Source organism: Streptomyces sp. NPDC005281, assembly GCF_040607495.1.
Taxonomy (GTDB): Bacteria; Actinomycetota; Actinomycetes; order Streptomycetales; family Streptomycetaceae; genus Streptomyces.
This window is the reverse complement of sequence record NZ_JBEXGX010000003.1, coordinates 342,293-391,963: the sequence shown is the minus strand read 5'-3', so window position 1 is coordinate 391,963 and position 49,671 is coordinate 342,293. Positions and strand designations below refer to the sequence as shown.

General features: G+C 71.0%; 34 protein-coding genes, 8 tRNA genes, 1 other RNA gene and 2 pseudogenes (1 of these 45 running past the window's edge). 21 read left to right on the top strand and 24 right to left on the bottom strand.

Annotation, left to right across the window (positions count from 1 at the left end; translation table 11 throughout):
- From ABZV42_RS06925 to ABZV42_RS06915, 3 genes are all read right to left on the bottom strand, one after another.
- Positions 1-1,843 (bottom strand): DEAD/DEAH box helicase (locus tag ABZV42_RS06925; protein WP_356051034.1); only part of this gene is annotated, 1,843 nt, incomplete at its 3' end.
- A 460-nt stretch (positions 1,844-2,303) separates the two neighbouring features.
- Positions 2,304-2,822 carry a hypothetical protein gene (locus ABZV42_RS06920; protein ID WP_355984077.1) on the bottom strand — a complete coding sequence of 173 codons (519 nt, stop codon included), beginning with the start codon at positions 2,820-2,822 and terminating at the stop codon, positions 2,304-2,306.
- 193 nt (positions 2,823-3,015) lie between these two features.
- Positions 3,016-4,263 carry a serine hydrolase domain-containing protein gene (locus ABZV42_RS06915; protein ID WP_355984078.1) on the bottom strand — a complete coding sequence of 416 codons (1,248 nt, stop codon included), beginning with the start codon at positions 4,261-4,263 and terminating at the stop codon, positions 3,016-3,018.
- Positions 4,264-4,426: 163 nt separating this feature from the next.
- Between ABZV42_RS06915 and ABZV42_RS06910 the strand changes: the two genes are divergently transcribed.
- The 9 genes from ABZV42_RS06910 (at position 4,427) to ABZV42_RS06870 (ending at position 12,307) form a co-directional block, all read left to right on the top strand.
- Positions 4,427-4,777, top strand: coding sequence for a metallopeptidase family protein (locus ABZV42_RS06910; RefSeq protein WP_355984079.1), 351 nt, complete (start codon positions 4,427-4,429; stop codon positions 4,775-4,777).
- A gap of 100 nt (positions 4,778-4,877) precedes the next feature.
- Positions 4,878-6,431, top strand: coding sequence for a metallophosphoesterase (locus ABZV42_RS06905; RefSeq protein WP_356051033.1), 1,554 nt, complete (start codon positions 4,878-4,880; stop codon positions 6,429-6,431).
- A gap of 156 nt (positions 6,432-6,587) precedes the next feature.
- Positions 6,588-6,660: transfer RNA gene (locus tag ABZV42_RS06900), tRNA-Glu, on the top strand.
- A gap of 48 nt (positions 6,661-6,708) precedes the next feature.
- Positions 6,709-6,783 (top strand) — tRNA-Asp (locus ABZV42_RS06895).
- 24 nt (positions 6,784-6,807) lie between these two features.
- Positions 6,808-6,881, top strand: a tRNA-Phe gene (locus ABZV42_RS06890).
- A 303-nt stretch (positions 6,882-7,184) separates the two neighbouring features.
- On the top strand, positions 7,185-7,562 hold the full coding sequence (locus tag ABZV42_RS06885; RefSeq protein ID WP_355984081.1) for a hypothetical protein: 378 nt from the start codon (positions 7,185-7,187) through the stop codon (positions 7,560-7,562).
- An 82-nt stretch (positions 7,563-7,644) separates the two neighbouring features.
- Positions 7,645-11,622, top strand: coding sequence for an ATP-dependent RNA helicase HrpA (gene hrpA / locus ABZV42_RS06880; protein WP_355984082.1), 3,978 nt, complete (start codon positions 7,645-7,647; stop codon positions 11,620-11,622).
- Between the two features lie 129 nt (positions 11,623-11,751).
- A tRNA-Asp gene (locus ABZV42_RS06875) sits at positions 11,752-11,826 on the top strand.
- Between the two features lie 283 nt (positions 11,827-12,109).
- Complete coding sequence (locus ABZV42_RS06870) at positions 12,110-12,307, top strand: DUF6274 family protein (RefSeq protein ID WP_355984083.1); 198 nt, start codon at positions 12,110-12,112, stop codon at positions 12,305-12,307.
- Between the two features lie 467 nt (positions 12,308-12,774).
- Here the strand turns inward: ABZV42_RS06870 and bldC are convergent, their stop codons facing one another.
- Both bldC and ABZV42_RS06860 read right to left on the bottom strand, forming a co-directional pair.
- Complete coding sequence (gene bldC / locus ABZV42_RS06865; RefSeq protein WP_003949541.1) at positions 12,775-12,981, bottom strand: developmental transcriptional regulator BldC; 207 nt, start codon at positions 12,979-12,981, stop codon at positions 12,775-12,777.
- Between the two features lie 771 nt (positions 12,982-13,752).
- Positions 13,753-14,601 carry a hypothetical protein gene (locus tag ABZV42_RS06860; RefSeq protein WP_355984084.1) on the bottom strand — a complete coding sequence of 283 codons (849 nt, stop codon included), beginning with the start codon at positions 14,599-14,601 and terminating at the stop codon, positions 13,753-13,755.
- Positions 14,602-14,823: 222 nt separating this feature from the next.
- Between ABZV42_RS06860 and ABZV42_RS06855 the strand changes: the two genes are divergently transcribed.
- The gene (locus ABZV42_RS06855) at positions 14,824-15,918 is read left to right on the top strand and encodes a Glu/Leu/Phe/Val dehydrogenase dimerization domain-containing protein (RefSeq protein WP_355984085.1); all 1,095 of its coding nucleotides are present in this window, start codon (positions 14,824-14,826) and stop codon (positions 15,916-15,918) included.
- 301 nt (positions 15,919-16,219) lie between these two features.
- Positions 16,220-16,474 (top strand): DUF3073 domain-containing protein, encoded by a 255-nt coding sequence (locus ABZV42_RS06850; RefSeq protein ID WP_355984086.1) that lies wholly within the window; start codon positions 16,220-16,222, stop codon positions 16,472-16,474.
- Between the two features lie 246 nt (positions 16,475-16,720).
- On the opposite strand, the gene purM is transcribed toward ABZV42_RS06850, so the two are convergent.
- The 7 genes from purM to purS form a co-directional block, all read right to left on the bottom strand.
- Complete coding sequence (gene purM, locus ABZV42_RS06845) at positions 16,721-17,821, bottom strand: phosphoribosylformylglycinamidine cyclo-ligase (RefSeq protein WP_355984087.1); 1,101 nt, start codon at positions 17,819-17,821, stop codon at positions 16,721-16,723.
- Between the two features lie 42 nt (positions 17,822-17,863).
- On the bottom strand, positions 17,864-19,390 hold the full coding sequence (gene purF / locus ABZV42_RS06840; RefSeq protein WP_355984088.1) for an amidophosphoribosyltransferase: 1,527 nt from the start codon (positions 19,388-19,390) through the stop codon (positions 17,864-17,866).
- 61 nt (positions 19,391-19,451) lie between these two features.
- Positions 19,452-19,952: an META domain-containing protein gene (locus tag ABZV42_RS06835; protein WP_355984089.1), complete on the bottom strand. Its 501-nt coding sequence runs from the start codon at positions 19,950-19,952 to the stop codon at positions 19,452-19,454.
- Positions 19,953-20,150: 198 nt separating this feature from the next.
- Entirely contained in the window at positions 20,151-20,945 is a 795-nt protein-coding gene (locus ABZV42_RS06830) for a sterol carrier family protein (protein ID WP_355984090.1), read from the bottom strand.
- A gap of 291 nt (positions 20,946-21,236) precedes the next feature.
- Positions 21,237-23,513, bottom strand: a complete 2,277-nt coding sequence (purL, locus tag ABZV42_RS06825; RefSeq protein ID WP_355984091.1) for a phosphoribosylformylglycinamidine synthase subunit PurL — start codon at positions 23,511-23,513, stop codon at positions 21,237-21,239.
- Positions 23,510-24,214, bottom strand: a complete 705-nt coding sequence (gene purQ, locus ABZV42_RS06820; RefSeq protein ID WP_355984092.1) for a phosphoribosylformylglycinamidine synthase subunit PurQ — start codon at positions 24,212-24,214, stop codon at positions 23,510-23,512. The genes purL and purQ overlap by 4 nt, the downstream gene beginning before the upstream one ends.
- Positions 24,211-24,474 carry a phosphoribosylformylglycinamidine synthase subunit PurS gene (gene purS / locus ABZV42_RS06815; RefSeq protein WP_005482678.1) on the bottom strand — a complete coding sequence of 88 codons (264 nt, stop codon included), beginning with the start codon at positions 24,472-24,474 and terminating at the stop codon, positions 24,211-24,213. Before purS ends, purQ begins: the two co-directional genes overlap by 4 nt.
- A gap of 361 nt (positions 24,475-24,835) precedes the next feature.
- Between purS and ABZV42_RS06810 the strand changes: the two genes are divergently transcribed.
- The 8 genes from ABZV42_RS06810 (at position 24,836) to ABZV42_RS06775 (ending at position 29,588) form a co-directional block, all read left to right on the top strand.
- A complete protein-coding gene (locus ABZV42_RS06810) occupies positions 24,836-25,153 on the top strand; it encodes an Lsr2 family protein (protein WP_355984093.1) in 318 nt (105 codons plus the stop codon).
- 151 nt (positions 25,154-25,304) lie between these two features.
- A tRNA-Gly gene (locus ABZV42_RS06805) sits at positions 25,305-25,376 on the top strand.
- Positions 25,377-25,455: 79 nt separating this feature from the next.
- Positions 25,456-25,528: transfer RNA gene (locus ABZV42_RS06800), tRNA-Gly, on the top strand.
- A gap of 158 nt (positions 25,529-25,686) precedes the next feature.
- Positions 25,687-26,694: an ABC transporter ATP-binding protein gene (locus tag ABZV42_RS06795; protein ID WP_355984094.1), complete on the top strand. Its 1,008-nt coding sequence runs from the start codon at positions 25,687-25,689 to the stop codon at positions 26,692-26,694.
- Positions 26,691-27,494: an ABC transporter permease gene (locus ABZV42_RS06790; protein WP_355984095.1), complete on the top strand. Its 804-nt coding sequence runs from the start codon at positions 26,691-26,693 to the stop codon at positions 27,492-27,494. The genes ABZV42_RS06795 and ABZV42_RS06790 overlap by 4 nt, the downstream gene beginning before the upstream one ends.
- A 20-nt stretch (positions 27,495-27,514) precedes the next feature.
- Positions 27,515-28,843 carry a histidine kinase gene (locus ABZV42_RS06785; protein WP_355984134.1) on the top strand — a complete coding sequence of 443 codons (1,329 nt, stop codon included), beginning with the start codon at positions 27,515-27,517 and terminating at the stop codon, positions 28,841-28,843.
- Complete coding sequence (locus ABZV42_RS06780; protein WP_355984096.1) at positions 28,840-29,493, top strand: response regulator transcription factor; 654 nt, start codon at positions 28,840-28,842, stop codon at positions 29,491-29,493. Before ABZV42_RS06785 ends, ABZV42_RS06780 begins: the two co-directional genes overlap by 4 nt.
- Before the next feature lie 22 nt (positions 29,494-29,515).
- Positions 29,516-29,588 (top strand) — tRNA-Gly (locus tag ABZV42_RS06775).
- A gap of 147 nt (positions 29,589-29,735) precedes the next feature.
- Here the strand turns inward: ABZV42_RS06775 and ABZV42_RS06770 are convergent.
- The 6 genes from ABZV42_RS06770 to ffs all read right to left on the bottom strand — a co-directional run bounded on the left by ABZV42_RS06770 (position 29,736) and on the right by ffs (position 39,264).
- Positions 29,736-30,635, bottom strand: coding sequence for a phosphoribosylaminoimidazolesuccinocarboxamide synthase (locus ABZV42_RS06770; RefSeq protein WP_355984097.1), 900 nt, complete (start codon positions 30,633-30,635; stop codon positions 29,736-29,738).
- A 134-nt stretch (positions 30,636-30,769) separates the two neighbouring features.
- Entirely contained in the window at positions 30,770-32,290 is a 1,521-nt protein-coding gene (locus ABZV42_RS06765) for a N,N-dimethylformamidase beta subunit family domain-containing protein (protein WP_355984098.1), read from the bottom strand.
- 218 nt (positions 32,291-32,508) lie between these two features.
- Entirely contained in the window at positions 32,509-34,356 is a 1,848-nt protein-coding gene (locus ABZV42_RS06760; RefSeq protein ID WP_355984099.1) for a hypothetical protein, read from the bottom strand.
- A 357-nt stretch (positions 34,357-34,713) separates the two neighbouring features.
- The gene (gene purD / locus ABZV42_RS06755) at positions 34,714-35,967 is read right to left on the bottom strand and encodes a phosphoribosylamine--glycine ligase (protein ID WP_356051032.1); all 1,254 of its coding nucleotides are present in this window, start codon (positions 35,965-35,967) and stop codon (positions 34,714-34,716) included.
- A gap of 672 nt (positions 35,968-36,639) precedes the next feature.
- Entirely contained in the window at positions 36,640-39,015 is a 2,376-nt protein-coding gene (locus ABZV42_RS06750; RefSeq protein WP_356051030.1) for a DNA polymerase III subunit gamma and tau, read from the bottom strand.
- A gap of 150 nt (positions 39,016-39,165) precedes the next feature.
- Positions 39,166-39,264: signal recognition particle sRNA small type (ffs, locus tag ABZV42_RS06745), an RNA gene on the bottom strand.
- A 72-nt stretch (positions 39,265-39,336) separates the two neighbouring features.
- Here ffs and ABZV42_RS06740 point away from each other — a divergent pair.
- A tRNA-Ser gene (locus ABZV42_RS06740) sits at positions 39,337-39,424 on the top strand.
- Positions 39,425-39,552: 128 nt separating this feature from the next.
- Here ABZV42_RS06740 and ABZV42_RS06735 read toward each other — a convergent pair.
- The 3 genes and pseudogenes from ABZV42_RS06735 to ABZV42_RS06725 all read right to left on the bottom strand — a co-directional run.
- Positions 39,553-39,924, bottom strand: a pseudogene (locus tag ABZV42_RS06735) (site-specific integrase); the annotation flags it as partial.
- Positions 39,925-39,941: 17 nt separating this feature from the next.
- Positions 39,942-40,097 (bottom strand): annotated as a pseudogene (locus tag ABZV42_RS06730) (replication initiation protein); the annotation flags it as partial.
- Between the two features lie 157 nt (positions 40,098-40,254).
- Positions 40,255-42,258 carry an Ig-like domain repeat protein gene (locus ABZV42_RS06725; protein WP_356051029.1) on the bottom strand — a complete coding sequence of 668 codons (2,004 nt, stop codon included), beginning with the start codon at positions 42,256-42,258 and terminating at the stop codon, positions 40,255-40,257.
- A gap of 627 nt (positions 42,259-42,885) precedes the next feature.
- Between ABZV42_RS06725 and ABZV42_RS06720 the strand changes: the two genes are divergently transcribed.
- Positions 42,886-44,160, top strand: coding sequence for a M23 family metallopeptidase (locus ABZV42_RS06720; RefSeq protein WP_356051028.1), 1,275 nt, complete (start codon positions 42,886-42,888; stop codon positions 44,158-44,160).
- A 394-nt stretch (positions 44,161-44,554) separates the two neighbouring features.
- On the opposite strand, the gene ABZV42_RS06715 is transcribed toward ABZV42_RS06720, so the two are convergent.
- From ABZV42_RS06715 to ABZV42_RS06705, 3 genes are all read right to left on the bottom strand, one after another.
- Positions 44,555-46,912, bottom strand: a complete 2,358-nt coding sequence (locus ABZV42_RS06715; RefSeq protein WP_355984104.1) for an arylsulfatase — start codon at positions 46,910-46,912, stop codon at positions 44,555-44,557.
- A gap of 118 nt (positions 46,913-47,030) precedes the next feature.
- Positions 47,031-47,993: a formylglycine-generating enzyme family protein gene (locus ABZV42_RS06710; protein WP_355984105.1), complete on the bottom strand. Its 963-nt coding sequence runs from the start codon at positions 47,991-47,993 to the stop codon at positions 47,031-47,033.
- Between the two features lie 82 nt (positions 47,994-48,075).
- Positions 48,076-49,671, bottom strand: partial view of a copper resistance protein CopC gene (locus ABZV42_RS06705; RefSeq protein ID WP_355984106.1) — the 3' portion only. The gene runs 330 nt beyond the window's last position; the window shows 1,596 of its 1,926 coding nt (coding positions 331-1,926); its start codon lies beyond the right edge, outside the window; the stop codon is at positions 48,076-48,078.

Below are 49,671 nucleotides of genomic sequence, written 5' to 3'. Positions count from 1 at the left end.
GGTTGTCGTCACGGCCGCCACCACGGTTGTCGTCACGACGCTCGAACGAACGGCCACCACGGTCATCGCGGTTGAAGCCGCCACCACGGTTGTCGTCGCGACGGAAGCCGCCACCACGGTTGTCGTCACGGCCGCCACCACGGTTGTCGTCACGACGCTCGAACGAACGGCCACCACGGTCATCGCGGTTGAAGCCGCCACCACGGTTGTCGTCACGGCGGAAGCCGCCGCGGTCGTTGTCACGACGCTCGTAGTTGCCCCGCTCGTCGCGGCGCTGACGCGGCTCGTCCGCCTCGACGGCGGCCGGGGCCTCGGCGACGACGGCCTGCTCGGCGGCGGCCTCGGCGGCAGCCGCTACGGCCACCTCCGGGTCCTCGCCCCGCTCACGCGCGGCACGGGCGACCAGACGGTCGGACTCCCCGCGCAGCTCGGTCGCACGGCGCTGCGCCCGCTCCAGCTCCTTGGTGAGCTGGGTGACCTCACGCTCGGCCTGCTGGGCGGCGTCGCCCGCGGACTGGGCCTGGACCTCGGTCATCGACCGGGCGCCGGTGATCTCGGCGACCTCGGGCTCGAAGGCCGTGCCCGAGTTGATGATGTGACGCGCGGCGTCGACGCCCGCGTCCTCCATCAGCCGGAAGATCTGGCGGCGCTGGTGCGGCAGCGACAGCGACACGACGGTGCCGGAGCGGCCGGCGCGGGCGGTACGGCCGGAGCGGTGCAGGTAGTCCTTGTGGTCGCCGGCCGGGTCCACGTTCAGGACCAGGTCGATGCCGTCGACGTGGATACCGCGGGCGGCGACGTCGGTGGCGACGAGCGCGTTGACGTAGCCGTCCTTGAAGTCGGCCAGCGTCCGGGTACGGGCGCCCTGCGTCATGCCGCCGTGCAGCGCGTCGGCCTTCACACCGGCGTCACGCAGCTGCTCGGCGATACGGTCGGCGCCCAGCTGGGTGCGGACGAAGATGATCGTGCGGCCCTTGCGCGAGGCGATCGCGGCGGTGACCGGCGCCTTGTCCTTGGGCTTCACGATGAGGATGTGGTGCGACATCGTGGTGACGTTGCCCTGGGCGCTGTCGACCTCGTGCGTGACCGGGTTCGTCAGGTAGCGCTTGACCAGCGTGGAGATCTCGTTCTCCATCGTGGCGGAGAACAGCATGCGCTGGCCGCCGGCCGGGACCTGGTCGAGCAGCTCGGTGACCTCGGGCAGGAAGCCCAGGTCCGACATCTGGTCGGCCTCGTCGAGGACGGCGATCTGGGTGTTCTCCAGCGAGCAGGCGCCGCGGTTGATGATGTCGCGCAGACGGCCCGGGGTGGCGACGAGGACGTCGACGCCGCGCTCCAGGGCGTAGATCTGGTTGCCCATCGACGTACCGCCGCAGACGACCTTCATCTTGAGGCCGAGGACGTCGCCGTAGGGCTGGAGCGCGTCGGCGACCTGCATGGCCAGCTCACGGGTCGGCGTGAGGATGATGGCGCGGGGCTTCTTCTTCTCGGTGTGGCCGCCGGCGAGCTGCGCCAGGGCCGGCAGACCGAAGGAGAGGGTCTTGCCGGAGCCGGTGCGGCCACGGCCGAGGATGTCCTTGCCGGCCAGGGCGTCCGGGATGGTCGCGGCCTGGATCGGGAAGGGGGTGGTCACGCCGTTCTGCGCGAGCTTGCGGACGACACCCTCGGGCAGGCCGAGGCTCTCGAAGGTGATCTCGGGCTCGGACTCGACGGCCTCGACGACCTCGACGGTCTCAATGGCCTCGATCGTCTCGACGACCTCGATGGTCTCGACGGCCTCGACCGCGGTGTCGTTCTGGTCGTTCTCGGGCACGACGACGTGATCAGTACTGGAAATTGACATGCGAAATGCGAACCTTCCGGAGTTTCTTCGGCACGCGCCCAAACTCCGTGAAGTCGCAAACGACCGCCTCTATGCGGTCCGGCCACGGCAAGGGAGAGTACGCGCCACGCGGCGCTCTCTGCGGCGGCGCCGGGCAAATGGGATCAAACGATCTACTACCATACGCACCCTTCCCCCATGAAGGCAAACTGAGCCCCATACGACCAGGTGAGGGTGCACTATCAGCCACCTGCTCGCGTCATCAAAGCTACCTTGCCCGCGCCGACCGCGCTGTTGAACGGGCCACATCCGGGGCTCCTGGGACCGTGAACCCCGCCACATCGACCGGCGAGGGCGCCGGGCGACAGCCGGCGGAAACGCCCGACACGGACTGCGTCGGCACCCGACAGGGAAGACCCGGCGCTCCCTGCGCCGACGCCGGGTGCAGCCCTTCGCCCGGGCCCCGCCCGCCTGGCGCCCGCTACACGGGCGAGCCCGCCTCGGGGGCGGGTTCCCGCTGGATCAGCTGCGTCACCGGCTGCTCGTGCGCCGACGACGAGGGCTCCGCCGTTCCGGGATCGGGCGGCGCCGGCGACGAGACCGGCGGAGGCTCGGGGGTCGGCTCCGCCGTCGTACGTGTGGGACTCGGCTCGTCTCCCGGCGACGCGGAGTCCTTGGACGGGCCCCCGCCCTTGTCCGTCGCCTTCGCGGACGGCTTCGCGCCCGGGGACGCCGACGCCGACGGGTCGTCGGACGCGGACTCCCCCGGCTTCGCCGAGGCCTTGCCGCCCTTGCCCGCCTTACCGCTCTTCCCGCCGTACGACCCGATTCCGGCACCGCCGGCCGCCGCCCCGCCACCGGGCACCCCGCCGACCCGTCTGCCCGCCGAATGGGAGGGTTCGGGCCGCCCCGCGTCGGCGCCGACGCTCATGCAGCCGGCGGTGGCTGCCACGGCCAGGACCGCGGCGGCCAGACGGGCGGGTACGTACAAGGCGCGCACGGGCGGCCACCTCCGAACGGGGTGTCCCCCGCTCGGAAGAAGCCGGGAGCGTGGGGAGAAACGGGAGTTCTCCCTGTCCAACTCCCGCCGCCCGCGGGAGGACACGCGCCCCCCGGGCCCAACCGGGCCAGGGGGGCGTCCGCGCGGCCCGCGGCGCCCGCGCCGCGAGGCGCGATCCGGGCGGCGCGGCGGGTCAGCCGACCGCCAGCGGGGCCTGCGGGGCGAGCGCCGCGGCGATGCGCTGCGCGACCACCTCGGCCATGTTGCCGTCGGGCGTGTCCTTGGTCTTGGTGGCGTTGACCGCGATGGCGAGACGGTCGGACGGGAGGTACGCCTGGATCGCCGCGTAGCCCGAGAACGACGGGTTCTGGAGGACCCATCCGTTGATCACGATGACGCCGAGTCCGAAGTGCTTGGCCTCGGTCTGCTCCAGGCACACCGTGGCCGGGCACTTGGCGGTCGGGTGGCCGAGACCGACCGTGCCCGGGTTGAGCAGCGTGCGGTAGGAGCGGTGCGAGATGAGCTGCCCGCTGCCGATGGCCCGCGCCGAACGGGCCAGGTCACAGACGTGGGTGGTGATCACGGCGCCGGGCGCGGTGGTCCACGACGGGTTCCAGAAGGTCGACTCCTCGTACAGGCCCCGCTCGGAGGTGAAGGCGTGCAGGACCCGGCGCGGGATGTCCGGGGTGAAGTTGTTCCGGGTGTTGTCGAGCCCCAGCGGACCCGTGATCCGCTCCCGCAGGAACCTGTCGATCCGGGTGCCGGTGATCTTCTCGAGCGCCTGGATCAGCAGCAGGTAATTGGCGTGCGAATAGCTCCAGTTGGTGCCCGGCGCGTACCAGAACGAGTGACTGTAGGGGTACGCGAGCAGCTGGTTCGGGGTCCACTGGCGGAACGGGTGGGCCTCGAGCTCGGCCAGGAAGGCCGGGTCGGTGACGTAGTCGTGCAGCCCGGTGGTGTTGGTGGCCAGCATGCGCAGGGTGATCCGGTTCGCCTTGGGCAGCGTCGGCAGCCAGCGCTCCACGGTGTCGTCGAGGCGGACCTTCCCCTCCTGGACGAGCTGGAGCAGCGCCGTGCCGACGTAGGAGAAGACGACGGAACCGGCGCGGAAGTGCATGTCCGGCTCGGCCGGGACACCGGTCATGGACTCGCCGAGCGCGTCGGTGAGGACCTCGCGCCCGCCTCGGGTGACCTTCAGCTCCACCGACTTCAGATGCAGGTCGGCCTTGGCCTTCCGGGTGATGCCGAGAACCTCGCGGGCCTCGCCGCCCAGGGGTCTCGCGGTCCTCACACAGTCGCTTCCGTGCCCGCCTCCGGACGCCCGGGCGAACGCCGGCGCGGCGGCGGTCTGGACCGTGACGGCGAGGAGGGCGGCGCACAGGAGGGCCTTGCGGGCACGGGCGCGCGCGCCCGGTCGGGCCGGGGAAGGGGTGCGTGTCATGCCCGCACTATCACCGGACGTCAGGGGACCGTTCGACAGAACACTCCGAAACCGGTTCGAGACACCCCATGTGGGGCAGGCATCCCGTTTCCCCGCCGGATTCCGGCCCGTCCGGGTCTCTGTCGTCCGCCGCCGGCACCGCGCCATCCACGACAATGGCGTGGTGCTGGAGATGACGCGCGAAACCTTCGAAGAGCTCGTGAGCCAGGCGCTGGACCGGATCCCGCCCGAGCTGACCCGGGTCATGGACAACGTCGCCGTGTTCGTCGAGGACGAACCTGGGGCGGACGACCCCGAACTGCTGGGCCTGTACGAGGGCACCCCGCTCACCGACCGCGGCGAGTGGTACGCCGGGGTGCTCCCCGACCGCATCTCGATCTACATGGGCCCCACGCTGCGCAGGTGCGAGACCACGGACGAGGTCGTCCACGAGGTCGCCGTGACCGTGATCCACGAGATCGCCCACCACTTCGGCATCGACGACGACCGGCTGCACGAGCTGGGCTGGGGCTGACCGGACAGCCGAGGATCCCGCGGCCGGGCGCGGGGGTCCGGCCGGGCGCGGGGGTGCGGAACCCCGCATACCCGCCCCGCCCCTTGGGCAGACGGGACAAATGGCCCGCGTCCCCGTTGCCGCCACCGTCCGCCGTACGACCGACGGCGCCCGCCGGGCGCTGCGCGCGCTCACCCCCGGGCGCCCGCTCCGGCCCGGCCGCGCCCCCGCGCCCGGCCGCCGGCAGAGCCCGGCGCTCGAACTCGCCGCCGGGCAGAACCCGTACACCCGTGCCCTCGGGCTGGTGTGCGTGGTGCTGCTCGGCGCCTGGCTCGGACTGCTGGTCGTGGGGAACGTCCGCGTCCCGGTCGGTCCCATGAACACCACCATGACCCTGCGCCCCTCCCTCACCGGCGGCACGAAGATCAACATCTCTCCGCTCGGCGCGCTGGAGCTGCGCAGCCACGAGGCCCCGCTGCGCCTGGACGTGGACGTGGACCGGCTCGACCCGGAGCGGTCCCAGGCACTCGTCAAACACCCGGAGCGGCTCGCCGGACTCCAGGACGAGGTCGTACGGGACGTCGAGCACGGCACCCTCGACCTGGCCGTCCGCTCCTGCATAGCCGTGGTCGCCGGCGCCTCCGCCCTCGGCCTCGCGGTCTACCGCCGCCCGGGCCGCGCCCTCGCCGCCGGCGGCCTCGCCCTCTGTCTGCTGGCCGCCTCGGGAGCGACCGCCTTCGCCACCTGGAACCCCAAGTCGGTCCTGGAGCCGAGGTACTCCGGGCTACTCGCCTCCGCACCGTCCCTGGTCGGCGACGCCCGCAACATCGTCAGCGAATTCAACGTCTACCAGGAGGAGTTGGCGCGCCTGGTGACGAACGTGACGAAGCTGTACGACGTCACCTCCACCCTTCCCGTCTACGAGCCCGACCCGAGCACGATCCGGGTGCTCCACGTCTCCGACATCCATCTGAACCCGGCGAGCTGGAAGATCATCGCCTCGCTCGTGAAGCAGTACGCCATCGACGTCATCGTCGATTCCGGCGACACGATGGACCACGGCTCGACGGCCGAGAACGGCTTCCTGGACCCGATCCCGGACCTGGGAGCCCCGTACGTCTGGGTACGCGGCAACCACGACTCCCGGGAGACGCAGCGCTACCTCGAACACCTGAAGAACGTGCACGTCCTCGACGACGGCCGGGCGGTCACGGTCGCGGGCCTGCGCTTCGCCGGCATCGGCGACCCCCAGTTCACGCCCGACCGCTCGGTCGCACCGGGCGGCGACGCGGCGGAGGACCTCGCGGGCGCCCGGCTGGCCTCGGCCCTGCGCGACCAGCGCGCCGCTGGCACCCCGGTCGACGTCGCCATCGCCCACGAGCCGGTCGCCGCACGCGGGACGGACGGCGTGGTGCCCCTGGTGCTCGCCGGCCATCTGCACCACGAGGAGATGGAGGTGATGAAGTACGGCACCCGACTGCGGGTCGAGGGCTCGACGGGCGGAAGCGGGCTGCGGGCGGTCGAGCGCCAGTACCCGGCGCCGATCGAGGCCTCGGTTCTCTACATGGACCGCGACACCCGTCGGCTCCAGGCCTGGGACGAGATCAGGCTGGGCGGTCTCGGCCTCACGACGGCCGAGGTCAGCCGCCACCTCCCCGAGGAGAACCGGCCCTGAGCGCCCTCCCTAATCCGGTTTGGCCCGCGTCCGGGCCACGTAGTACAGTCTGTTCGTGCCCAAGGGCGCCGGTCAGGGCCTGACCGTCCCGAGCTTCTGTCGAAGCGAAGGAGAAGCGGAACCCCTTCGGGGCGAAGCGGAGCGGTACGGCTGTTCGCCCCCATCGTCTAGCGGCCTAGGACGCTGCCCTTTCAAGGCGGTAGCACGGGTTCGAATCCCGTTGGGGGCACGCAATACCGTGTGCGACACTGGCGTTACTGGTTCGCGCACAAAGCTTGGTCCTGTGGAGCAGTTTGGAGTGCTCGCCACCCTGTCAAGGTGGAGGCCGCGGGTTCAAATCCCGTCAGGACCGCTGAGGTTTCTCCGGAAACCTCGTGGCTGGGTAGCTCAGTTGGTACGAGCGATCGCCTGAAAAGCGATAGGTCGCCGGTTCGATCCCGGCCCCAGCCACTATACGAAAACCCCCTTCGGGTCAACCGGAGGGGGTTTTCGTCGTTCACGAAACCCTCAGCGGGGTTCGGAACAAGCACTTCGTGGGCGAGGGCAGGGAGGACTACGTCGACGTGCGGTGACACCCGTACGGACGGCTTGACGAGGGGCGGACCCGGACGGGTCCGCCCCTCGTCCGTACGGGGGGACGGGTGTGACCGGTAAAGGGACGGGTGTGACCGGTAAAGATCGGTCCGCTTGGCACCGCGCCCGCTCGGCGCTAGCTTCTCTGGCTGATCGATCGGGTTCCTTCGGGGGGATGACATGAGCCGGGACAAGACCGGGACGACGCAGGACACCGAGCTGGAGAAGGACCGGGCGCGGTACGGGCTGATCGCGGTCGTCATGAGCAATCTCGGCATCGTCGGAGTCGCGGTCTTCGGGGTGTGGCGGCTCGACGGGGACAAGGCCGTGATCGTCGGCGTGCTCACCGCCGCGTTCACCGCGGTGAGCAGCATGACCACCGCCTACCTGGGCATCAAGGCCGTCTCCAACACCGCGCGGTCCATCGCCCTCGCGTCGGCTCCCCGGCGGGAGCCCGCGCACCCCGCCGCCCAGGACCCCGCACCCGAGAGCGGGACTCCCGCGGCCGCCGTCCCCGCCGCCGGAACGCCCGCACCGCCCGCACAGCGCGCCCCCTGACCCCGGGTCGCCGGCCCCCGTGGCGGCGTCGCAACAAAAGGGTTCGCCACGGATTTCATCGGGATGAGATCCTGGACCGCGTATGTCTACGCACCCCGCCCCCGCCCTCGGCGATCTCGCCGCCCGCCTGGCCGAGCTGTCCCTGCGCGACGCGCACCGGCTCGGGCGCAGGCTCGAAGGCGCGCGCAAGATCCATAAGCCCGAAGCCCGCTCCGCCGTGTTCGCCGAGATCGAGGCGGAGGTCGCCAGGGGCGAGACCCGCATGGCCGAGCGCCGCGCCCGCGTGCCTGCCATCACGTATCCCGAGCAGCTGCCGGTCAGCCAGAAGAAGGACGTGATCGCGGAGGCCATCCGTGATCACCAAGTGGTGATCGTCGCCGGTGAGACCGGGTCGGGCAAGACCACCCAGATCCCGAAGATCTGCATGGAACTGGGCCGTGGCGTGCGCGGCATGATCGGGCACACCCAGCCCCGTCGCATCGCCGCCCGTACGGTCGCCGAGCGGGTCGCGGACGAGCTGGACACCCCGCTCGGCGAGGCGGTCGGCTGGAAGGTCCGCTTCACCGACCAGGTGAACCCGGACGCCACCTTCGTCAAGCTCATGACGGACGGCATCCTGCTCGCCGAGATCCAGACGGACCGCGAGCTGCGCGCGTACGACACGATCATCATCGACGAGGCCCACGAGCGGTCCCTCAACATCGACTTCCTGCTCGGCTACCTCGCCCAGCTGCTGCCCAAGCGGCCCGATCTCAAGGTCGTGATCACCTCCGCGACGATCGACCCGGAGCGTTTCTCCCGGCACTTCGGCGAGGCCCCGATCGTCGAGGTCAGCGGCCGGACGTATCCCGTGGAGGTGCGCTACCGCCCGCTCCTGGAGGAGGACTCCGAGGACGCGGACCGCGACCAGATCACCGCGATCTGCGACGCCGTCGAGGAGCTCCAGGCCGAGGGCAAGGGCGACATCCTGGTCTTCCTGTCCGGAGAGCGCGAGATCCGCGACACGGCGGACGCGCTGACCAAGAAGAACTACCGCTTCACGGAGGTCCTGCCGCTGTACGCGCGGCTCTCGCACGCCGAGCAGCACCGCGTCTTCCAGCAGCACACCGGGCGCAGGATCGTTCTGGCGACCAACGTCGCCGAGACCTCGCTGACCGTGCCGGGCATCAAGTACGTCATCGACCCCGGCTTCGCCCGTATCTCCCGCTACAGCCACCGCACCAAGGTCCAGCGGCTGCCCATCGAGGCGGTCTCCCAGGCCAGCGCCAACCAGCGCAAGGGCCGCTGCGGCCGTACGTCCGACGGCATCTGCGTCCGGCTGTACTCCGAGGACGACTTCCTCGCCCGCCCGGAGTTCACCGACGCCGAGATCCTGCGTACTAACCTCGCCTCCGTCATCCTCCAGATGACCGCGGCCGGCCTCGGCGACATCGAGAAGTTTCCCTTCCTCGACCCGCCGGACCACCGCAACATCCGCGACGGCGTCCAGCTCCTCCAGGAACTGAACGCGCTGGACCCGACGGAGAAGGACGCGCGCAAGCGGCTCACGCCGACCGGCCGCAAGCTCGCCCAGCTGCCCGTCGACCCCCGGCTCGCCCGAATGGTCCTGGAGGCCGACAAGAACGGCTGCGCCCGTGAGGTCATGGTGATCGCGGCCGCGCTCTCCATCCAGGACCCGCGCGAGCGGCCTTCCGAGAAGCAGGCGCAGGCCGACCAGCAGCACGCACGCTTCAAGGACGAGACCTCCGACTTCCTCGCCTTCCTGAACCTGTGGCGCTACATCCGCGAGCAGCAGAAGGAGCGGGGCTCGTCCGCGTTCCGCCGGATGTGCAAGCAGGAGTACCTGAACTTCCTGCGCATCCGCGAGTGGCAGGACATCTACAGCCAGCTGCGGACCGTCGCCAAGCAGATGGACATCCACCTGAACGAGGAGGACGCGCCCGAGCAGAGCGTCCATGTGTCGCTGCTCGCCGGTCTGCTCTCCCACGTCGGCATGAAGGACGTGAAGGAGACCGGCGGGGAGAGCGGGAAGAGCACGGGCAAGAACGAGTACCTGGGCGCGCGCAGCGCCAAGTTCGCGATCTTCCCGGGTTCGGCGCTCTTCAAGAAGCCCCCGCGTTTCGTGATGTCCGCCGAGCTCGTCGAGACCTCGCGGCTCTGGGCGCGCGTCAACGCCCGCATCGAGCCGGAGTGGGTCGAGCCGCTGGCCGGCCATCTCCTCAAGCGGACGTACAGCGAGCCGCACTGGGAGAAGGACCAGGCCGCCGTGATGGCGTACGAGAAGGTCACGCTGTACGGCGTGCCGATCGTGGCGCAGCGGAAGGTGAACTACGGGCGGATCGACCCGGAGGCCAGCCGCGAGCTGTTCATCCGCAACGCGCTGGTCGAGGGCGACTGGCGTACGCACCACAAGTTCTTCGCCGACAACCGCAAGCTGCTCACCGAGGTCGAGGAGCTGGAGCACCGGGCCCGCCGCCGGGACATCCTGGTCGACGACGAGACGCTGTACGACTTCTACGACCAGCGGGTGCCCGAACACGTCGTGTCCGGGGCGCACTTCGACTCCTGGTGGAAGCACAAGCGGCACGAGGAGCCCGAACTCCTCGACTTCGAGCGCTCGATGCTCATCAACGACCGGGCCGGTGCGGTCTCGAAGGACGACTACCCCGACTCCTGGCTCCAGGGGCGGCTGAAGTTCCGGGTGACCTACCAGTTCGAGCCGGGCGCGGACGCGGACGGTGTGACCGTCCACGTCCCGCTCCAGGTGCTGAACCAAGTCACGGACGAGGGCTTCGACTGGCAGATCCCGGGGCTGCGGGAGGAAGTGGTGACGGAGCTGATCCGTTCGCTCCCGAAGCCGATCCGGCGGAACTACGTTCCCGCGCCGAACTTCGCCCAGAAGTTCCTGGAGCGGGCCGTACCGCTCCAGGAGCCGCTGACGCTGACCATGGCGCGCGAGCTGAAGCGGATGGTCGGAGTGCCGCTCACGGCCGACGACTTCGACTGGTCGCGGCTCCCCGAGCATCTGAAGATCACTTTCCGGATCGTCGACGAGCGACGCCGCAAGCTCGCCGAGGACAAGGATCTGGATGCCCTGAAGCTCCGGCTGAAGCCGAAGGCGCGGCAGGCGATCTCGCAGGCGGCCGCGGCGACGGCGGAGCGCGAGGGCGGCGAGTCCCTGGAACGCTCGGGGCTGACCGACTGGACGATCGGCTCGCTCAGGCGGGTCTTCGAGACGCGCCGGGCCGGCCAGCCGGTGAAGGCGTATCCGGCGCTGGTCGACGACGGGCCGGCGGCGAACACCGTCTCGGTGCGGCTCTTCGACACGGAGGCCGAGCAGGCCGAGGCCATGTGGAAGGGCACCCGCCGGCTGATCCTGCGGAACATCCCCGTGAACCCGGGCAAGTTCGCCTCGGACAAGCTCACCAACGCCCAGAAGCTCGCCCTGTCGGCGAACCCGCACGGCTCGGTCCAGGCCCTCTTCGACGACTGCGCGATGGCCGCCGCGGACAAGCTGATCGCGGACTTCGGCGGCCCGGCCTGGGACGAGGAGTCCTACCGGAAGCTGTACGACAAGGTGCGGGCGGAGATCGTCGACACGACCGTGCGCACGGTCGGACAGGTGGAGCAGGTGCTCGCCGCCTGGCAGGCCTGTGAGCGCCGCCTGAAGGGCGTCAGGAGCCCGACCCTGCTGGCGAACCTGGCGGACGTACGAGGGCAGCTGGACGCCCTTGTGAAGCCCGGTTTCGTCACGGCGACGGGACTGCGGCGGCTGCCGGACCTGATGCGCTATCTGGTCGCCGCGGACCGGCGTCTCCAGCAGATGCCGACCGGTGCCCAGCGGGACACCAGCCGCATGGAGAAGGTCCACGAGATGCAGGACGAGTACGCCTGGCTCCTGGAGCAGCTGCCGCAGGGCCGGCCGGTGCCCTCGTCGGTCCTGGACATCCGCTGGATGATCGAGGAGCTGCGGGTCAGCTATTTCGCCCACGCGCTGGGCACGGCGTACCCGGTCTCCGACAAGCGGATCGTGAAGGCGATCGACGCCGCCGCCCCGTAACGGCGCCCGCACGTGCGGTCAGTTCGACCCCGGGGGCCGACCTCATGTACAGTCTCGTTTCGCAGCACAGCGCAAGAACAAGTCGCTGCGAAACTCCCCCAGGGTCTTGAGGACTTGGGAGAGGCGCCAGGTCCTGTGGAGCAGTTTGGAGTGCTCGCCACCCTGTCAAGGTGGAGGCCGCGGGTTCAAATCCCGTCAGGACCGCACGAAAAAAGGCCCGGAGCGAAAGCTCCGGGCCTTTTCGTATGCCCGGCCGTTCGCGTCCTCGCCGCGGGGCCGCGCGCGTGCCCCGGCACCGCGCCGGCCCGCCCATCGGCCAGGTTCACGCGCGCCCACCGGCCGGGTTCGCGTGCGCGCACCGGTCCGCGCACGGCCGCAGCATCTCCTGGAGCGCCCTTACGGTGCGTTCGCGTCCCTTGACGGCGTCACATTCCGCCGGTACCCCGGAATCCAGGGCCCTCGCCCTGCCGGCCCTCCGGAGGTGCGTATGGCGGTGTCCGCTCGGCACGAGACCCGGGCTCTGCTCCGAGCCCACCTGGCGGCCGCCTCCGGGTACCGCCACCTGACGCGGCACTGCCCGATCTGCCATCAGCTCGCCCGACTGGCCATGGCCGTGGAAGCCGTCCCGAACGACGAGCAGGACCCCGAGGCCACCGCGGAGGACGAAAGCCCCCCGACGACGTGACCGGGGCCACCTTCCGCGACTCCCGCCCAGGTCGCGCGCCCGCCCGACACGCCCCATCGCAACCCCAACTCCCCTAGCGCAGAAGGCTCTCGGCGGACAAGGACTGTGGCATGTGACGGGAGTCACCGCATATGTTTTCAGAAGTGTGGAACTTACCCCCCTCCTACAACCAGTCAATTTTATATGTGCAATTGCACTGCTCGTCGAGGGCGTCCACAGCCGATCCGACACCCGCCCCCAGACTCCGACAAGGCCGCTCACAGGACGGCCGCGGAGGTGCGTAGAACGCACAAAAAAAATCGCGCTGGACCCGGCGGAGTCCAGCGCGATCTACGACGCACCTTGTTCAAGTGTCAGTAACGCTTGGGCGAAGGCTCTGTTGGGGCAGAACCCGCGTCGCTTGGAGCTGTGGTGTGGACGTCTCGACGGGTTGGGGGATCCGTCGATCTGTCCGGTTATGCGATGACTCAGGCTTCGCTGCGCTGCTGCGGGATACCCGCGAGCAGTGCGCGGACCTCAGCCTCGCGGTAACGACGGTGCCCTCCGAGCGTGCGGATGGACGTGAGCTTGCCGGCCTTCGCCCACCGCGTGACCGTCTTGGGGTCGACGCGGAACATCGTGGCGACCTCAGCGGGGGTCAGCAGCGGCTCGGCATCAGGGGTGCGAGCGGTCATGAGCGGCCTCCTCGGGAGAACCGAACCTTCTCGGTTCTTTCCTCTAAATTCTGCACCTTGACCCGCGTTGCCCGAAATGGCGGACGCGAGTCGAGTCGGTTATAGGACGAACGGCTTGTCCTCGGCACTACAACTACACCATCCGTCCAGCCGCGTCGGCCAAACCGATGGAATTGCCCTCCCAGGTGTTCATCAGCGACGGAAGCCGATGGACCATGCCATAGCGGACAGTCACGCCCCTGTGACGATCAGTCACAGGGGCGATCAGGAGTCACCAGACGTCCTAAAAGCGCGCAATGCCGAGATTCCCCCCCAAAAGCGGGCGGAGGGAGCCCTCCCCCGGGCTCCTTGTCCTATTTTGACACGAGGAGGGGGAAGCGATGCAAGAGCCGGGTAAGTGCCGTCCGTCACGCTTGACAGCAGTTGACGTATACGCCCGGAACGGGCCCTACGTCCCTGACGTGAGGGTTCTTCAGCGTGTGAGGACCATACGCGAGTTCGACCGAAACCTGTGAGAAGCAGATCACATCTGCGCCAGGCGCCCCGGGACCCCCTCCCGCCCCACCCGAACCACCGGACACGGGCCGCACCGCCGGCGTCCGCCCATGACCGCCCGCCCGGCACGCCGACCGGGGACCCCCACCGCGCCGCCCGGGGCCGCGTGCCCGGGGCCTCGCTCGTGGGGCCACGCTCGTGGGGCCGCGCTCCTCGGGCCGCGCTCCTCGGGCCACGCTCCTCGGGCCACGTGCCCGGGATCGCCCCCGCCGTGCCTCAGTTCGACGAACGCCGGTCCCTGACCGACCGCCAGCGCTCCACCAGCCGGCCGTACGCCTCGCCCGCCCTGGCCCCGTCCCCGGTGCGCAGCGCCTCGATGCCCTCGGCCACGTCGGCGGCGGAGTGGTCGTCCTCCAGATGACCGGCCGGCAGCGTGTGCACGAGCCCGCCGTAGTCCAGCTCGACCAGCGAGCGCGGATGGAACTCCTCCAGCCAGCGCCCCACGTCCACCAGGCCCTCGATGAGCGGCCCTTCGTCCAGGGCGTCCCGGAGCGTGCGCAGGGCCCGCGCCGTGCGCCGGCGCGCCTGCACCATCGGCGTCCGGTAGCGCAGCAGCGGCGCGGCCCCGCCGGGACCCGCCCCCTTCTCGTACTCCCGCTCCTCGTCGGTGACGAGGACGAACCAGTTCAGCGGCACCTGCCAGGTGGAGGTGCGGATCCATGGGCGCGCGTCGGGGTTGCGCACCAGCCAGCGCTCGTAGTCGAGCGCCGCCTGACGGCGCACCAGTGGCGGCAGCACCGCGTCCAGGACGGACGCGGGGAGCTCCTCGCCCAGCTCGTCCAGGGCCTGCCAGCCGCGCAGCCGGGTGCGCCAGGGACAGACGCACACCACCCCGTCCACTTCGGTGACGAACGCGTCGCCGCTCTCGTGCACCGGCACGGGGACCGGAGGGGTGGGCAGCAGATCGGCCAGCGAGCGGCGCAGCTCGTCCTGGTACGAGGGGCGCTCGGCGCGCCGGGCGTAGCGCGTCCAGTGAGCGCGCTCGGACTCGGGGAACGCGGCCAGTGGCTCGTACACGCGTAGATACGACGTGTAGGGGACGATCACCGCGGACACCTTGGGCACGCCTGCTCCCTCCCCCGTCGACCACCGGGAAAACCAGCGAGAACCGATCGGAACCTGAAGAGAAATCTATGCAAATCGAACCACGGCCGTACCCCGCCCGTAGGTGATCCTGAACACTGCGCCGAGGGCGGGTCGGCCCAGGCTCTAGTCTCATTCCCACGGAGCCCGCCATCCGCACGGGCACCGCACCCAACCGCCGCTTTTTACCTGGGAGTCACCACAGTGACCGACGTAACCGGCGCGCCTGCTGATGTACTGCACACCCTGTTCCACTCGGATCAGGGGGGTCATGAGCAAGTCGTGCTCTGCCAGGACCGCGCCAGCGGCCTCAAGGCCGTGATCGCCATCCACTCCACCGCACTGGGCCCCGCCCTCGGCGGCACGCGCTTCTACCCGTACGCGAGTGAGCAGGAGGCCGTCGCCGACGCCCTCAACCTCGCGCGCGGGATGTCGTACAAGAACGCCATGGCCGGACTCGACCACGGCGGCGGCAAGGCCGTCATCATCGGCGACCCCGAGCAGATCAAGTCCGAGGAGCTGCTCCTCGCCTACGGCCGGTTCGTCGCCTCGCTCGGCGGCCGCTACGTCACGGCGTGCGACGTCGGCACCTATGTCGCCGACATGGACGTCGTGGCACGTGAGTGCCGGTGGACGACCGGACGCTCCCCGGAGAACGGCGGCGCGGGCGACTCGTCGGTCCTGACCGCCTTCGGTGTCTTCCAGGGCATGCGGGCCTCCGCTCAGCACCTGTGGGGCGACCCGACGCTGCGGGGCCGCAAGGTCGGCGTCTCGGGCGTCGGCAAGGTGGGCCACCACCTGGTCGAGCACCTGCGCGAGGACGGCGCCGAGGTCGTGATCACGGACGTGCGGGCCGAGTCCGTGCGGCGGATCCTGGACCGGCACCCCGAGGGCGTCACGGCCGTCGCGGACACCGAGACGCTGATCCGCACCGAGGGCCTCGACATCTACGCGCCCTGCGCGCTGGGCGGGGCGCTCAACGACGACTCCGTGCCGGTGCTCACCGCCAGGATCGTGTGCGGCGCGGCCAACAACCAGCTGGCGCACCCGGGTGTGGAGAAGGACCTCGCGGACCGCGGGATCCTGTACGCCCCCGACTACGTCGTGAACGCGGGCGGTGTCATCCAGGTCGCCGACGAGCTCCACGGCTTCGACTTCGACCGGTGCAAGGCGAAGGCCACGAAGATCTTCGACACCACTCTGGCCATATTCGCACGTGCGAAGCAGGACGGGATCCCGCCGGCCGCGGCGGCCGACCGGATCGCCGAGCAGCGGATGGCGGAGGCCCGGCGCGGCTGACGCCTTTCGGGGCCATCGGCCCTTGTCAGGGACCCGCCGACAGCCGGTTGGGAGAGAACTCTCACGTCTGTCGGCGGGTCGTGGCCCAAGAAGGGGTTAAAATCGCGGTTGACCAGCGAGGACAGGGCACCTCGCGGGTTCTGGGTGAAGGCGCGTGCTGCGGGCGACGTACCGTATGGGCGCGGGCTCAGGTACCGTGGAAGCCCTACGGACCGGTCTCTCCACGGAGAGTCCGTTCCAGATCATGAACGCGTGTCAAGACTCTGGGGCCGTCGAGCCCCGTATCCGAGGGGGTCGAGCCATGGGGCGCGGCCGGGCAAAGGCCAAGCAGACGAAGGTCGCCCGCCAGCTGAAGTACAGCAGCGGCGGGACTGACCTCTCGCGTCTGGCCAATGAGCTGGGCGCTTCGACTTCGAGCCAGCCGCCGAATGGCGAGCCGTTCGAGGACGACGACGAGGAAGAGGACCCGTACGCACAGTACGCGGATCTCTACAACGACGACGACGAGGAAGAGGACGACCAGTCCGGTCCTCAGTCGCAACGTCGCGGCGCTTGACGCAACAGCGTCCCTCGCAGTTTCCGCGATCTCTTCTGTTGGCGGATCTCCTGGCGTGGGTTACTGGCAGATCCCGCCTGGCGGATTTCTCGTAGCGACCGCACCTCACCCGGTCCGGGGCCTCAGCGCCGGACCGGGTTTCGTGCTGCTCAGGGACCCTTTTCGCACGGCTCGGGGAAACCCGTCGTGCCGCTCCGGGAGCCTCCGCCCGCGTGACCGCCGGCTTCGGCTCCCGTCGCGCGGGTCTCAGTTCGCGTAGTCGCCGACGAGTGCGGCGCCCGTCGTGTGGTCGCCGCGCTCGGTGATCTCACCGGCGATCCAGGCGTCCACTCCGCGGTCCGCGAGGACGGCGAGGGCGACCTCGGCGGACTCCTCGGGGACGATCGCCATCATGCCGACGCCCATGTTCAGCGTCTTCTCCAGTTCCAGGCGCTCGACACCGCCGGTCCTGCCGACCAGGTCGAAGACCGGCGCCGGGGTCCAGGTCTCGCGGTCGACCACGGCGTGCAGACCGTCCGGGATCACCCGGGCCAGGTTGGCCGCCAGGCCGCCGCCGGTGATGTGGCTGAAGGCGTGCACCTCGGTGCTCTTCGTCAGCGTCAGGCAGTCCAGCGAGTAGATCTTGGTGGGCTCCAGGAGCTCCTCGCCGAGCGTGCGGCCGAACTCCTCGATGTGCTGGTCCAGGCGCAGGTTCGCCCGGTCGAAGAGGACGTGGCGGACGAGCGAGTACCCGTTCGAGTGAAGACCGGAGGCAGCCATGGCGATCACCGCGTCACCCGTACGGATGCGATCCGGGCCGAGCAGTTGGTCGGCCTCGACCACGCCGGTACCGGCGCCCGCCACGTCGAAGTCGTCCGGGCCGAGCAGACCCGGGTGTTCGGCCGTCTCGCCGCCCACCAGGGCGCAGCCCGCGAGGACACAGCCCTCGGCGATGCCCTTCACGATGGCCGCCACGCGCTCCGGGTGGACCTTGCCCACACAGATGTAGTCGGTCATGAAGAGCGGCTCGGCGCCGCACACCACGATGTCGTCCATGACCATCGCGACGAGGTCGTGGCCGATGGTGTCGTACACGCCGAGCTGACGGGCGATGTCCACCTTGGTGCCCACGCCGTCGGTGGCGGAGGCGAGCAGCGGGCGCTCGAACCGCTTGAGGGCGGAAGCGTCGAAGAGGCCGGCGAAACCGCCGAGGCCGCCGAGGACCTCGGGGCGCTGCGTCTTCTTCACCCACTCCTTCATCAGCTCAACGGCGCGGTCGCCCGCCTCGATGTCGACTCCGGCGGACGCGTAGGACGCGCCGGAACCAGTGCCCGTCGACGAAGTCGACTGATCGGATACAGCAGACATTGCCTGGGATCTTTCGGGTCGGTGAAACGGGGCTCTGCGGCGCTACGGGCGACGGATGGCGTCAGCCGCGGCCGTGGCTGCGGGACCCGCGGCCAGCTCGGTCTCCAGGAGCTGCTTGCCGAGCAGCTCGGGGTCGGGAAGCTCCATCGGGTACTCGCCGTCGAAGCAGGCGCGGCACAGATTCGGCTTGTCGATCGTGGTCGCCTCGATCATCCCGTCCAGGGAGATGTACGAGAGCGAGTCGGCGCCGAGCGAGGTGCCGATCTCCTCGATGGTCATGCCGTTCGCGATCAGCTCGGCGCGGGTCGCGAAGTCGATGCCGAAGAAGCAGGGCCACTTCACGGGCGGGGAGGAGATCCGGATGTGGACCTCGGCGGCACCCGCCTCGCGGAGCATCCTGACCAGGGCGCGCTGGGTGTTGCCGCGCACGATCGAGTCGTCGACGACGACCAGGCGCTTGCCCTTGATGACTTCCTTGAGCGGATTCAGCTTCAGGCGGATTCCGAGCTGGCGGATCGTCTGCGACGGCTGGATGAAGGTCCGGCCGACGTAGGCGTTCTTGACCAGTCCGGCGCCGAACGGGATGCCGGAGGCCTCCGCGTAACCGATCGCGGCGGGTGTCCCGGACTCCGGGGTCGCTATCACCAGATCGGCTTCGACCGGGGCTTCCTTGGCGAGTTTGCGGCCCATCTCGACGCGCGAGAGGTACACGTTCCGGCCGGCGATGTCCGTGTCGGGGCGGGCCAGGTAGACGTACTCGAAGATGCAGCCCTTGGGCTTCGCTTCCGCGAATCGCGAGGTGCGCAGACCGTTCTCGTCGATGGCGACGAACTCGCCCGGCTCGATCTCGCGCACATAGCTGGCGCCGCAGATGTCGAGGGCGGCGGACTCGGAGGCCACCACCCAGCCGCGCTCCAGGCGTCCGAGGACCAGCGGGCGGATGCCCTGCGGGTCACGGGCCGCGTAGAGGGTGTGCTCGTTCATGAAGACGAGCGAGAAGGCGCCCATGACCTGGGGGAGGACCTTGGCGGAAGCCTCTTCGACGGTCAGCGGCTTGCCGTCGTCGTCGACCTGGGCCGCGAGGAGCGCGGTGAGCAGGTCGGTGTCGTTGGTGGCCGCCACACGGGTGGTGCGGCCTTCCTGCTTGGGCAGGTCCGCGACCATCTCGGCGAGCTGCGCCGTGTTGACGAGGTTGCCGTTGTGGCCGAGCGCGATGGAACCGTGCGCGGTGGCACGGAACGTCGGCTGGGCGTTCTCCCACACGGAGGCACCGGTGGTCGAGTAGCGGGCGTGACCGACCGCGATATGACCCTGGAGCGAACCGAGCGAGGTCTCGTCGAAGACCTGGGACACGAGGCCCATGTCCTTGAAGACGAGGATCTGGGAGCCGTTACTGACCGCGATTCCCGCGGATTCCTGACCCCGATGCTGGAGGGCGTAGAGCCCGAAGTAAGTGAGCTTGGCGACCTCTTCGCCCGGAGCCCAGACACCGAAGACGCCGCAAGCGTCCTGGGGGCCTTTCTCACCGGGGAGCAGATCATGATTGAGTCGACCGTCACCACGTGGCACGGCACCGAGTGTAGGCGAGATCGACCACTGGTCCGAATTGGGGATACGGGCCCTCAGTGGATCACTCGTCGGCCACAGCGCTGACAACGGTGCCGTTCGCGCTGGTCAGCGCGATGCCGTCATGATCCAACATGTACGCGACCTTGCCGTCGAAGAGCCCCAGCAGGGTCTTCTCGATCCTCATGAGTGAGTCTTGGCACATCATGCGGGTGGTCCTGGCCCGCCCGAGGGTGATATGTCCGTCGCCGACGGTGGCCTGGGCGGACGCGTGGTTGCAGCCGAGGAGACCGTCGAGGGTGCCGTCCTCACCGAGGACGAAGTAGGCGTTCGCCCCCTTCGGGAGCGGCCGGGAGACGTTGTTGTCACCCAGTGCCGTGACCGTCCACTTCGTCCCCCGCAAGGGTGCTTCCCGCTCCTGGGCCCGGCCGTCGGCCGTCCGGTGCACGCCGGTCACCGGCGCCGTCTCCGTCCGGGCGGAACCGTCCCCCGCCGCCCGGGTACCGCACGCGGCGGCGAGGGGAAGCAGGGCGAGGACACCGAGGGTCGTCAGCCGCTTGTCCATGCAGGTGTGACGGGAGGAGCGGGCGACCGGTTCCTCCCGGAGGCCGGACGGGCGCGTCCCGTCGAGGGCCGAGCGGGCCCTCGCAGCGGTGGCGCGGGCTCCTTGGCCGACCCGTCAGCGGTGCGCGGCACGGGGCCCTTGGGCCGACCCGTCGGGCGGCGCGGACCTCTTGGGGCCGACCCGTCAGCGGTGTGCGGGTCACCCCATCAGGGGGAGCAGGCCGCCGAGGTCCGCGCGCTCGCCGCTCGCGCTGACCTTCACCTCGTCCAGCGCCGCCTTCCACTCGGTACGTCCCGTCGCGAGCCGGATCCAGGTCAGCGGGTCCGTCTCGACGACGTTCGGCGGGGTGCCGCGGGTGTGCCGGGGTCCCTCCACGCACTGCACGACGGCGTACGGCGGGATCCTGACCTCCGTCGAGGCGCCCGGCGCCTTCACGGCGAGGGTGTCGGCGAGCAGCCGGGTGCAGGCGGCGAGGGCCCCGCGGTCGAAGGGGATGTCGGTGCCGGCGGCACGGTTCAGGTCGTCGGTGTGGACGACGAGTTCGACGGTGCGGGTGACGAGGAAGTCGGCGAGGGTCATCGCCCCGGCGGGCACCGCGAGCAGCCTGTCGTCGGGGGCCGTCGCCAGGTGCGCGGTGATCCGCCGCTCGGCGCCGGCGTACAGCGCCTCGAGGTCGGGGTTGCCGTCGGCGAGCGCGCGCGTGCCGTCGGCGATCTTCCCGGCGCGGGCCGCGGTCCCGAACGGCCATTCCAGCAGGGCGAGTTCCTTCGCGGGAGGCGCGGGCAGGTCGAGATGCCGGCTCACGCCGTCGACGGCCATCGTGAGATGGGCGGCCAACTCCCGCACGCTCCAGTCCCCGAGCCCTGCGGGCCGGGCCAACTGCTCCTCGTCCAGGGCCCGTACACCGTCCCTCACGTTCCCGAACTGGGCGAGCACCGCCGCCCGGATCTTGGCGGAGTCGTAGGTGCGCGCGCGTTTCCGGGCTGTGGTCATACGGCGAGCCTACGGGCTGCCCCGCCCGGGAGACCGGGGATTTCACGGCGGTGCGGTGCGGGCCGGTCTCCGGGCGGAATCGCCATGCCGCTGGACGGGTTCGTCATGGTTTACGTCCGTGTTCCGAGGAGGAACCACGCCGATGGCCCTCGCCGCGCCGCTCGCACTGAGGCTTCCCAGGTCCGGCGACGCGAAGGACCCCTCCGCCCCGCCCCGGGAGACCGAACCGGTCCCGGCACGGCGAAGGCCCCGCCCGTCGGAACGGGCGGGGCCTTCGGACGGACCTGCGGGTTATGCCAGCAGTGCCGGAATCGTCGCCTCGTGGGCCGTGCGCAGCTCGGTCAGGGAGAGCGCGAACTCGCCCTGGACCTCGACCACCGCGGTCCCCTCGGACTCGGTGCCGTCGACGACACCGATGCGGGTGACGGGCAGGCCTCGCGCACCGCACATGTCGTTGAAGCGGAGTTCCTCCGAGCGCGGGACGGCGACGACCGCGCGGCCCGCCGACTCCGAGAAGAGGAAGGTGAACGCGTCGAGACCGTCGGGCACGATCAGCCGCGCGCCCTTGCCGCCGAGCAGCGCCGACTCGACCACGGACTGGACGAGGCCGCCGTCGGACAGGTCGTGCGCGGAGTCGATCATGCCGTCGCGGGAGGCCGAGATGAGGATCTCGGCGAGCAGCCGCTCGCGCTCCAGGTCGACCTTCGGCGGCAGACCGCCGAGGTGGTCGTGGACGACCTGCGACCAGGCCGAGCCGCCGAACTCCTCGTGGGTGTCGCCGAGCAGGTAGAGGAGCTGGCCCTCTTCCTGGAAGGCGACCGGGGTGCGGCGGGCGACGTCGTCGATGACGCCCAGCACGGCCACGACCGGGGTCGGGTGGATGGCGGCCTCGCCGGTCTGGTTGTACAGCGAGACGTTGCCACCGGTCACCGGGGTGCCCAGCTGCTGGCAGGCGTCGGCCAGACCGCGGACCGCCTCGACGAACTGCCACATGACGGCCGGGTCCTCGGGCGAGCCGAAGTTCAGGCAGTCGGAGACGGCGAGCGGCTTGGCGCCGGTCGTCGCGACATTGCGGTAGGCCTCGGCGAGGGCCAGCTGCGCGCCCGTGTACGGGTCGAGCTTGGCGAAGCGGCCGTTGCCGTCGGTCGCGATGGCGACGCCGAGCCCGGTCTCCTCGTCGATGCGGATCATGCCCGAGTCCTCGGGCTGGGCCAGCACCGTGTTGCCCTGCACGAAGTGGTCGTACTGGGAGGTGATCCAGGACTTGGAGGCCTGGTTCGGGGAGGAGACGAGCCTGAGGACCTGGTCCTTCAGCTCATCGCCCGTCTCCGGGCGGGGGAGCTTGTTCGCGTCGTCGGCCTGGAGCGCGTCCTGCCAGGACGGGCGGGCGTACGGGCGCTCGTAGACCGGGCCGTCGTGGGCGACCGTGCGCGGGTCGACGTCGACGATCTTGCCGCCGTGCCAGAAGATCTCGAGGCGGTCGCCGTCGGTGACCTCACCGATGACGGTGGCGATGACGTCCCACTTGTCGCAGATCTCCAGGAACCGGGCGACCTTCTCCGGCTCGACGACCGCGCACATGCGTTCCTGCGACTCGCTCATGAGGATTTCCTCGGGCGAGAGAGTCGAGTCGCGCAGGGGTACGTCGTCCAGGGTGACGCGCATGCCGCCGGAGCCGTTGGAGGCCAGCTCGCTGGTGGCGCAGGACAGTCCGGCCGCGCCGAGGTCCTGGATGCCGACGACCAGCTTCTCGGCGAAGGCCTCCAGGGTGCACTCGATGAGGAGCTTCTCCTGGAAGGGGTCGCCGACCTGGACGGCCGGACGCTTCGACGGCTTGGCGTCGTCGAAGGTCTCCGAGGCGAGGATCGACGCGCCGCCGATGCCGTCGCCGCCCGTGCGGGCCCCGTACAGGATGACCTTGTTGCCCGTGCCGGACGCCTTCGCGAGGTGGATGTCCTCGTGCCGCATGACGCCGATGGCGCCGGCGTTGACGAGCGGGTTGCCCTGGTAGCAGGCGTCGAAGACGACCTCGCCGCCGATGTTCGGCAGGCCGAGGCAGTTGCCGTAGCCGCCGATGCCCGCGACGACGCCCGGCAGGACGCGCTTGGTGTCGGGGTGGTCGGCCGCGCCGAAGCGCAGCGGGTCGACGACCGCGACCGGGCGGGCGCCCATGGCGATGATGTCGCGCACGATGCCGCCGACGCCGGTGGCCGCGCCCTGGTAGGGCTCGACGTACGACGGGTGGTTGTGCGACTCGACCTTGAAGGTGACCGCGTAGCCCTGGCCGACGTCGACCACACCGGCGTTCTCGCCGATGCCGACGAGCAGCGCGTCGGACTGCGGGGCCTTCTCGCCGAACTGGCGGAGGTGGACCTTCGAGGACTTGTAGGAGCAGTGCTCGGACCACATGACGGAGTACATGGCGAGCTCGGCGCCGGTCGGGCGGCGGCCGAGGATCTCCACGACGCGCTCGTACTCGTCCTTCTTCAGGCCCAGTTCGGCCCAGGGCAGCTCGACGTCGGGGGTCGCGGCCGCGTTCTCGACCGTGTCCAGAGGCGTGCGGCTCATGCGTTGACCAGCTTCTTGAGGATCGAGGTGAAGAAGGGCAGGCCGTCGGTGCGGCCGGACCCGATCAGGGGCTCGACGGCGTGCTCGGGGTGCGGCATGAGACCGACCACGTTCCCGGCCGCGTTCGTGATGCCGGCGATGTCCCGCAGCGAACCGTTGGGGTTACCGCATCCATCAGTGGCTTCGCCACGGACCACGTAGCGGAAGACGACCCGGCCCTCCGCCTCCAGCATGTCGAGCGTGTGCTCGTCGGCGACGTAGCGCCCGTCCATGTTCTTCAGCGGGATGCGGATCTCCTGGCCGGCCGTGTAGTCGGCGGTCCAGGCGGTGTCCGCGTTCTCCACCCGCAGCTTCTGGTCGCGGCAGATGAAGTGGAGGTGGTTGTTTCCGAGCATCGCGCCGGGGAGCAGGTGCGCCTCGGTGAGGACCTGGAAGCCGTTGCAGATGCCGAGAACCGGCATTCCGGACTTCGCCTGCTCGATGACGGTCTCCATCACCGGCGAGAAGCGCGAGATGGCACCCGCCCGCAGATAGTCGCCGTACGAGAAACCACCGGGCAGCACGACGGCGTCGACCTGCTTGAGGTCCTTGTCCTTGTGCCAGAGGGCTACGGGTTCGGCACCCGCCAGCCTGATCGCGCGCTGCGTGTCGCGGTCGTCGAGGCTGCCCGGAAAGGTGACGACTCCAATACGAGCGGTCACTTTCCGGCCTCCGCGACTTCCTCGACCTTGACGGTGAAGTCCTCGATCACGGTGTTGGCGAGGAAGGATTCCGCCAGTTCGTGGATGCGGGCGAGCGCGGCGTCGTCCACCGGTCCGTCCACTTCCAGTTCGAATCGCTTTCCCTGACGGACGTCGGAGACACCTTCGAAACCGAGGCGCGGCAGTGCACGCTGCACCGCCTGGCCCTGGGGGTCGAGGATCTCCGGCTTGAGCATGACGTCGACTACGACGCGTGCCACTGGCACTCCCGGTGTGTGGTGCTGAGCAGGTCCCTTCAGACTACCCGTACGAAATTTCTACTCGCGTAGATTCGTAGAATCCTACGTGACCGCGATCACGATCACGCATCGGCACGGGGGCATGCACGGAAAATCCTGGGAAAAACCGCAGAAGAACGGCAGTACCTCATTGCCGCCGGACACGCGGAAGGTTATATGCGGGCTTCACAATGCAATGCCGGGCACTGTACAAATGAATTGGCAATAGCCGATACTTTGCTCAATAACAGCCGGACAGTCGACATCTCCCCGACAACTCCCTGACGTCAGCGCACGTCATGCCCGTTGATCGCGGAGGTGCCGCACGAAGGGACCGATATTCGTGGCGCAGCGTGTCGTGGTCACTCTCTTTGACGACATCGACGGCTCGGAAGCGGCGGAGACGATCGCCTTCGGACTCGACGGCAGGTCGTACGAGATCGACCTCAATCCAACCAATGCCGAGGGACTGCGTAAGGCGCTCGAGCCGTACGTCGAGGCCGGCCGCAAGCGGTCGAAGTCCGGCAAGGCGTACACGCACACCGCGCTGACGCCCGACCCGGCCGCGGTCCGCGCCTGGGCGCGCTCCAACAAGATGGACGTGCCGCCGCGCGGCCGGATCCCCAAGAAGGTCTACGAGGCGTTCGCCGAGTCGCACTGAGCCGGCACCCCGGGCGGCACCCCGGGCGGCGCGCCACCCGGCCGTCCACCGGAACCCCGCACCAACCGACTTGCGCTGACCCCCGCCTGATCAGCTAGAGTCTGGAACACGCCGAGGGGCAAGGGCCGAAAGGCCGGAACCCGAAGGTCGTGCGGGTGTAGTTCAGTAGCAGAACATCCTCCTTCCAGGGGGAAGGCGCAGTGTGCAATTCCTGTCACCCGCTCTGCAACACATACCTGACTCCCTTGTGGATCAGGTAGGGTGGTGCTCGCGCCGATCGGTGGAAGCCGGTCGGAGGCAATGCGGACGTAGCTCAGTTGGTAGAGCGCAACCTTGCCAAGGTTGAGGTCGCCAGTTCGAACCTGGTCGTCCGCTCAGCGAGAAAGGCCCCGGTCAGTAGACCGGGGCCTTTCTCATATCCCCGTGTCCACCGTCGTTCCCACGACGGGATACCGAAGCCGTCTGACATTTGTCATGCCGAGTGATGACACCGCGCACTGCCGCCGGGACCCACCCGCCCCGACGCTGATTTCATGAACACGAACGAGCGCGACCACGTGATCGAGGTCACTGATCTGCGGCGTGTGTACGGGGGCGGCAAAAGGGATTTCGAGGCGGTGCGCGGAATCACCTTCTCCGTGGGCCGCGGCGAGATCTTCGCCCTCCTCGGCACCAACGGCGCGGGCAAGACCTCCACCGTCGAACTGATCGAGGGACTGGCTCCGCCGGCCGGCGGGCGCGTGCGGGTCCTCGGGCACGATCCGTACGCGAACCGGGCCGCCGTACGGCCCCGTATCGGCGTGATGCTCCAGGAAGGCGGCTTCCCGTCCGAGCTGACGGTCGCCGAGACCGCGCGGATGTGGGCCGGGTGCACCAGCGGGGCCAGGCCCACCGGGCAGGTGCTGGACCGGGTCGGTCTCGCGCACCGCTCCGGCGTCCGCGTGAAGCAGCTCTCCGGCGGCGAGAAGCGCCGCCTGGACCTCGCGCTCGCGCTCCTCGGCAACCCCGAGGTCCTCTTCCTCGACGAGCCCACGACCGGACTCGACGTCGAAGGCCGCCGCGGCACCTGGGAGTTGGTCCGCGAGCTGCGCGACGGCGGGACCACGGTCCTGCTGACCACCCACTATCTGGAAGAGGCGGAAACGCTCGCCGACCGGCTGGCGATCCTGCACGAAGGACGCGTCGCGGCCATGGGCTCCCCGGCCGAGGTGACCGCCGCCCAGCCCTCGCACGTCTCCTTCGAACTGCCCGACGGGTACTTCCCCGGCGACCTGCCCCCGCTGCCGGAACTCGGTGTGAGCGGCCACGAGACAGCGGGCCGCAGGATCCGGCTGCGCACCGGTGAACTCCAGCGCACGGCCACCGCCCTGCTGGTGTGGGCCGAGCGGGCGCGCGTCGAGCTGCGGGGGCTCGATGTGCGCTCGGGCTCCCTGGAGGAGGCGTTCCTGCGGATCTCGCGGGAGGCGGCCGCGCACGACGTCGAAGGACCGAGGAAGACCGCGGACACGCGGAAGGCGCGCACGAGGGGAACAGCGGCATGAGCGGAACAGCGGTCACCACAGGCGCCGGCACGGCGAGGACCACGGCCGCCGGGCGGACGAGAGCACTGGCACGCGCCGAACTCGCACTGCTGGGCCGGACCCGGGCGACACTCGCGGCGGCGGTCTTCGTACCGCTGGTCATGCCGTTCATGCTCCGCTCGACCGTCGGTTCGATGCGGCTGAAGGGCACCGGACTCACCGTCGGCTCGATCCTGCTCCCCTCCTCGATCGGCTTCTCGCTCCTCTTCGCCGTCTACGGCTCCCTGGTGAGCGTGTACGCCGCGCGCCGCGAGGAACTCGTCCTCAAGCGGCTGCGCACCGGGGAGCTGCGGGACGTGGAGATCCTCGCGGGCGCCGCGCTGCCCTCGGTGGCGATCGGTCTCGCCCAGTGCCTGATCCTCACGATCGCCTACCACGCGACACTCGGCATCGGTATGCCCGAGAGGCCAGAACTCGTCCTGCTGGGGCTCCTGTCGGCGCTCGTCACCTGGCCGGCGCTCGCGGCCGTCACCGCGAGTTTCAGCGGGAGCGTGGAGGGCGCCCAGGTCGCGGCCACCCCGCTGACCCTGGTGTCACTGGTCGGCTCGGGGACCTTCATCCCCCTGGAGCTGCTGCCGGACGGCATGGCCCCGTTCTGCGAACTGCTGCCTCTCACCCCGGTGATCACCCTGATCCGCGGCGGCTGGACCGGGCACCTCTCCGCCCACGACACCGTCGGCGCCCTCGTCACGGCAGTGGCCTGGACCCTGATCGCGGTGTTTGCTGTACGACGGTGGTTCCGCTGGGAACCGCGGCGATGACCACGGACACGGGGGTGGGCATGGGCAGGCCGTCCGGCTGGTGGCAGGGCAAGAGCACACCGGCGAAGGTCGAGACGTACACACGCTGGTCGTTCCACGTCTTCTCCCTGCTCGAAGCCGCCTCGATCGGGCTGCCCGTGTTCGGGAACTTGCCGGCGGCCCGGTCCTGGGCGGTGTTCCTGCTGGTGTGCGGGCACTCGGTGTTCTGCGCGGTGACCGCCTCACGGGCGCTGGACTGGACGCGCGGCACCCGGGAACAGCCCCGGCGGACGCTGCTGGCGCTGGCCGCGAGCACCTGCGGGGTGGCCGTCCTCGGGTCCCTCCTGTCCGGGGCTCCCTGGCGCCCGGCGAGCGACGGCGCGTTCCTGGTGGCCTCCTCGCTGCTCGTCGGTGTCACGGCCTTCGGCATGGGCACGGTCGCGCTCGGGACGCGTGACACACGCCGGATGACGTACACCGTCCTCGGCGCGGCCGCGGGCGCGGGCGTGCTCTCCCTCCCCCTCGGGTTCCCGGGCCCCGCCGCGCTCGTCACCGCCGTCCTGGCCCTGCTGACCACCGGCTTCCTCACGTTCACCGCGGCCTTCTCCGTCTGGCTGCTCAACGCCGTCTACGAACTCGACGAGGCCCGCGAGACCCGCGCCCGGCTCGCCGTCGCCGAGGAACGGCTGCGCTTCGGCCGCGATCTGCACGACGTGATGGGCCGCAACCTCGCGGTGATCGCCCTCAAGAGCGAACTCGCCGTGCAGCTCGCCCGGCGCGGGCGGCCCGAGGCCGAGGACCAGATGACCGAGGTGCAGCGGATCGCCCGGGAGTCCCAGCGGGAGGTGCGCGAGGTCGTACGGGGCTACCGTGACGCCGATCTCGCCAACGAACTCGCGGGCGCGCACGGCGTGTTGACGGCCGCGGGCATCGACTGCGCCATCACCGGCACGGCCACGGAACTGCCGGCCCAGGTCCAGTCGGCGCTCGGCTGGGTCGTACGGGAGGCGACCACCAATGTGCTGCGGCACGGGGACGCCGGGAAGTGCGCGCTGTCCCTGCGGGTGACGGAGGAGCGCGTGACGCTCACCGTCGAGAACGACGGGGTGCCGGACGGGACGGGACCGGACCCCGGGCCGGGAAGAGGCAGCGGGCTCGCCGGACTGCGGGAGCGCCTGGAGGAGGTGGGCGGGGTGCTGCGGGCCGGCGCGGGCGACGGATTGTTCCGGCTCACGGCGGAAGTACCGCTGCGGCCCTCCCCGGACAGGGCCGGCCCCGAGGACGGCGGCCGGCACCCGGAAAGCGACGGGACACGGCGCCTGCCGTCGCCCCCGCCCGTCCCGCACCAGCTGAGAGAAGCCACCCCATGACGACCTCCGTACCGCCGCCGCCCCGCACGTCGGCGCCCGAGCCGCCCGTACGACTGCTGCTCGCCGACGACGAGCATCTGATCCGGGGAGCGCTGGCCGCGCTGCTCGGCCTCGAGGACGACCTGGTCGTCGTGGCCGAGGCGGCGACGGGACCCGAGGCGCTGGCGATGGCGCGGGCCCACGGGCCCGACGTCGCCGTGCTGGATCTTCAGATGCCGGGGGCCGACGGTGTGAGCGTAGCCACATCCCTTCGGGCCGAACTGCCGGGCTGCCGGGTGCTGATCGTGACGAGCCACGGCCGTCCGGGACATCTGAAGCGGGCGCTCGCGGCGGGTGTGCGCGGGTTCGTCCCGAAGACGGTCAGCGCGCGACGACTTGCCGAGATCATCCGTACCGTGCACGCGGGCAACCGTTACGTCGACCCGGAGTTGGCCGCCGACGCGATCTCCGCCGGGGACTCGCCGCTGACCGCGCGCGAGGCCGAGGTGCTCGAATTCGCCGCCGACGGCGCGCCCGTGGCGGAGATCGCGGAGCGGGCCGCGCTGTCCCAGGGGACGGTACGGAATTACCTGTCCTCGGCCGTGTCCAAGCTGGGCGCGGAGAACCGGCACACGGCAGTGCGTCTCGCGCGAGAGCGAGGTTGGGTATAGTAGCTCTCGCGCCATGGCGCATGCGGACGTAGCTCAGTTGGTAGAGCGCAACCTTGCCAAGGTTGAGGTCGCCAGTTCGAACCTGGTCGTCCGCTCAGTGAAGAAGAAGCCCCCGACCTCGGTCGGGGGCTTCTTCTTGTGCAAGGACCTCGTCGTGCGCGCCGCCCCGGCCAAAGATCCACAGGACCGTCCGGCACGGGCGCCCGCTGGACCCGGCCGGCGGCCGGGCCCAGCGGGCGGGGTCAGGACCAGCTGACGCCCGTCAGACGCTCGTACGCCTCGATGTACTTGGCGCGGGTGGCCTCCACGACGTGCTCGGGCAGAGCGGGCGGCGGCTGCTCGCTCCTGCGGTCCCAGCCCGACTCGGCGGAGGTCAGCCAGTCGCGGACGTACTGCTTGTCGAAGGACGGCTGCGCGTGGCCCGGCTCCCACGCGTCGGCGGGCCAGAAGCGGGAGGAGTCCGGGGTCAGCACCTCGTCGGCGAGCACGAGCGTCTCGCCGTCGTAGCCGAACTCGAACTTCGTGTCCGCGAGGATGATGCCCCGGTCGCGGGCGATGTCACGAGCGCGGCTGTAGATGGCGAGGGTCGCCTGGCGCAGCTCGGCCGCGGTGTCGGCGCCGACCTGACGCGCGACCTCCTCGTACGAGACGTTCTCGTCGTGCTCGCCGACCGCGGCCTTGGTGGCCGGGGTGAAGATCGGCGCGGGCAGTTCCGAGCCGTCGACGAGACCCTCGGGAAGCGCGAGCCCGCAGACCGTACGGGTCTCGTCGTACTCGGCGAGGCCCGAGCCGGTCAGATAGCCGCGGGCGACACATTCGACCGGGGCCATCCGCAGGGACTTGCAGATCAGCGTGCGGCCGGCCCAGTCGGCCGGGGCGCCCGGCGGGAGTTCGGTGCTCAGCACGTGGTTGGGCGCCAGTTCCGAGAGCTGGTCGAACCACCACAGGGAGAGCTGGGTGAGCGTGCGGCCCTTGTCGGGGATCTCGGTGGGGAGAACCCAGTCGTAGGCGGAGATGCGGTCGCTGGCGACCATCACGAGGTCGCCCGCCTCGTTCTGGTACAGATCACGCACCTTGCCGGTGTGCAGATGTACCAGACCCGGCACCTGGAGGGGCTCGGGCTTTTCGACGAATCCGGACACGGTGCCTCCCCGTGGTTCTGTCCAAGTGGCTCGATTCTCCCGTATGGGACGAGCGGCCGTGGACAGGGGGGCGGACCGGGCGGGTACGGGCGCCCCGGCGCGGGTGTGTCGGGGCGGCGCCTGGCGGGGCTTCCTCAGTCGTGTTTGCAGATGCGGTCGAGGAGATTGGCCGTCGCCCGCTGGATACGGGGGTCCACGTGGCCGGGGCGGTCGAGGGCCGGGGACCACGCGAACGTTCCGGACGCGAAGACCAGGGCGCCGGACGGGGCGCGGTATAGCGAGGTCTCCTGATGGCGCGGGACGCCCTCGCTGTCCGGGTACGGAGAGTGCGCCAGCAGGATCCGGTCCTGGTGCTCGGGCAGTGGGGTGCGCGGGAAGTAACGGTCCGCCTCGCCGGCGACCATGCCCTCCACCTCGTCGCCGTCGTGCGCCCCGGTCGCCTCCCACAGCCAGTGGTCGGCGTTGCGGACGATCAGAGGGTTCGGCTCGGGGACGCGCCCGGCGTACTGGATGCCGATGAGCTGCTGCTCCGGGCGGTCGATCTCGCGCCACAGGACGGGCTTGCCCGGGCCCCGGCGCTTGCGGCAGGTCAGCAGCCGGTCGGCGACACCCGACGGGGACGGCCCCAGTTCCACCTGCCAGTACATGGTGTTGGCGGACAGGAAGACGAGCGAGGTGCCGTGCTCCCGGGCGAGTTCCGTGGTGCGGCGCATCTGCGGCGACCAGTACTCGTCGTGGCCCGGGAAGACCAGGCCGCGGTAGCGGGTGGGGTCGACGCGGCCGGCGTGCAGATCGCGGGCGTCGGCGTAGGCGAGGTCGTATCCGTAGCGCTCGGCCCAGCGGATGAAGTCGTAGGCGTGGCCCACGTGCAGGGGCAGGCCCGCGCCCGCGTACGGGCGGTCGAACGAGACGGTCGTCGCGGCGTCGGCCTCGCCGAGCAGACGGCCGTTCTCGTCCCACGCGTGGTAGAGGCTGGCACCGGTGTGGCCGTCCTCCGGATACAGGTTGTACGCCTGCCAGGTGATGTCCGGGAGCAGCAGGAGCAGGTCGGCCGTCTGGTGGTTGCGGACGGTGAAGGGGACGTGCGAGCGGTAGCCGTCGAGGGTGGTGAGGACGGCGACATAGGCCCCGACGTTCCAGTAGGACGGGATCTGGAGGCGCCAGGACAGCCACCAGTGGTGGCAGGAGACCGTGCGGTCGGCGGTGAGCGGCGGCGGCTGGACGATCCCGGACAGCCGGGGACTCGTGGTGATCTTGCTGGCGCCGTCGCCGCCGTAGTGGCCGATGCGGTAGATGTCGACGCTGAACTCCTGCGGCGGGTCGACCGTGACATGGAAGTCGATGGACTCGCCGGGAGCGGCGGCGCCCGTGCTGGTGAAGCCCTTGATCTGCCGGTGGACGTCGTCGGCGGAGCGGGGGCCTCCGGGGCCGGTGCGCGGACGGGTGCGGGAGGTGGAGCGCGGGGCCGGGATCCGGGAGGCGCCGGCCGCCGGCTGGGGCGCTTCGGTGTCCAGGTACCAGGGGACGACATGGCCGGTGTCGTCGAAATAGGTCTCACTGCCGCGGAGCCAGGGAACGGGTCCCAGGCCGAAGGGATCCGTGACGGCGTGCGCGAGTGCTCCCGACTCCCAGCGGCGGATCTGCTCCGATCCCATGCCCGCACCCCTCCCTCGTGCCCCCGTCGTACTGGCAAGCCCTTGCGCCGTGCTCGATCGGTCCCAGCACATCACATTACGCACGCACTCCGTCACCGTTCGTCGCGAATTGGCGTGAGTGGAACGGATGGCTCCATCTCGTCCGGGGCCACTGCGAACCGTGGGGTGTACGAAGAGCCGGGACGGGGACGGTGGGGCGGCCGCCGGGCGGGCCGCCGTCAGACCAGGCGGACCGGTTTCTCCGGGCGGACGCCGAGATGGCGGAGCCAGTCCCGCAGGGGCGTGGGGTCCCCCGTCTCTATGAGGGTGAGGACGCGGGGGCCGATGTCGGCGGCCCGCTCACCGCCGACGAGGAGGGAAGGCCCGTCCAGCCAGTCGAGTCCGGGGAGCGCCCCGGCGGTGTCCATCGCGGCACAGCAGACCATCGCCGTGACATGGTCGGCCAGCAGCTCACGGCCGGTCCTGGGCGGCTGGAGGGGGAACAGCGGAAGCATCCGGTCGTCCCAGAGGTCGTGATCGGCGCCCTGCTGACCGGCGTTCCCGGCGGGCCGGGACGTCGCCGGGGCGGACGCCTCCTCGCGGGCCACCTCCGCGGTGAGCCCGGCCGCGAGGGCCGCCGACCGTTCGTTCCCCACGGCGAGGTCGGGGTCGTCGCTCTCGGAGATCCCCATCTCCCCGTACGCCTCCGTCCGGTGCTCGGAGAGGGCGGCCGCGGGGCCGGGGTCCTGGGCGGGAGCGGCTCCCTGCGGCGCGGACAGGTGGTCCAGCACGCGGGCCAGGGTCGGTCCGTCCGCCTCGGGCAGCGCGGGGTCGGCGGGGTGGCGTACGCCGAGCGCGTCCAGGACCCGGTGGAGCCGGGCCGCGTCGGTGCGCCACTTCCGGTCGACGACCTCGTCCGGGTAGTCCTGCCAGTCGACCGGCGCCCAGTCGGGGCCGGCCTCGGCGGGACCGCCGTGGAAGAGGCGGGCGGCGAGCAGCGAAGTGGCCTCGTCCACGGTGCCGGGCTCTTCGAGCAGGTCGCAGGCGGGGCGCTCGCCGAGCCGGGAGGTGAAGCCCTCGGCGAGACGGTCGCGGCGGGACAGCTCGGTCAGGGCCGCGACGACGCCGACGTCCAGCCGGGAGGGCCAGCGGCCCATCCGCCAGGCGGGCAGCGCGACACGGGTCAGCAGACGGTCCCAGCCCGCGTACGCCAGGCCCACCTGTTCCTGGGCGACGATCCGCACGCCGTAGTCCACGGCCTGGGCGCGCTCGGCCGCCGCGGACGCCACGGCCCGCTCCATCTCGGCCGCGTGGTCCCGGCAGCTGCGCAGCATGAGACGGGTGGACCAGCCGACGCCGGCCAGGACCGTGCGGGACAGCGGGCCGCGGCCGGGCGCCGAGGCCACGGCGACGGCGGCGTCCAGACCTCGGACGAAGCGGCGGGCCGCGGCTATGTCCGGGTGCGCGGACGGGCCCGTACCGGCGACGACGGGGGCGAGGACCGCCCGCAGTTCACCGACCCGCATCCACCACAGGAAGGGGGAACCGATGACGAGGACGGGGGCGGCGGCGACCCGGGCGGCACGGCCGGTCAGCGCGGTCACCGGACCGCTTCCGGCCGGGCTTCGGCGCCCGCCGTCCGGCTCGTCCCGCCCGCCCTGGGAGAACCGGCCGTGCGCCCGGTGGGTGCGGTCCTCCAGCCAGCTGTCGCAGTCCGGGGTGAGCGCTATCGCGGAGGGCGCGGGGACGTCGAGACGGTCGGCCAGGTCACGGACCATGCGGTAGAGATCGGGGGCCGATTCCTCGGGGATCGGGACCGTGGGGCTCATCGCGGGCCGGGCGCGGGCCACGACGAGCGCGACGCCCGCGGCCGCGAGGAGGACGAGAACGGCGAGGACCGTCACGATCCACCCCGCGATCCCCCAGGGCCTGCCGGTGACACGGCCGGTGGCGGCGCCCACGAGCAGCACGACGGCCGCGGCCGCGGGCAGCAGGGCGACGGCCAGCGCCCTGCTGCGGACCCGCAGCACAGCGAGAGCCCGGGAGCGCGCTGCCTGCGCGCCCACCTCCACACCCGTACCGGTCACGACCGGACGTCACCCCCTCTTGTCCGCCGGTCCCCGGCCTTGTCGCTGCCGGTGCCGACGGATGCCCTGGCGTTGGTCACTCCCCCACTGTGGCACCCGCCACCGACATCGCAATGCCGGTGGGCCAAGTGCCGGAATGCCTTCGCCGCACCCTAGTTGGGGCCCCGGCCCTCGTCAGCCGGATAGGGCATCGGTCACTCGATGGAATGGCTCTGGGGAAAGGTGGATGACGCCAGGCCCTGGACGCGCTTCCGGTTCCGTACAGAAACCCGCAGGTGGAAGGGCCTGGACGCGACAGGGCAAAGCCCCGGATTCCGTACGGAGTCCGGGGCCCGGTGCTGCTATGGGGGCCGGCGGCTATGCCTCGGTCGCCGCCTTCGCCGCGATGTCGGTGCGGTGCTGCGAACCCTCCAGGCCGATGCGGGCGACGGCCGCGTAGGCGCGCTCGCGGGCCTCGGTGAGGCCGGATCCGACCGCTGTGACGGACAGCACACGGCCGCCCGCGCTCACCACCGCTCCGTCCTCGTGCCGGGTGCCGGCGTGCAGGACATACGCGTTCGGGGCGTCCGTGGCGGCCACCTCGTCGAGTCCGGTGATCGGGTCGCCGGTGCGCGGGGTGTCCGGGTAGTTGTGCGAGGCCACGACGACGGTGACCGCCGCCTCGTCGCTCCAGCGCAGGGGTTCCAGATCGGCGAGGGTGCCGTTCGCGGAGGCCAGCAGGACTCCGGCGAGCGGGGTCCTCAGACGGGCGAGGACCACCTGGGTCTCGGGGTCGCCGAAGCGGGCGTTGAACTCGATGACCCGCACACCGCGGCCGGTGATCGCCAGACCGGCGTACAGAAGTCCGGAGAACGGGGTGCCGCGGCGGCGCAGTTCGTCGACGGTCGGCTGGAGGACGGTCTCCATGACCTCGCCGACGAGCTTCGGGTCCGCCCACGGCAGCGGCGAGTACGCGCCCATGCCGCCGGTGTTCGGGCCCTCGTCGCCGTCGAGCGCGCGCTTGAAGTCCTGGGCGGGCTGGAGCGGGACGACGGTCGTGCCGTCGGTGATCGCGAAGAGGGAGACCTCGGGACCGTCGAGGAACTCCTCGATGACGACACGGTCGCAGGCGTTGGCGTGCGCCCGCGCCGCCTCGAGGTCGTCGGTCACGACGACGCCCTTGCCGGCCGCCAGTCCGTCGTCCTTCACGACGTACGGCGCTCCGAACGCGTCGAGTGCCTCCTCGACCTCCTCCGGCGTCGCACAGACGTACGAGCGTGCCGTGGGGACGCCGGCACCCGCCATCACGTCCTTCGCGAACGCCTTGGAGCCCTCGAGCTGCGCGGCCTCCCCGGAGGGGCCGAAGCAGGGGATGCCCGCCGCGCGCACGGCGTCGGCGACACCGGCGACGAGCGGGGCCTCCGGGCCCACGATCACCAGTTCGGCGCCGAGTTCCGTGGCCAGCGCGGCCACGGCGGCGCCGTCGAGGGCGTCGACCGGGTGCAGCTCCGCCACCTCCGCGATCCCGGCGTTCCCGGGAGCGCAGTGCAGGGCGGAGACGTCGGAGTCGAGGGACAGGGAGCGGCACAGGGCGTGTTCGCGGGCGCCACCACCGATGACAAGGACCTTCACGGGGTCAGCCTAACCGCCGCAGGCGGCTGCCCTTGTGCGGGCTTCCGAATCGAGGCGCCTACGACACTGGTGCGATCCTCCATAAACCGGCGCCGAGGTCACCCCGACGGCGAGGTGAGGCCGCACCCCGACGGCTGACGTCGTACGGACGGCATCCACGACTTGGTGGACGGTGCAGGGTGCCCGGCGGGCGGCGTTGGAGGTATGGCCGGGCAGCGCCTTTGGGCACCACCGGGCGGCGCCCTGAGCCCGGCGGAGGGCATCCGGACCGGCGGGTGGCGTCCCACACGCTGGGGTCGGGCATCCCAAGCCCCGGTGGACGGTGTCCGGAGTCTGGGCGGGACCGGGCCTGGAGGCCGGCGGTGATGCCCCGCGTCACAGGCGTCGGCATCCCTCGCCCGGCGGACAGCGTTGGACACCTGGCAGACAGCGCCCGGCGCCAGGAACCCCGGCGGGCGGTATCCGGAGCACCGGTGGACAGCGGCCGCAGGGGTGCACTGGGGCCCGGCAGAGGCGTTCGGGGGGCCGTTGGTCCGGCCGGTGTCCCGCGTCCCGCTGGGGCGGCATCCCGGGGCCGGTGGAGGCGTTCGGGGGCCGGGGTCCGATGGTGTGGTCCCGCGTCCCGCAGGGTTGCTTCCGGGGGCCGTGGGTGGGTGGCCGGGGCGGTGGCCCCTACTCGTTCGTGAACTCCTCGACCACCGTCGCCCCGAGTTCGCGGACGATCAGTTCGTGGCCCGAGAGGGCGGATTCGTCCAGGTCGGGGTCGTCGTCCTCGGGGGTGTCGTCCTCCGGGGCGACCGGCGGAGGCTCGTACGCCCGGGCGGCCTGCCCGGACGCGGCCATGCCCTGGGCCTGGGGACGGCCGGCGGCCGGGCCGGACTGCGGGGCCGAGGGGCCGGAGGCCGGACCGGACGCCTGCTGCGCCGCGGGGCGCTGGCCGGCCGGAGCTCCGCCGTACCCACCGCCACCGCCGTAGCCGCCGCCACCGCCTCCGAACCCTCCGCCCGCCGGGGCGGACGCAGGCGCCGAGCCGCCCGAGGCGTCCACGATCGCCTCGACCTTCCACTGCACGTTGAACTGTTCCGCGAGCGCCTGCCGCAGCACGTCCTCGCTGCCGCTGCTCGCGAAGTTGTCCCGCGCTCCGGCGTTGACGAAGCCGATCTGGAGGGTCGTGCCGTCGAAGGCGGTGACCTGCGCGTTCTGGCTGAGCAGGATCCAGGTGAACCGGCGGCGGTTCTTCACCGCCTCCAGGATGTTCGGCCACAGCACCCGGGGGTCGAGGCCGCCCGGGGCCGCGGCGGTGGCCTGGGGCGCTCCGGGAGCCGCGGGGGCGGCCGGAGGAACGGCGGCGGACGCGGGCGCGGGCGCGGACTGCGCCGGAGGGCGGCCGCCGCCAGCGGGGGCCGCCGTGGGCCAGCCGCCGGGGCGCCGGCCGCTGCCGGCCGCCGTGGCGGTGGGCCAGGCACCGGGTGCGGCCCCCGCGGGGGCGTCGGCCGGGGCCGCCGGCTGCTCGGGCGCCACGGCTGCGGACGCGGGCGCGCCCGTCGGAGCCGGGGCGGTGTAGGTCGCGGCGGGAGCCACGGGCGCGACTGGCGCGGCGGCGACAGGAGCGGGCGCGACGGGCGCGACGCCCGGCACGGCGCCGGTGCCCTCGCCGGCTCCCGTCTGTCCGGGGCCCTGTCCGGCACCGGGTCCGGCACCCTGTCCCCGGGCCGCGGCACGAGCGGCGGCGAGGCCACCCCCCGGAGACACCGGAGGCACCGCGGGCCCGGCCTGCGCCTGGGCCTGCGCCTGGGCCTGCGCCTGCGGCTGCGGGACCGGCGCAGCGCCGTGCGCCTCGGGTCCGGGCACGTAGCCCATGGCGGGGGCGGTTCCGCCGCCGGAGAAGTTCACCCCGCGCTCGATGCGGTCGAGGCGGGCCATGAGGGACCGCTCGTCCCCGTAGGCGGCGGGCAGCAGAACGCGGGCACAGATCAGCTCGAGCTGGAGGCGCGGCGAGGTGGCCCCGCGCATCTCAGTCAGCCCTTCGTTGACGAGGTCGGCGGCCCGGCTCAGCTCGGCGGCGCCGAAGACCCCGGCCTGTGCCTGCATGCGCTCCACGACGTCGACCGGGGCGTCGATGAGCCCCTTCTCCGCCGCGTCCGGGACGGCGGAGAGGATCACCAGGTCCCGCAGCCGCTCCAGCATGTCGGCGACGAAGCGCCGCGGGTCGTTGCCGGCCTCGATGACGGTGTCCACGACCTCGAAGGCGGCGGCGCCGTCCCCGGCCGCGAACGCCTCGACGACGGCGTCCAGCAGGGAGCCGTCGGTGTACCCGAGCAGCGAGGTCGCCATGGCGTACGTCACACCGTCGTCGGCGGCACCCGCCAGCAGCTGGTCCATCACGGACATGGAGTCACGCACGGACCCCGCGCCCGCCCGTACGACGAGAGGCAGCACGCCGTCGGCGACGGGGATGCCCTCCTGGCCGCAGACCTCGCCCAGGTACTCGCGCAGGGTGCCCGGCGGCACCAGCCGGAACGGATAGTGGTGGGTCCGGGACCGGATCGTCCCGATGACCTTCTCGGGCTCGGTCGTGGCGAAGATGAACTTGAGGTGCTCCGGGGGCTCCTCGACGACCTTCAGCAGCGCGTTGAAGCCGGCCGACGTGACCATGTGGGCCTCGTCGATGATGTAGATCTTGTAACGACTGCTCGCGGGTCCGAAGAAGGCCTTTTCCCGCAGGTCACGGGCGTCGTCCACACCACCGTGCGAAGCCGCGTCGATCTCGATGACGTCGATGGAGCCCCGGCCGCCGCGGGCGAGGTCCTGACAGGACTGGCACTGGCCGCACGGGGTCGGCGTGGGGCCTTGCTCGCAGTTCAGGCAGCGGGCCAGGATGCGCGCGCTCGTCGTCTTGCCGCATCCGCGCGGACCGCTGAACAGGTACGCGTGATTGACCCGGTTGTTCCGCAGCGCCTGCGACAACGGGTCGGTGACATGCTCCTGCCCGATGACCTCGGCGAACGACTCCGGGCGATAGCGGCGGTACAGCGCGAGAGACGACACGTCTACGAGGTTATAGGCGCCCACTGACATCAAGGACCGTCCTGAGCGCATCCCGGGCGCGACTGCGACGCCGTCCGGTCGCGGGCCGGGGCGATGCGATCAGGTCGGGCGATGACCCCGAGCGCGATCAGGCCGGGCGACCGCCCCGGGAACGCAAGCGCCCCCCACGCACCCGCCAGAGCCGACCTACCCTTGCTGCCTTCCGGCCCTGGGGGAGTTCAGTCAGATAGCGCCACGTGAGGGGCTCCGCAAAGAGTACAGGATCCCCGGGGCGGGGAACGAGTTCGCGAGCACTCCTCAACGTCTTGTATTGTTTGCCCCGGAGGATTCGCCTAGTGGCCTAGGGCGCACGCTTGGAAAGCGTGTTGGGGGCAACTCCTCAGGGGTTCGAATCCCCTATCCTCCGCCAGTGCCTCACCGGGCACGATGTCGAAGGGCCCCACCGCGAGGTGGGGCCCTTCTTCGTTGTCCGGCCCCGTTTCCGGCACGGTCGGAGTTTTCCCGGGTTCCGGGCAGCTCCCAGAGGGAGGCTCCGACCTACTGCACGACCTTCCGGAGCATCGGCCCCGTGACGTGTATGTACCGAGCGCACATCCGGGCCGCTCCCCCGGGCTCCCATCCCATGATCGCGTCGACCACGACATCCAGGACGCCGAGGATCAGGAATACGGTCGCCTCTGTGTGACGAGCGTCATGCGGCCGCCCCTCCCGAACGCCCGCATCCCGAAGAAGCCGCTTCCAGACATGGAAGTCCGTGTTCGGGCTCAGCGGTCCACCGCGTCGGGCAGTAGCCGGCCTTCCGGCCGCATGGATCGGCCCCACAGCCGTGCGCGTCCTTGGGCCGAAGCCCGTTCTTCCGGATACGGACGTATCCCGCGTCAGGTCGACGTCTTCCCAGTGGAGCCCGAGCGCCAGGGCGACCACCAGCCGGTGCCGGCGAAACGCCAGTGGGACAGGACGAGGACGGTGTCCGGGTCGGGCAACGGGTGGCCCGCCTCGACGGCACGTTCGCGGGTGCGGGCCTCGTTGTGGTCGGCGCGTTCCTGGCGGAGGTCGCCGGGCGTCTCGGCGAGAGCGGCGGCCGAGCGGATGGCATCGGTGAGGAGTTGGGTGGCCCAGGCCAGGTGCGCGCCATCGTGTCCTTGAGCGTGACACTCGGCTCTGTCGCACCCCTGAGGAAGATGTGTCCCGAGGCCCGGCGCGTCATCGGATGCGCCGGGCCTTGGGGGGCGGGCGGCCTCAGCTGGTGAAGGTGAAGTACTTCCAGGAGCCGTTCGTGGTCGAGTTCACGGTGTCGTTCGAGGAGTTGTTGATGTAGGACGACCGCACGCGCATCGAGTAGCCGGTCTGGTGCGTGCCGCCCAGCTGCACCACCGACTTGCCCGTGGAGTCGAGGTTGAAGTAGCTGTATCCCGCCGACCGCCAGGCTCCGCCGGAGTAGATCTGGAGCTCCAGCTTCTGCGCGCGGCTGGGGTAGGCCGTCATCGTGGTCGTGAGAAGCGGGTTGGTCGTCTTCCGGAAGTAGTACTTGGTGTACCCGTTGACCGTGGCCGTCTTGTAGTGGCGGCTCAGGCTCAGCGACACCTTGACCTTCGCGCCCACCCAGCTCGAGGCCGTCTTCGGGGCGGTCCGCGCGTCGCCGGAGAAGGACGCGCTCACCGTGGTGTCGCGCTTCAGGGGCAAGGTGACCGCCAGGTTGCCCCCGCTGTTGACCGTGCCGGTCTTGACCAGGTACTTGCCCTTGCCGTCGCCCGCGGTGTCCGCGTAGAGCGAGAGCGTCCGGTTCTTGTACGTCGTGCCGAGGTGGGCGGTGAACGTCACGTTACTGGCGTAGTCGTAGACGGTGCCGTTCTTGTTCACGGTCAGGGTCGGCGAGGTCCGGGAGACCTCGACCGTGTCCGAGGCGGAGGCAGCCGTGCGATCGGCGCCGCCGGCATAGGAGACCTTGTACGTGACCTTGCTGCCCGCGGGCGGGGTGTCGGTGAAGGAGAAGGTCCCGTCCGCCTTCACCGTCGCGGCCGGGAGCGCCTTGCCGTTCGGGGACTCCAGGTCCGTCCGGGTGACTGCGACGGTGGTCCCCGCGGGCAGCCCGAGCGTGTTCGTGACCTTGCCGGAGACGGTCAGCGACTTGGCACGGCCGGCCGTCGCCGGGGCATTCACCGTGATGCCGGTGACGGCCTTGCCGGGGTCGGTGACGACGCGCAGACGGTACTTGCTCTGGAGGTTGCGTGTGACCGCGAAGAGCCGGCTGCTGTCGGGCGCGAAAGCGAGGTCGCCGTGGTCGAGCAGGGTCTCTTGCGCGACTCCACCCTGTTCGTCGGTGAAATTGGCGGTCCGCCTCGGGGCCGTGCCACCCGGCTTGTAGATGGACACTTGGGGGGAGAAGTTGGCGTAGGTGTCGGTGCCCACCGCGACGAGGCCGTCCGGCGCGACATCCACCGACCGTTGTGCCCAGTAGCCGCTCGGATACCTGATGGTCTCCGACAGGTCCGATGTCCGGAAGACCTGCTGGAAGTCGCCCGCCGTGGTGGCCACCACCAGCTCTGTGCCGTCCGGGGTGAGCGCCAGGTCCTCCGCGGTGTTGCCGATGGCGGCGTCCTGCCCGCCGAGGAACGCGGTCCGGCCGGCCGTGCCGGACGACACGTCATAGATGCCGAGGGTGAAGTAGTACTCACGCGACCCGGCCGCCAGGGTGTCGGGAGCGCCGGGTGCCGAGTCCAGCAGGGGCGCGTCCTTCCACGTCCCCTCGGCCTCCTGGGCGAGCGAAACCCGCGTCTGCCCGCCGGACAGGTCGAGAGAGCCGATGTTGCCGTGACCGACGCTGCCGTAGCCGAACCAAAGTTTGCCGCCCGCGAGCGCCAGGTGCTGCGGATCCGTGCCGTCACCCGTCGCGTACCGCCCAGCCTGGGTGACCGTCGCCGTGTCGATGGCCACGATCTCATCACTTCCCGGCACGGCGACGTAGACCGTTGCCGAGTCGGCGGAAAGCTCCAGGCCGTCAGCCCCCGGCAGCGAGGTGACCGTCCCGATGACGGTGCCGTTGTAGTCGGTGGCAACGACCTTGCCTCCCGACGGGTCACTGATGAAGACCCGCTTGTGAACGCCGTCCACGATGATGTCGCCGCTGGACGTGATGGGCAGCGCGGCGCTGCTGTCGGCGACGGCAGGGCCCGCGGCCGACCCGATCAGGGCGACGGAACCGAAAGTGACCGCGAGAGCTGTTGCGGCCGAAATGGTGCGCACACGCACAGTGATGCAACCCCCACTAGGAAGACAAGACTGCTCACAAGACCCCTGGAGCCCCTTCAGGGTTGTACGGCACACCTGCGCAAGTCTCCGCAGGTCCCAGTGCATGCCGCCCAGGATCCGGGCACCTTCGCAGGCGCGCGCTCGGATCGCTGCGATCGGGGTCGAGCGGGTCGCAGATCGCGGCCGGCCGTGGGTGTCCGAAAACACTCGTCAGACACGCGTTGTAGCTTGCCCCCATGACCGACAACCAAAGGGGCAATGCCGCGTAGGCGCCCGGCAGCCCTGCGGGGCGACCTCTCCATTCGTCCTTGGAGACGGCGACGGTACCCGTTCCTTGATCGGCTTTCGGGATCCTGCACTGCCACTGACGTCGAAGGGCCCCGCTGCTTGCAGCGGGGCCCTTCGACGTTGTCCGGACCTCGTCGTCCGTGCGTGCGGCGCCCCGAAGCCGCCGCCGGGCGATGACCCGGTGGTCGATGCGGCTGGACGGGTGTAGTTCGGCGCCTGCCTCCGGCGCCCTCCGCCCGGAGCGCCGGGCCGCCGGATTGCATGGGCCTGCGCCTCGGCGCGGGGCGTGCCGGCGTCCTTCGCGGCTCCGGATCCGACGTAGGAAAGAGCGCAATGGCAGAGCACGACGCTCGCAACCGCACTGGCCGCAGCCCGCTTCTCCGCGGGCTCGCCGCCGCCGTGCTCGCGGCCGGCATGCTGGTGACCGCGGCGGGACCCGGATACGGGACCGGCGCGGCCACCCCGTCACCCGGCCCACAGTTCACGCCGTTGACGGCGGCGGGGATGACCGAACCGACGCCGTTCGTCGCCACGGACGGCAGGACGCACCTCTCGTACGAGCTGCTCACCACGAGCGCCCTGTCCACCAGCACGTCGGTGCGGCTCGACCGGGTCGACGTCCGGGACGCCCGCACGCACCGGGTCGTCGGCTCGCTGAGCGGGCGGGCGCTGGCCGAGGCCGCCAATCCGGTGGGCGACCCCCTGCCGGGTGCCGACGGGTACACCCCGGCGCCCCCGGCGCCGACGCCGACCGTCATCCAGGGCTCCCAGCAGTGGATCATCTGGCTCGACCTGACCCTCGACCGCGGCCGGTCGGTGCCCAAGGTCCTCGAGCACCATCTCTCGGGTGCGGTCCTGGCCCCCTCCGGCCCCTCCGCCTTCGAGGAGACGGTGCAGGCCACCCGGACCTCCGGGACCCCGCCGTTGAACCTGAACCCGCCGGTCCGTCCCGGCACCTGGTACTCCAGCGAGTCGTGCTGTGGCAACACCCACCACCGGCGCGGCCTCGCCCCGATCAACGGTCGCTTCGACGTGCCGCAGCGCTTCGCGATCGACTGGTACCGGGTCGGCGAGCAAGGGCAGGCCTGGGAAGGCGACCCCACACGGCTCGCCAGCTACCTGAGCTACCGTCAGCCGGTCGTGGCCGCGGCCGGCGGCAGAGTGGTGGAGGTCAGGGACGGAATCCCGGACAACCCTCCGCCCGTCACGCCGACCGTCCCGCCGATCGAGGACACCGTCGGCAACCACATCACCGTGGAAGTCGCGCCGGGCCGCTATCTGCTCTACGCCCACCTGGAAGCCGGCTCGCTGCGCGTCCGGGAGGGCGACCGCGTCGGCTCCGGCCAGGTCCTCGGGCTGATCGGCAACAGCGGCAACTCCACCACGCCGCACCTGCACTTCCAGGTGATGACCACGGCCGAGTTCTTCCCGACCGACAGCCCGCCGTTCACCTTCCGGCAGTTCCGCGTCGTCGGACAGGTCGAACCGCGGATCTGGGACGACAACCTGGGCCTGCAACCGACCGGCGTCCTGCCGATCACGCCCTCGCCGTACGACGGCCCTCACCGTGCGCGGTATCCGCTCGACCGCGAGGTGCTGAAGTTCTGACCGGACTCCGGTCGGACCGACGGCAGGACGCCGGCCGCCGGCCGCCGGAGCGTAGGACTCTCATGCTCCGTTCTGCGGGACGGCCCAGGGGCGCCCGCCCCTGGGCCGTCCCGCCGTGCTCCGCCTGTCAGCCCGGCGCCGCGAACGAATCACCAGGCAAGAGCTCCCCCGTCCGGTCCGTCGGCCTCCGCAAGTCCACTGCGGAAGCCGGGGCACCGGCCTGTCGACGCACCGCGCACCGCCCATCAAGGACTCGCGACACAAATGATCGTCGTCTTGGTCTTGGCCCAGTGGGCGGACATACACCGTGGTTCAGGTCCGTTCAGGCGAGCTGCCTGAACTGCCACGCGAACGTCCACGGACGGCCCGGAACGGCCTCGGGTCTCCGGGCGGGCTATTCGCGGGCGAGCATGGCCTGCGCCTCGGTTTCGAGGTCGATGTACGGTTCGCCGCTGACGTCGACGGCGACGCGGTGGAGGGTGGCGCCCGTGAAGGTCCAGGGGCTGGCGCCCGGGTAGTGGTCGCTGACGGCCTCACCGCCGTCGCGGCCGATGTTGAGCCCTTCACCGGCGAGGGTGAAGCGGCCGGGCTGGGTCTTGATGCGGCCTTCGCCGACCTTGTGGTCGCCGTGGTAGAGGCTGAGGATGCCGGTGGCGACGCCCGGCGCGACCTCGCCGTCCTTCTCGAAGGACGCGGCGAGGATGAGCTTCTCGCCGGTCGGGAGCTCCTCGGCTGCGGTGATCAGCTGGTGGTCCGTGCCGAGGAAGTTGTAGACGTAGTGCAGCCGGTCGTCGCGGACGAACAGGGCGTGTCCGCCGAAGCGGCCGCCGTGGGCGAACAGCACGCCGGAGGCACCGGGCCCGGGGATGTCCACGAGGGCGCCGACGGCGTAGGAGCGATTGCGGATGTTGACCGCGACCGCCTCGGGCACCTCGGAACCGCCCGGCCGGTAGGTGTAGCGGTTGCGGGGCGGGGTGAGCTGCGGACGGGGAGTGGAGAGGATCTCCAGTGCGGAGCGGTCGTCCAGCGGCAGTGCCTGGTTGACGCCGGCCTCGTAGAACCACAGGCCGATCAGTTCGGTGAGACGCTGGGGTTCCTGCCGGGCGAGGTCGTGGAGCTCGGAGCGGTCCTCCTCGGTGTGATAGAGCTCCCAGGTGTCCTGGCCGTAGTTGCCCCAGCCGCTGATGGCGGGGTGGGTGGTGACCGCCTTCCAGCCCTGGTGCCAGATGCCGCGGGTGCCGAGCATCGAGTAGAACTGCGTCGAGCGGGCGGACTTCACGGCGGGCGCGTCGAAGGAATAGCGCATGCTGACGCCCTGGAGCGGCACCTGGACGTGCCCGCGGACGGACTCGGGCATCTCCACGCCGATGCAGTCCAGGACGGTGGGGACGATGTCGACGGCGTGGTGGTACTGGGTCCGGACCTCGCCCCGGGAGGCGATGCCGGCCGGCCAGGAGACGATGCACGGGTCGCAGGTGCCGCCGTTGAAGGAGTACCGCTTCCACATCTTGAAGGGCGTGTTGAAGGCCATCGCCCAGCCGTTCGGGTAGTGGCCGTACGTCTCGATGCCGCCGATCTTGTCGATCATGGCCAGGTTGTCGTCGATGTCGTCGGCCACGTTGTTGAAGAACTTGTTCTCGTTGACCGAGCCGTTCGGGCCGCCCTCGCCGGACGCGCCGTTGTCGGACACCACGACGAAGATCGTGTTGTCGAGCTGGCCGATGTCTTCCAGGTAGGCCATGAGTCGGCCGACCTGGTCGTCGCAGTGCGAGAGGAACCCGGCGTACGCCTCGGCCATCCGCGCGAACAGGCGCCGCTCGTCCGCGCTCAGCTCCGCCCACGGCCGGGTGTAGTCCAGGGCGGGGAACGGCTCCCCGCCCGGCCCGGTGCGGGTCCCCGGGGTGCCGATCGGGTTCAGCGGCGGCAGCTCGGTGTTGGCGGGCACCAGGCCGAGTTCCTTCTGCCGGGCCAGGATCTCCTCGCGCATCTCCTCGTAGCCCGCGTCGAAGCGGCCCCGGTACCGCTCGATCCATTCCTTCGGCGCCTGGTGCGGGGCGTGCGCGCAGCCCGGGGCGTAGTAGAGGAAGACGGGCCGTTCCGGTGCGATGGCCTTGACGTCGTCGAAGTACTGGATCGCCTTGTCGGTGATGTCGACGCCGAAGTGGTAGCCCTCCTCGGGGGTGGCGGACTGTTCGACCGGGTGGTTGTCGTGGACGAGGTCCGGGTACCACTGGCTGGTCTCGGCACCGAGGAAGCCGTAGAAGCGCTCGAAGCCGCGGCCGAGCGGCCAGCTCCGGCGGGTGGAGGCGAGGTTCATCTCGTCCTCGGGGCACAGGTGCCACTTGCCGGTGACGGCGGTGCTGTAGCCGCGCTCGACCAGGACTTCGGCGAGCGTCGCGCACTCGGGCGGGATGTGGCTGTTGGCGTTCGGGAAACCGATCGCGGCCTCGCTGATGCACGCCATGCCGTTGGTCGTGTGGTTGCGCCCGGTCAGCAGCGCGGAGCGGGTCGGCGAGCACAGCGCGGTGGTGTGCCACTGGGAGTAGCGCAGTCCCCGGGCGGCCAGCCGGTCGATGTTGGGGGTCTCGATCGGCCCGCCGTAGCAGCTCATTCCGCCGAATCCGACGTCGTCCAGCACGACGTAGACGACGTTCGGCGCTCCCTCGGGAGCCTTCGCCTGCTCGTACGCCGACCAGTCCGGCACCGAGTCCCGCACGTCCAGGTTCACCACACCGCGAAACACCCCGGCCACCGCACACCGCCTTCCGGATCGGCCCCGCGCCACCGTGACGGGCACAGGCCACCGGCGCCCATCCTGAGGGGACGTCAGGTCGTGTGCAGCCGGGGTGAGCCGCCCGGGTGAGCGGGCGTCAGCGGATGACGCAGCGGAAGCCGAGGTGGCAGGTCGCGGTGTCCTCGCTCTGCGCCTGCCGGGCCGCGGGACGGTAGCGCAGGCAGTAGGTCGGCGCGCACAGGTGCGAGCCGCCCTTGATCACCCGTCGCGGAAACCGCTCCGGTGCGGGCCCGCCGGGGCCGGGGGGCCGCGGGACGTCGACGCGCGGGTTGCGCGGTGCGCAGCAGGCGCTGGGTGCGGGGTCGCGATGGCGGCTGGTGTAGTGGTCCGCGGTCCATTCCCAGACGTTGCCGGCCATGTCGTGCAGGCCGTAGCCGTTGGGCGGATAGGAGCCGGCCGGGGTGGTTCCGGGGGCGGGGTTGGTCCTGCCCGCGGGCAGGTACTCCCACGGGAAGCGGCCGTGCCAGGTGTTCGCCATCCGGCGCCCCCTGGGAGCGAAGTCGTCGCCCCAGGGGAAGACGGCCGAGTCGAGACCGCCCCGGGCGGCGAACTCCCACTCCGCCTCCGTGGGCAGATCCTTGCCGGCCCAGTCCGCGTAGGCGCGGGCGTCCTCGTGGGCGACCTGGGTGACCGGGTGACGCTCGCGCCCGTTCGTGGTGCTGCCCGCGCCCTCCGGGTGACGCCAGGACGCGCCCGGGACGTAGCTCCACCATCGGCGCCAGTCGTCCAGGCCGACGGGGGTGGAGGCCATCCGGAAGACCAGCGCCCCGGGCACGAGTTCGGCCGGATCGGCACCGGGATAGTCGACCGCGTCGAGGGGACGCTCCGCCACGGTGGCGTAGCCGGTCGCCTTCACGAAGCGCCGGAACGCGGCCACGGTGACCGGGTGCTCGTCCATCCAGAACCCGTCGACGGAGACCGGGTGAACCGGCCGTTCCTCCGGATAGAAGTCGTCCGAACCCATCAGGAATCCGCCACCCGGGATCCGCACCATCCCCCGGGCGGGTGCCGGGAGCGGGCGTCGCGCAGTCGTCGTCATGACGCCGACGGTGCACCAGCCACGGCCGGGCCGTCCCGGCAACACACCCGGTGCCGCCCCGACACACCCCTCAGGGGACGCGTCAGTCGATCTTCACCTTCTTCGAGACGGTGATCTCGTCGATGTCGCTGGTGCGGACCGTGACCTTCATCGTCCAGGTGCCGGGGAGGGGGAGGGTGAGGCCGTCGGAGGTCCAGTAGCCGCCCTTGTCGGTGATCTCCGCGTCGATCGGGCCGATCTTCTGTGATTCCAGGGTGAAGGTCAGACGCACCTCGGGGACCGTCGCGAGGCCGCCGTCGGGACCGAGGATCACGGCCTGCACGGAGTTCTGGCCCACCTGGCCGGGCGTCAGCTCGATCTGGACCTTGCCGTGTCCGCCCGGGGTGCCGACGTCGAAGGGGACCACGGTCGTCTTGGAGGTCACCCGGCGCACGGCCGCCACCGCGTCGGCGCTCTCCGTGGCGGCGCGGCCCGGCTGCGTGCCGGTCAGCATCGTCGTGATCACCAGCACCACGACGCCGACGGTGACCTCGGCGAGCACCGAGCGGCGCAGGCCCTGGTGGTACCCGGTGTTCCCCGGACCATCCGTGTTCCCCGGACGGTCTGCTTCCCCCGGACGGTCTGTTTCCCCCGCACCGCCCGTGGCCTCCGGACCGTCCGTGGCGCCCGGACCGTCCATGGCGCCCGCACCGTCCGTGGACCCCGCGTCATCCGCCGTCCCGGCTCCCGCCGGATCCTCGGCCGTGGACCCGTCCGCCGTCACCGTGACCGGCACACGTACGGCCGGGACGGTGGCGGGGGTCTGTGCCGTCGCCAGCCGGGCCGTCCAGCGGCGCGAGAACGCGGCTCCCGCCAGGAGCAGCGCCACCAGGGCGACCTTCACGGTCAGGAGCCTGCCGTACGACGTCGTGGTCAGGGCGTCCCAGGAGCCGAGACCGCGCCAGGACTGGTAGACGCCGGTGACCGCGAGGACGGCGACCGAGGTGAGGGCGAGCCGGGAGAACCGGGTGACGACGGACGGGGAGACCGGTTCGGCGGGACGGTGGAGGGCGGCCAGCAGGGCGGCCAGACCTCCGAGCCACACCGCCATGGCGAGCAGATGCAGCACGGAGGAGACCATCGCCACGGGGACCTGGATCCCGGCGGAGGCGTGCTCCGAGGCGGCCCAGGTGACCGCCAGGGCCAGGGAGAACAGCGCGCCGAGCACGAGGGTGCCACGGCCGGCTCCCCCTTCCCGTACCGGCACCCGGGGGGGTACGAAGGCCACGGCGGCGAGCAGTGCCAGTCGCGCCACCAGCACGATGCCCGGCCGGCCCGCCAGGGTGTCGCTGAGGCTCGCCGCGTCGAAGACCCCTGACACGCCGGTGCCACGCTCGTAGGGGCCGCGCAGGAGGAGCAGTGCGAACGTGGAGCCGAGCAGGATCCACCAGCCGGTCACCAGGAGACGCCGTACGGACCCGGGGAAGCCGCAGCCGAGCACGAACGTGACCGCGCCGATGAGCAGGGCGAGTCCGCTGTAGGCGGCGTAGCGGGCGATGTCGTAGAGGGCGGAGGACACGGGATCGCCGGCGGTCGGCGGCAGCGGGGCGGGCGTCGCGGAGGGTTTGCCGACGGAGAAGGTGAAGGCGCCGGAGACCGGGTGGCTGTCCGCCGAGACGACGCGCCAGGCCACGGTGTA

What these genes read in the sequence shown, in the direction of transcription:
- ABZV42_RS06915 (WP_355984078.1), bottom strand. Translation starts at nt 4,263, where the DNA reads ATGACACGCACCCCTTCCCCGGCCCGACCGGGCGCGCGCGCCCGTGCC.
- ABZV42_RS06905 (WP_356051033.1), top strand. Translation starts at nt 4,878, where the DNA reads ATGGCCCGCGTCCCCGTTGCCGCCACCGTCCGCCGTACGACCGACGGC.
- ABZV42_RS06885 (WP_355984081.1), top strand. Translation starts at nt 7,185, where the DNA reads ATGAGCCGGGACAAGACCGGGACGACGCAGGACACCGAGCTGGAGAAG.
- hrpA (WP_355984082.1), top strand. Translation starts at nt 7,645, where the DNA reads ATGTCTACGCACCCCGCCCCCGCCCTCGGCGATCTCGCCGCCCGCCTG.
- ABZV42_RS06870 (WP_355984083.1), top strand. Translation starts at nt 12,110, where the DNA reads ATGGCGGTGTCCGCTCGGCACGAGACCCGGGCTCTGCTCCGAGCCCAC.
- bldC (WP_003949541.1), bottom strand. Translation starts at nt 12,981, where the DNA reads ATGACCGCTCGCACCCCTGATGCCGAGCCGCTGCTGACCCCCGCTGAG.
- ABZV42_RS06850 (WP_355984086.1), top strand. Translation starts at nt 16,220, where the DNA reads ATGGGGCGCGGCCGGGCAAAGGCCAAGCAGACGAAGGTCGCCCGCCAG.
- purM (WP_355984087.1), bottom strand. Translation starts at nt 17,821, where the DNA reads ATGTCTGCTGTATCCGATCAGTCGACTTCGTCGACGGGCACTGGTTCC.
- ABZV42_RS06835 (WP_355984089.1), bottom strand. Translation starts at nt 19,952, where the DNA reads ATGGACAAGCGGCTGACGACCCTCGGTGTCCTCGCCCTGCTTCCCCTC.
- ABZV42_RS06830 (WP_355984090.1), bottom strand. Translation starts at nt 20,945, where the DNA reads ATGACCACAGCCCGGAAACGCGCGCGCACCTACGACTCCGCCAAGATC.
- purL (WP_355984091.1), bottom strand. Translation starts at nt 23,513, where the DNA reads ATGAGCCGCACGCCTCTGGACACGGTCGAGAACGCGGCCGCGACCCCC.
- ABZV42_RS06795 (WP_355984094.1), top strand. Translation starts at nt 25,687, where the DNA reads ATGAACACGAACGAGCGCGACCACGTGATCGAGGTCACTGATCTGCGG.
- ABZV42_RS06790 (WP_355984095.1), top strand. Translation starts at nt 26,691, where the DNA reads ATGAGCGGAACAGCGGTCACCACAGGCGCCGGCACGGCGAGGACCACG.
- ABZV42_RS06785 (WP_355984134.1), top strand. Translation starts at nt 27,515, where the DNA reads ATGGGCAGGCCGTCCGGCTGGTGGCAGGGCAAGAGCACACCGGCGAAG.
- ABZV42_RS06780 (WP_355984096.1), top strand. Translation starts at nt 28,840, where the DNA reads ATGACGACCTCCGTACCGCCGCCGCCCCGCACGTCGGCGCCCGAGCCG.
- ABZV42_RS06765 (WP_355984098.1), bottom strand. Translation starts at nt 32,290, where the DNA reads ATGGGATCGGAGCAGATCCGCCGCTGGGAGTCGGGAGCACTCGCGCAC.
- ABZV42_RS06720 (WP_356051028.1), top strand. Translation starts at nt 42,886, where the DNA reads ATGGCAGAGCACGACGCTCGCAACCGCACTGGCCGCAGCCCGCTTCTC.
- ABZV42_RS06710 (WP_355984105.1), bottom strand. Translation starts at nt 47,993, where the DNA reads ATGACGACGACTGCGCGACGCCCGCTCCCGGCACCCGCCCGGGGGATG.